Annotated in this window: 63 protein-coding genes, 2 tRNA genes and 1 pseudogene (1 of these 66 cut by a window edge); 27 read left to right on the plus strand and 39 right to left on the minus strand. The window is 56.4% G+C overall.

The window, feature by feature from the left end:
* Positions 1-367: hypothetical protein (locus D9K61_RS04985; RefSeq protein WP_162946748.1), on the minus strand; the 367-nt coding region annotated here is incomplete at its 3' end.
* Between the two features lie 270 nt (positions 368-637).
* Between D9K61_RS04985 and D9K61_RS04990 the strand changes: the two genes are divergently transcribed.
* Positions 638-1,270, plus strand: coding sequence for a tyrosine-type recombinase/integrase (locus D9K61_RS04990; RefSeq protein ID WP_120632166.1), 633 nt, complete (start codon positions 638-640; stop codon positions 1,268-1,270).
* 173 nt (positions 1,271-1,443) lie between these two features.
* Here D9K61_RS04990 and D9K61_RS04995 read toward each other — a convergent pair whose 3' ends face one another.
* Complete coding sequence (locus tag D9K61_RS04995; protein WP_162946749.1) at positions 1,444-1,911, minus strand: alpha/beta fold hydrolase; 468 nt, start codon at positions 1,909-1,911, stop codon at positions 1,444-1,446.
* A gap of 81 nt (positions 1,912-1,992) precedes the next feature.
* On the opposite strand from D9K61_RS04995, the gene D9K61_RS05000 reads away from it, so the two are divergent.
* A protein-coding gene (locus D9K61_RS05000) for an IS5 family transposase (RefSeq protein WP_120632168.1) occupies positions 1,993-2,825 on the plus strand; the annotation gives its coding sequence in 2 pieces (ribosomal slippage) (positions 1,993-2,329 and positions 2,329-2,825; 834 coding nt in all).
* A gap of 661 nt (positions 2,826-3,486) precedes the next feature.
* Here D9K61_RS05000 and D9K61_RS05005 read toward each other — a convergent pair.
* From D9K61_RS05005 to D9K61_RS26825, 9 genes are all read right to left on the minus strand, one after another.
* Positions 3,487-4,080 carry a GNAT family N-acetyltransferase gene (locus tag D9K61_RS05005; RefSeq protein WP_120632169.1) on the minus strand — a complete coding sequence of 198 codons (594 nt, stop codon included), beginning with the start codon at positions 4,078-4,080 and terminating at the stop codon, positions 3,487-3,489.
* Entirely contained in the window at positions 4,073-4,471 is a 399-nt protein-coding gene (locus D9K61_RS05010) for a ketosteroid isomerase-related protein (protein WP_120632170.1), read from the minus strand. Before D9K61_RS05010 ends, D9K61_RS05005 begins: the two co-directional genes overlap by 8 nt.
* A 2-nt stretch (positions 4,472-4,473) precedes the next feature.
* Positions 4,474-4,926 carry a low molecular weight phosphatase family protein gene (locus D9K61_RS05015; protein ID WP_120632171.1) on the minus strand — a complete coding sequence of 151 codons (453 nt, stop codon included), beginning with the start codon at positions 4,924-4,926 and terminating at the stop codon, positions 4,474-4,476.
* Positions 4,927-4,929: 3 nt separating this feature from the next.
* Entirely contained in the window at positions 4,930-5,409 is a 480-nt protein-coding gene (locus tag D9K61_RS05020) for a UPF0262 family protein (RefSeq protein WP_120632234.1), read from the minus strand.
* Between the two features lie 96 nt (positions 5,410-5,505).
* Positions 5,506-6,807, minus strand: coding sequence for a histidinol dehydrogenase (gene hisD, locus D9K61_RS05025; RefSeq protein WP_120632172.1), 1,302 nt, complete (start codon positions 6,805-6,807; stop codon positions 5,506-5,508).
* 59 nt (positions 6,808-6,866) lie between these two features.
* The gene (locus D9K61_RS05030; RefSeq protein ID WP_120632173.1) at positions 6,867-7,388 is read right to left on the minus strand and encodes a GNAT family N-acetyltransferase; all 522 of its coding nucleotides are present in this window, start codon (positions 7,386-7,388) and stop codon (positions 6,867-6,869) included.
* Positions 7,389-7,865: a DUF2948 family protein gene (locus tag D9K61_RS05035; RefSeq protein WP_120632174.1), complete on the minus strand. Its 477-nt coding sequence runs from the start codon at positions 7,863-7,865 to the stop codon at positions 7,389-7,391.
* Positions 7,862-9,130, minus strand: coding sequence for a UDP-N-acetylglucosamine 1-carboxyvinyltransferase (gene murA / locus D9K61_RS05040; RefSeq protein ID WP_120632175.1), 1,269 nt, complete (start codon positions 9,128-9,130; stop codon positions 7,862-7,864). The genes D9K61_RS05035 and murA overlap by 4 nt, the downstream gene beginning before the upstream one ends.
* A gap of 6 nt (positions 9,131-9,136) precedes the next feature.
* A complete protein-coding gene (locus D9K61_RS26825; protein ID WP_162946751.1) occupies positions 9,137-9,292 on the minus strand; it encodes a hypothetical protein in 156 nt (51 codons plus the stop codon).
* 83 nt (positions 9,293-9,375) lie between these two features.
* Between D9K61_RS26825 and D9K61_RS05045 the strand changes: the two genes are divergently transcribed.
* Positions 9,376-9,450 (plus strand) — tRNA-Thr (locus D9K61_RS05045).
* Positions 9,451-9,807: 357 nt separating this feature from the next.
* On the opposite strand, the gene D9K61_RS05050 is transcribed toward D9K61_RS05045, so the two are convergent.
* Positions 9,808-10,758, minus strand: a complete 951-nt coding sequence (locus tag D9K61_RS05050) for a GlxA family transcriptional regulator (RefSeq protein ID WP_120632176.1) — start codon at positions 10,756-10,758, stop codon at positions 9,808-9,810.
* 166 nt (positions 10,759-10,924) lie between these two features.
* Between D9K61_RS05050 and D9K61_RS05055 the strand changes: the two genes are divergently transcribed.
* Genes D9K61_RS05055 through D9K61_RS27425 form a run of 4 tightly spaced genes read left to right on the plus strand, consistent with a single transcriptional unit; the run spans position 10,925 to position 15,399 of the window.
* Entirely contained in the window at positions 10,925-11,635 is a 711-nt protein-coding gene (locus D9K61_RS05055; protein ID WP_120632177.1) for a GntR family transcriptional regulator, read from the plus strand.
* A 7-nt stretch (positions 11,636-11,642) separates the two neighbouring features.
* Complete coding sequence (locus D9K61_RS05060; protein ID WP_120632178.1) at positions 11,643-12,560, plus strand: dihydrodipicolinate synthase family protein; 918 nt, start codon at positions 11,643-11,645, stop codon at positions 12,558-12,560.
* Between the two features lie 5 nt (positions 12,561-12,565).
* A complete protein-coding gene (locus D9K61_RS05065) occupies positions 12,566-14,062 on the plus strand; it encodes an aldehyde dehydrogenase (RefSeq protein ID WP_120632179.1) in 1,497 nt (498 codons plus the stop codon).
* Entirely contained in the window at positions 14,059-15,399 is a 1,341-nt protein-coding gene (locus D9K61_RS27425) for an FAD-binding oxidoreductase (RefSeq protein WP_120632180.1), read from the plus strand. The genes D9K61_RS05065 and D9K61_RS27425 overlap by 4 nt, the downstream gene beginning before the upstream one ends.
* 124 nt (positions 15,400-15,523) lie before the next feature.
* Here D9K61_RS27425 and D9K61_RS27430 read toward each other — a convergent pair.
* The 5 genes and pseudogenes from D9K61_RS27430 to D9K61_RS05095 all read right to left on the minus strand — a co-directional run.
* Positions 15,524-16,123 (minus strand): annotated as a pseudogene (locus D9K61_RS27430) (SDR family NAD(P)-dependent oxidoreductase); the annotation flags it as partial.
* Positions 16,120-16,851, minus strand: a complete 732-nt coding sequence (locus D9K61_RS05080) for an SDR family NAD(P)-dependent oxidoreductase (protein WP_120632181.1) — start codon at positions 16,849-16,851, stop codon at positions 16,120-16,122. The gene D9K61_RS05080 and the pseudogene D9K61_RS27430, both read right to left, overlap by 4 nt.
* Positions 16,852-16,863: 12 nt before the next feature.
* The gene (locus D9K61_RS05085) at positions 16,864-17,967 is read right to left on the minus strand and encodes a mandelate racemase/muconate lactonizing enzyme family protein (protein WP_120632182.1); all 1,104 of its coding nucleotides are present in this window, start codon (positions 17,965-17,967) and stop codon (positions 16,864-16,866) included.
* A 72-nt stretch (positions 17,968-18,039) separates the two neighbouring features.
* Positions 18,040-19,602 (minus strand): trimethylamine methyltransferase family protein, encoded by a 1,563-nt coding sequence (locus tag D9K61_RS05090; protein WP_120632183.1) that lies wholly within the window; start codon positions 19,600-19,602, stop codon positions 18,040-18,042.
* Positions 19,603-19,754: 152 nt separating this feature from the next.
* Entirely contained in the window at positions 19,755-21,581 is a 1,827-nt protein-coding gene (locus D9K61_RS05095) for a BCCT family transporter (RefSeq protein WP_120632184.1), read from the minus strand.
* A 468-nt stretch (positions 21,582-22,049) separates the two neighbouring features.
* On the opposite strand from D9K61_RS05095, the gene D9K61_RS05100 reads away from it, so the two are divergent.
* From D9K61_RS05100 to yecR, 7 genes are all read left to right on the plus strand, one after another.
* Complete coding sequence (locus D9K61_RS05100) at positions 22,050-22,955, plus strand: LysR substrate-binding domain-containing protein (protein ID WP_120632185.1); 906 nt, start codon at positions 22,050-22,052, stop codon at positions 22,953-22,955.
* A gap of 99 nt (positions 22,956-23,054) precedes the next feature.
* A complete protein-coding gene (locus D9K61_RS05105) occupies positions 23,055-24,209 on the plus strand; it encodes an aromatic ring-hydroxylating dioxygenase subunit alpha (protein ID WP_120632186.1) in 1,155 nt (384 codons plus the stop codon).
* A gap of 50 nt (positions 24,210-24,259) precedes the next feature.
* Positions 24,260-24,499: a hypothetical protein gene (locus D9K61_RS05110; RefSeq protein WP_120632187.1), complete on the plus strand. Its 240-nt coding sequence runs from the start codon at positions 24,260-24,262 to the stop codon at positions 24,497-24,499.
* Positions 24,500-24,623: 124 nt separating this feature from the next.
* Complete coding sequence (locus tag D9K61_RS05115; protein WP_120632188.1) at positions 24,624-26,096, plus strand: NAD(P)/FAD-dependent oxidoreductase; 1,473 nt, start codon at positions 24,624-24,626, stop codon at positions 26,094-26,096.
* Position 26,097: 1 nt separating this feature from the next.
* Positions 26,098-27,084 carry an alpha/beta fold hydrolase gene (locus D9K61_RS05120; protein ID WP_120632189.1) on the plus strand — a complete coding sequence of 329 codons (987 nt, stop codon included), beginning with the start codon at positions 26,098-26,100 and terminating at the stop codon, positions 27,082-27,084.
* Positions 27,085-27,156: 72 nt separating this feature from the next.
* A tRNA-Met gene (locus tag D9K61_RS05125) sits at positions 27,157-27,233 on the plus strand.
* A 392-nt stretch (positions 27,234-27,625) separates the two neighbouring features.
* Positions 27,626-27,943 (plus strand): YecR family lipoprotein, encoded by a 318-nt coding sequence (yecR, locus tag D9K61_RS27800; protein WP_120632190.1) that lies wholly within the window; start codon positions 27,626-27,628, stop codon positions 27,941-27,943.
* Positions 27,944-28,328: 385 nt separating this feature from the next.
* Here yecR and D9K61_RS05135 read toward each other — a convergent pair whose 3' ends face one another.
* Positions 28,329-28,811, minus strand: a complete 483-nt coding sequence (locus D9K61_RS05135) for a hypothetical protein (protein WP_162946752.1) — start codon at positions 28,809-28,811, stop codon at positions 28,329-28,331.
* A gap of 156 nt (positions 28,812-28,967) precedes the next feature.
* Between D9K61_RS05135 and D9K61_RS05140 the strand changes: the two genes are divergently transcribed.
* On the plus strand, positions 28,968-29,312 hold the full coding sequence (locus tag D9K61_RS05140) for a hypothetical protein (protein ID WP_216825752.1): 345 nt from the start codon (positions 28,968-28,970) through the stop codon (positions 29,310-29,312).
* Positions 29,313-29,480: 168 nt separating this feature from the next.
* Here D9K61_RS05140 and D9K61_RS05145 read toward each other — a convergent pair whose 3' ends face one another.
* From D9K61_RS05145 to D9K61_RS05155, 3 genes are read right to left on the minus strand one after another with little or no spacing between them, the layout of a single operon-like run.
* Positions 29,481-29,909: a hypothetical protein gene (locus D9K61_RS05145; protein WP_120632193.1), complete on the minus strand. Its 429-nt coding sequence runs from the start codon at positions 29,907-29,909 to the stop codon at positions 29,481-29,483.
* Positions 29,906-30,496: a hypothetical protein gene (locus D9K61_RS05150; RefSeq protein ID WP_120632194.1), complete on the minus strand. Its 591-nt coding sequence runs from the start codon at positions 30,494-30,496 to the stop codon at positions 29,906-29,908. The genes D9K61_RS05145 and D9K61_RS05150 overlap by 4 nt, the downstream gene beginning before the upstream one ends.
* A gap of 14 nt (positions 30,497-30,510) precedes the next feature.
* Entirely contained in the window at positions 30,511-31,074 is a 564-nt protein-coding gene (locus D9K61_RS05155) for a hypothetical protein (protein ID WP_120632195.1), read from the minus strand.
* Between the two features lie 106 nt (positions 31,075-31,180).
* Between D9K61_RS05155 and D9K61_RS05160 the strand changes: the two genes are divergently transcribed.
* The 3 genes from D9K61_RS05160 to D9K61_RS05170 all read left to right on the plus strand — a co-directional run bounded on the left by D9K61_RS05160 (position 31,181) and on the right by D9K61_RS05170 (position 32,674).
* Complete coding sequence (locus D9K61_RS05160; RefSeq protein ID WP_120632196.1) at positions 31,181-31,465, plus strand: helix-turn-helix domain-containing protein; 285 nt, start codon at positions 31,181-31,183, stop codon at positions 31,463-31,465.
* A 36-nt stretch (positions 31,466-31,501) separates the two neighbouring features.
* Positions 31,502-31,972 (plus strand): hypothetical protein, encoded by a 471-nt coding sequence (locus D9K61_RS05165; protein WP_120632197.1) that lies wholly within the window; start codon positions 31,502-31,504, stop codon positions 31,970-31,972.
* Positions 31,973-32,389: 417 nt separating this feature from the next.
* A complete protein-coding gene (locus tag D9K61_RS05170; protein WP_120632198.1) occupies positions 32,390-32,674 on the plus strand; it encodes a type II toxin-antitoxin system RelE/ParE family toxin in 285 nt (94 codons plus the stop codon).
* Positions 32,675-33,419: 745 nt separating this feature from the next.
* Here D9K61_RS05170 and D9K61_RS26830 read toward each other — a convergent pair.
* The 7 genes from D9K61_RS26830 to D9K61_RS05200 form a co-directional block, all read right to left on the minus strand.
* Positions 33,420-33,677: a hypothetical protein gene (locus D9K61_RS26830; RefSeq protein WP_162946755.1), complete on the minus strand. Its 258-nt coding sequence runs from the start codon at positions 33,675-33,677 to the stop codon at positions 33,420-33,422.
* Positions 33,678-33,981: 304 nt separating this feature from the next.
* Positions 33,982-35,955, minus strand: coding sequence for a hypothetical protein (locus D9K61_RS05175; protein WP_120632199.1), 1,974 nt, complete (start codon positions 35,953-35,955; stop codon positions 33,982-33,984).
* Positions 35,952-37,772, minus strand: a complete 1,821-nt coding sequence (locus tag D9K61_RS05180; RefSeq protein WP_216825753.1) for a transglycosylase SLT domain-containing protein — start codon at positions 37,770-37,772, stop codon at positions 35,952-35,954. Before D9K61_RS05180 ends, D9K61_RS05175 begins: the two co-directional genes overlap by 4 nt.
* Positions 37,773-37,834: 62 nt before the next feature.
* On the minus strand, positions 37,835-38,074 hold the full coding sequence (locus D9K61_RS05185) for an HGGxSTG domain-containing protein (RefSeq protein WP_371688450.1): 240 nt from the start codon (positions 38,072-38,074) through the stop codon (positions 37,835-37,837).
* Complete coding sequence (locus D9K61_RS05190; protein ID WP_120632201.1) at positions 38,056-38,874, minus strand: hypothetical protein; 819 nt, start codon at positions 38,872-38,874, stop codon at positions 38,056-38,058. The genes D9K61_RS05185 and D9K61_RS05190 overlap by 19 nt, the downstream gene beginning before the upstream one ends.
* Positions 38,875-38,876: 2 nt before the next feature.
* Positions 38,877-39,356 (minus strand): GNAT family N-acetyltransferase, encoded by a 480-nt coding sequence (locus D9K61_RS05195; protein ID WP_120632202.1) that lies wholly within the window; start codon positions 39,354-39,356, stop codon positions 38,877-38,879.
* Positions 39,347-39,886: a hypothetical protein gene (locus D9K61_RS05200; RefSeq protein WP_162946756.1), complete on the minus strand. Its 540-nt coding sequence runs from the start codon at positions 39,884-39,886 to the stop codon at positions 39,347-39,349. Before D9K61_RS05200 ends, D9K61_RS05195 begins: the two co-directional genes overlap by 10 nt.
* Positions 39,887-40,028: 142 nt before the next feature.
* Between D9K61_RS05200 and D9K61_RS05205 the strand changes: the two genes are divergently transcribed.
* Positions 40,029-40,571, plus strand: a complete 543-nt coding sequence (locus D9K61_RS05205; RefSeq protein ID WP_120632204.1) for a hypothetical protein — start codon at positions 40,029-40,031, stop codon at positions 40,569-40,571.
* Between the two features lie 55 nt (positions 40,572-40,626).
* A complete protein-coding gene (locus D9K61_RS05210; RefSeq protein ID WP_254055678.1) occupies positions 40,627-41,007 on the plus strand; it encodes a thermonuclease family protein in 381 nt (126 codons plus the stop codon).
* Between the two features lie 16 nt (positions 41,008-41,023).
* Here the strand turns inward: D9K61_RS05210 and D9K61_RS05215 are convergent, their stop codons facing one another.
* From D9K61_RS05215 to D9K61_RS05255, 11 genes are all read right to left on the minus strand, one after another.
* Positions 41,024-41,518 carry an HGGxSTG domain-containing protein gene (locus D9K61_RS05215; RefSeq protein WP_120632206.1) on the minus strand — a complete coding sequence of 165 codons (495 nt, stop codon included), beginning with the start codon at positions 41,516-41,518 and terminating at the stop codon, positions 41,024-41,026.
* Between the two features lie 205 nt (positions 41,519-41,723).
* Entirely contained in the window at positions 41,724-41,933 is a 210-nt protein-coding gene (locus D9K61_RS26835) for a hypothetical protein (RefSeq protein ID WP_162946758.1), read from the minus strand.
* A gap of 381 nt (positions 41,934-42,314) precedes the next feature.
* A complete protein-coding gene (locus tag D9K61_RS05225; protein WP_120632208.1) occupies positions 42,315-43,832 on the minus strand; it encodes a YfjI family protein in 1,518 nt (505 codons plus the stop codon).
* Positions 43,829-44,686: a toprim domain-containing protein gene (locus tag D9K61_RS05230; RefSeq protein ID WP_120632209.1), complete on the minus strand. Its 858-nt coding sequence runs from the start codon at positions 44,684-44,686 to the stop codon at positions 43,829-43,831. Before D9K61_RS05230 ends, D9K61_RS05225 begins: the two co-directional genes overlap by 4 nt.
* Positions 44,683-44,901, minus strand: coding sequence for a hypothetical protein (locus D9K61_RS05235; protein WP_120632210.1), 219 nt, complete (start codon positions 44,899-44,901; stop codon positions 44,683-44,685). The genes D9K61_RS05230 and D9K61_RS05235 overlap by 4 nt, the downstream gene beginning before the upstream one ends.
* Positions 44,898-45,053 carry a hypothetical protein gene (locus D9K61_RS27245; RefSeq protein ID WP_216825754.1) on the minus strand — a complete coding sequence of 52 codons (156 nt, stop codon included), beginning with the start codon at positions 45,051-45,053 and terminating at the stop codon, positions 44,898-44,900. Before D9K61_RS27245 ends, D9K61_RS05235 begins: the two co-directional genes overlap by 4 nt.
* A 197-nt stretch (positions 45,054-45,250) precedes the next feature.
* Positions 45,251-45,421 carry a hypothetical protein gene (locus tag D9K61_RS26845; RefSeq protein ID WP_162946760.1) on the minus strand — a complete coding sequence of 57 codons (171 nt, stop codon included), beginning with the start codon at positions 45,419-45,421 and terminating at the stop codon, positions 45,251-45,253.
* Positions 45,422-45,535: 114 nt separating this feature from the next.
* Positions 45,536-45,892, minus strand: coding sequence for a helix-turn-helix domain-containing protein (locus tag D9K61_RS27805; protein WP_120632211.1), 357 nt, complete (start codon positions 45,890-45,892; stop codon positions 45,536-45,538).
* A complete protein-coding gene (locus D9K61_RS05245; RefSeq protein ID WP_120632212.1) occupies positions 45,816-46,514 on the minus strand; it encodes a hypothetical protein in 699 nt (232 codons plus the stop codon). The genes D9K61_RS27805 and D9K61_RS05245 overlap by 77 nt, the downstream gene beginning before the upstream one ends.
* Positions 46,507-47,733, minus strand: a complete 1,227-nt coding sequence (locus tag D9K61_RS05250) for a site-specific integrase (protein WP_120632213.1) — start codon at positions 47,731-47,733, stop codon at positions 46,507-46,509. Before D9K61_RS05250 ends, D9K61_RS05245 begins: the two co-directional genes overlap by 8 nt.
* Before the next feature lie 433 nt (positions 47,734-48,166).
* Entirely contained in the window at positions 48,167-48,727 is a 561-nt protein-coding gene (locus D9K61_RS05255; protein WP_120632214.1) for a DUF2796 domain-containing protein, read from the minus strand.
* Positions 48,728-48,977: 250 nt separating this feature from the next.
* Between D9K61_RS05255 and D9K61_RS05260 the strand changes: the two genes are divergently transcribed.
* From D9K61_RS05260 to speA, 7 genes are all read left to right on the plus strand, one after another.
* Positions 48,978-50,249 (plus strand): imelysin family protein, encoded by a 1,272-nt coding sequence (locus D9K61_RS05260; protein WP_120632215.1) that lies wholly within the window; start codon positions 48,978-48,980, stop codon positions 50,247-50,249.
* Between the two features lie 101 nt (positions 50,250-50,350).
* Positions 50,351-50,644 (plus strand): bacterioferritin-associated ferredoxin, encoded by a 294-nt coding sequence (locus tag D9K61_RS05265; RefSeq protein WP_120632216.1) that lies wholly within the window; start codon positions 50,351-50,353, stop codon positions 50,642-50,644.
* On the plus strand, positions 50,592-51,077 hold the full coding sequence (bfr, locus tag D9K61_RS05270; protein ID WP_120632217.1) for a bacterioferritin: 486 nt from the start codon (positions 50,592-50,594) through the stop codon (positions 51,075-51,077). Before D9K61_RS05265 ends, bfr begins: the two co-directional genes overlap by 53 nt.
* Complete coding sequence (locus D9K61_RS05275) at positions 51,037-52,584, plus strand: di-heme oxidoredictase family protein (RefSeq protein ID WP_174235078.1); 1,548 nt, start codon at positions 51,037-51,039, stop codon at positions 52,582-52,584. The genes bfr and D9K61_RS05275 overlap by 41 nt, the downstream gene beginning before the upstream one ends.
* Before the next feature lie 2 nt (positions 52,585-52,586).
* Positions 52,587-53,597, plus strand: coding sequence for an imelysin family protein (locus D9K61_RS05280; RefSeq protein WP_120632219.1), 1,011 nt, complete (start codon positions 52,587-52,589; stop codon positions 53,595-53,597).
* Positions 53,598-53,600: 3 nt separating this feature from the next.
* Complete coding sequence (locus D9K61_RS05285) at positions 53,601-54,686, plus strand: DUF1513 domain-containing protein (RefSeq protein ID WP_120632220.1); 1,086 nt, start codon at positions 53,601-53,603, stop codon at positions 54,684-54,686.
* A gap of 100 nt (positions 54,687-54,786) precedes the next feature.
* Positions 54,787-55,705: the 5' end (the start) of a biosynthetic arginine decarboxylase gene (gene speA, locus D9K61_RS05290; protein ID WP_120632221.1), read on the plus strand. The gene runs 971 nt beyond the window's last position; only the first 919 of its 1,890 coding nucleotides appear in the window; the start codon lies at positions 54,787-54,789; its stop codon lies beyond the right edge, outside the window.

The following is a 55,705-nucleotide window of genomic DNA, read 5'->3' on the forward strand; positions in this document are numbered from 1 at the left end:
GATAGATACCGCGCAACCGTCCGGTAGCTGAAATTGAGTATCGCGCAGCGAAGTCGCTATCGGTAAAAACCAGAGTGTCGCCGTCCAATCGCGCTTGGCTGCGGAACCAACTACCACTGCCATGATGGCCGCGCCCCACTGAATAGATGACACTGAATAGCCCGTCTTCGTCCTGGCTTTCCACGACGAGAATGTGACTTCTCCAAGTGTCCCATCTTCCCGTCCAAACCCCGAGGAACGGGGAATTATCCTGGGCGGTGATTTCGATATCGTCGGGCAGGGGAGCATCACCCACGAGGATTGATTCCTGTGCCAATGACTGACTGGTCAGAATGAAAAGCGTGGCGATGGCAAAGATGATGCGCATGGCTGGTTTCCGAATGTCGCGGCTTGATACAAGGCGATACCAATAGAGCACAGAATGTGGGCACGGATATACATTAAGTGTTCGAATCAACGAAACTGACATTCGCCATCTTGCAGAAATTCGGGACTATGGGCTCTGAGCGGTCGAATGCCCATGCAGCACTGATACGGCCAGTCGGTTCCCGAAAACTGCCCTCGCCACAAAAGATATAATCCCACTGCCAGCGCGGTGCTGGTGAATGGGCTTGGAGGGTGGATCGGAGGGCAAATCATGCCAAGAGTCCAACTTCCCGCAACCACCCCGAAACGCAATGCCCGGAACAAAGGGCGCATCATCGGGCAGAAGCGACCCCTTTTGCCAAAACAGGTCTGGGCGATCCGGGCACGGCTTGAACTGGCGGGTAACCTCCGCGACTTAGCTTTGTTCAACGTCGCCATCGACAGCAAACTTCGTGGCTGTGATCTGGTCAAATTGGCCGTGTCTGACCTCGTGAAGGATGATCGCGTTCGGGAGCGCGTTTCAGTGATCCAGAGCAAAACTAAGCGCCCCGTCCAGTTCGAACTAACGGAAAACACGCGTGAAACCGTCTTGGCATGGGTGAAATCACCCGAGATGTTTGCGTGTCGTTTCATGTTCCCGAGCCGGTTCCATGACCGCCCACATATCTCGACCCGCCAGTATGGAAGGCTCGTTCGTGACTGGGTGACGGCGATTGGGCTTGAACCGAGCGGGTACGGCACCCATTCGCTTCGGCGAACAAAGGCGGCGGAGATATACCGAAAGACGGGCAACCTCCGTGCGGTCCAACTGCTACTCGGGCACACGAAGGTCGCTAGCACTGTTCGGTATCTTGGCGTCGAACTGGAAGATGCCCTGAGTATCGCCGAGCGTATCGATATCTAAGTTACCTTGGCGAACGGCCCTGCCGTTCGCCATCCCAAAGCAGTTGCCCGTCACCTATGCGGCGATGGTCGGTGCTGAGCCCGTTTGACAAATGCTGCGCGATCCATGAAGGGCCGCTTTGCCCGTCACAATGGCAAGGTCGTGACGACAGATGGGGATCAATGAGTCCCGAACTACAAATCTAGAAACGATACAAGCAACCCGGCAAATTCTTCTGGTTTGTCAACGCAAGGCAGATGACCTGCCCCCCGTATCAGCTGGAACTCGCTATTCGGAAGAGAAGCAGCGAATTCCTCTACGATGTCGCGTGGGGTCACGACGTCATCTTCGGTGCCAATAACAAGCGCGGGTTGGGCGGGACGAGAGACGGCCTTTGACAAATCTGCATGGCCGATCGCCTGGCAGCAGCCAACATAGCCCTCAACAGACAAACGCAACCGTCGGGCGACCAATTCTGCAAAGCGCGGAGACGGCTGACAAAAATCAGGGGAAAACAGGTGCTGAAAGGAGTCTTCGATTTTCTTTCGACAGAACCCTTCGTTTCGAGCTGCCGTAGCCCCTTCCATCCAATCTTCGCGGACACCGATTTTCATTGCTGTATTGGATAGCACAAGCCGCTCTACGAGGTCGGGGCGCAGCACTGCAATTCTCTGGGCGACTAGGTCATGTTGACAAAAGGGATTCACATCGTGCCGTAGGCGTGATTCAAGCTGGTATCTACGATGGAGACCAACTTGGCACGAGACCTGATGCCGGACGAAGAGTGGGCGTTCTTTGAGCGTTTCATTCTGGCTGTCCGCGCCCCGAACGGGCGCAAACCCACCAACCACCGCCTTGTTCTAGATGGTATTTTCTGGATTGCGCGGACCGGAGTACCATGGCGCGACTTGCCCGAAGAGTTCGGCAAATGGTCAAGCGTCTACCGCCAGTTTCGGCGCTGGACCTTGGCCGGGCTTTGGGAGGATATCATGGACGCGCTGAACCGAAGTGGTGCGGTCCCAGATGCGCTCCAGATGATCGACAGCACCGTAATCCGTGCCCACCATCAGGCAGCGGGTGCAAAAGAGGGACTCCGAGACAGGGTTTCGGCCGCTCTCGAGCGTCCGATGGGAAAACAGTCCACTGGACTGTTTTCTGGACCATCTACCACTTCACGACCAAGATCCACCTCCTCGTCAACGCTCACGGCCTACCCATGAGAACCGAGATCACGCCGGGCCAGACATCCGACTATCTTGGTTTTGATCTGGTCATGGTGGACAATCTGCCGTGCCCCAGAGTGTTATTGGCGGATCGCGGATATGATGCTGATAGAATGCGCAAAAAAATGGATGCCCGTGATGTTCTGACTCAGATACCGATGCGGAAATCCCGGAAAATGCGCGTCGGTGTGGACCACTCGCTGTATCGTCTCCGCAATCTGGTCGAACGATGCTTCAATAAGCTCAAAAACGCTCGGCGTGTCGCAACGCGCTACGACAAGACTGCGGAAAGTTTCTTGGGTTTCATCGACATCACGTCGATCCGCCTCTGGTTCCGCCATTTGTCAACATGACCTAGGTCGCTCGACCCCATCAAAGATAACAATGCCAACTTTCTTAATTGAGCCCATGCTAGCGTTCCATTTTACCCGACTAGGATTTTTGGAATCCACCTTTCGGGCAAGGCCCAGGTGGAATATTGTAGCCTAACACCCCCTTTAGAGATGTCACTTGGCAAGGTAGCCCGAATTGCCCAATAGGTGAAGCATCAATGTTCCGCAAAGCTACGAGAAATCTGAAATAACCCCAATTTTCGATGCGCTATGGTCATCAATTTTATGCTGTTTACAACGGGGGATAAACATATTCACCAAGTAAGAGTATCGGGACCTCTTGGTAATAAATGTAGATCATTCCGAAAGTGCCAGCGATAGTGGAGAAGGTATATCACGCGGCTGGAAATTAGAGAGTCATCGAAGCGAAATGACACAACAACGCATTTTTCGTAATTCTTAAAGCCGACGACGGCCTAATGTATGCGAACTCTGCGCCTTTCGAGTTTATGGCCCGCGCAGCGAAATTGCGATTTGAAAACTGACCATCCGAGCGGCTTTGAATGACCGCTTTCGCGAAAATCGCCGCAACGCTGATAAAATGCTGCCGCAGGTGCGAATGATTGCTGCATGAGCAATAGCGGCGCCGGCAATAGGCGGCTCTGTTGCGCGTAACGGACACTCACAAGTCCCGAATCCAGAACTGCAGCGGCTTCAGTGTTTCGCCTTTGCCCCCAATATCCTTCCAGGAAAACTGTGCCACAACATCGGGCAGAGGTTCGTATCCCCGCGCCCTCCAAAATGCGTCCAGCGGGCGATAGTCCGTTGGCCGTGCTGGGTGATCAGCAGGACGTTGGACACCGCAGAAGGCGCATTTTGGATAGCCAAGCGCGCGGGCGTGCGCCTCGCGCAGGTCGAAGAATTTGTTGCCTACGCCTTGCCCGCGATAGGGGGGCAGCAGGACGGATTCTGCGCAATAGAAGATGTCGTTGATGTCCAGTCCGCTGCCATCGAAGGCAGCCGCGAAGTCATCGGCGTGATCGGTCAGGGGCGCTCCGGTTGAGGCACCGACGAGTGTATCGCCTTCAAAGGCGCCGACGACGATTGCCTTGTCGCTGTCAAGGTAGGCTTGCAGGTAGTTGCGCTCGTACTCCAGATCGCCGTCATAAAGATAAGGCCAAGCGTGGAACACCTCGATCCGCAGGCGGGCCACATCATCAAGCGCATCTGTCAGAGCCGCCCCCGTCAGGACGCGGACATCGGACACCTCAGCCATTCGAGACCTGTTTGGTCCAGTCGGCTAGGTTGTAGTAAGTGGTGACGCGGGTGATCTTGCCGTCTTTGAGGTCAAAGAACGATCCAGCAGGCAGGCGATAGGTCTGGCCGTGGGCCTGCGGCAAGCCTTCATCAGTTTCCAGATAGGTGCCGTTGACGGTGAATTCAGCAGCGGCGCGTGTGCCGTCCGGGGCGTCGAAAATCACGATATCGGTCAGGTTTTCGCGGTAGCAGCGGTTCATATGGGCGCAAAAGGCCGCAAATTTTTCCTTGCCGGCACGGATCTGCCCTTCGTTCACGTGATGGGCCACGTCATCAGAGAGGCAAGCCAACATGCTATCGACATCACTGGCGTTGAAGGCTTCGAAGTAGGTTTTGACGGTCGGGTTCATGGTCACTCCGTTGGTTCGCCCCAGCGGTCTTTCAGATGCTGGATGATCTGATCGCGGGTCTGTCGGTAGTGATGTAACTTCTGATCGCGGGTCTCGCCCATCCCGGTAGGGTCCATTATTGGCCAATAATCGACATCCAGGTGAAAAATCCGGGTCAGGTCCAATGCTTTGCGCTGGCTGGCCGGGGACAGAGAGACGATCAGGTCAAACGAACTTAGATCGTCGCCCCATTCCTGCATCTCGTCAAAGGACCGCGAGCGGTGGCGCGACAGTTCGACCCCCATTTCCTGACAGACCGCTATGCAGAACCCGTCAATCTCAAGATCGTTATGCACGCCTGCGGATTGGACATATGTGCCGGTGCCATAGAATTTCTTCATGATGCCTTCGGCCATCGGGGACCGAACCGAATTGTGATCGCAACAGAACAGGATGGACTGTGGCAGCGGCGTCACGCGTCAGCCTCCGAAATGCAGCACGCAGATCAGCGTGAACAGGCGGCGGGCCGTATCGGTGTCGATATCAGCCTTGCCTTCCAGCCGTTCCTGCAACACGCGGCTGCCTTCGTTGTGAATGCCACGCCGGGCCATATCGATAGTTTCGATCTGACTGGGCGGCAACGTCTTGACCGCGTCAAAGTAGCTTTCGCAGATTTGGAAATAGTCTTTGACCACCTGCCGGAACGGGCCCAGAGACAGATGGAACTCGGCCGCTTTTTCGTTGGCTTCGGTCGCGATGTCGAACACCAACCGCTTGTCGCGGATCGAGAGCTGTACATGGTACGGGCCATCAGGCACCACGCGGTCGTCCCGCACGGGCAGTGCAAAGGTGTTTTCTTCCAGCAAGTCAAAGATGGCGACCTTGCGCTCCTGCTCGATCTCAGGGGTCGGTGGAGGCAGGTTTCGGTCGTCCAGTTCGATATGCGTAATACGGGTCATTTTCATGTGGTCCATTCAGATCAGAACAGACCTAACCCAAGCGCGCCGAAGGGGCAACGCTGCGTTCCACACCCTCAAAAAAGACGTTGCGCATCTTCAATCATTCAACCTGTCCAACCGTGCCTGAACGGATAACCCATGCGCCTCGAGACTTTCGGATTGCGCCAGTCGCGCCGCGGCAGGGCCTATTGCGCGCAGGGCTTGCGGTGTCATCTGACTGAGCGTGGTCCGCTTGAGAAAATCCATCACACTGAGCCCGGATGAGAACCGCGCGGACCGGGCGGTTGGCAGTACATGGTTGGGACCACCGACATAATCGCCAATCGCCTCGGGCGTATACTGACCCAGAAAGATTGCACCCGCGTGAATGGTTTTGTCGCACAGACCCGCCGGGTCAGCCACGCAGAGTTCCAGATGCTCGGGCGCGATGCGGTTGGACAGCAGCGCCGCCTCGTCCAGATCGCGAACGGTGATGACGGCGCCGTAGTCGCGCCAACTGGCGCCTGCGATGGCACGGCGTTGGAGCGTTTCAAGGCGTTTTTCCACAGCCTGCGCCACAGATTGCCCAAAGGCGGCATCATCGGTGATCAGAATGGACTGGGCACTTTCGTCATGTTCGGCCTGACTGAGCAGATCCAGCGCGATCCAGTCGGGGTCGTTATCCGTGTCCGCGATCACCAGAATTTCCGATGGGCCTGCGATCATATCGATGCCGACCTTGCCGAACACCCGTCTTTTCGCCGCCGCCACATAGGCGTTGCCCGGACCTGTGATCTTATCCACGGGCGGTATCGTTTCGGTGCCATAGGCCAGCGCGGCAATTGCCTGCGCGCCGCCGATACGGTAAATCTCATCCACGCCGGATAGCTGCGCCGCAAGCAGGACAAGAGGGTTTATCTGACCGTCCGGGGTTGGCACAGCGATCGCCAAACGCGAAACACCCGCCACTTTGGCAGGGATGGCGTTCATCAGAACAGAAGACGGATAAGACGCCAGCCCGCCCGGTACATAAAGCCCGGCAGCAGATACAGCTGACCAACGCCAACCCAAAGTAGCGCCGGCATTATCCGTCCATTCGCAATCCTCGGGCATTTGTTTTTCGTGATAGGCCCGGATGCGATCCGCCGCCAGTTCCAGCGCAGCGCGATCCTGAGCTGAGACATTGGCGACGGCATCGGCAATCTCGGACTTACTGAAGGCCAAATTGTCCGGCGTCAGCTCCAACCGGTCGAATTTCGCCGTCAATTCGATCACAGCTGCATCACCTCGACCACGTACGTCTTCGATGATTTGCACCACAACCGCGTCGACATCGGGGCTGTCTTCGCGCTTGGCGGTCAGCAGCGCTTGAAAGGCGGCCTCAAAGTCGGGCGATGTGGTATCAAGGAACACAGGCATGATCTGGCACTCCGGGCGTTTCAACGGGACATATCGCCGGGACGGGCCAGCCTCAACCCTCAGTCCGTGGGGTGCAGCGATTTGCGCATCGGGAATTGGGGGATGCCGTTCCATTCGCCGGGCGCGCCGGCGGGCTGCCATCCCCGCGCGATATAGAAATCGCGTGCTGTGCGCGTCGCGTTCAGACTGGCGTTGGAGCAACCTGTCGCGGCCAGTTCCCTCTCCAACTTCCGCAGCAATGCCGTGCCAACACCGCATCTACTATGGTCAGGATCAACATAAAGCAGCGTTACAACACCGGTATCGAGCAAACCGCCGACAGCTGCGACCTGGCCCGTGTTTTCAGCCAGCCAAATATGCGACCCACCGTCGATCCAGCCTCGGATTGCCGCCGGATTCTTGTTCTCCGTCCAAAGCGTGATGGCTTTTGGGTCGCCCAGATGGTCCGCACGACAAAGTTCAGTAATCGATCGGATCAGAACCTGGCTGATGTCAAACACGTCAAAAACCGTCGCCCGTCGCAGAACCAATCCATCAGGCTGCTGGTTGAACGCCTGAGAAATACCGCGTTTGTTTCCCATCTACTCGGGATGATGCGGCGCGTGACCTGACGGGGCCTTATAGGGGCGGGTCACATCTTTAAGCGTGGCATCCAGCGCCTCGACCGACAAACGGATTGCCCCGTCACCCGCAAGGGTCAATAAAACATGACCAGCGCCATCTTCACCGGGTTCAAAATCGACCGACAACAAGGACAGGATCATGTCCTGGTCGCTTCGGTCGATGCCCTGACTGGCAACGGACAGAACAGAATCAAACACCAAAACGGCACGGACCCGCTCGAACGATCGATTCCGGCGCGTTGCCGCATCCCTGTCTTCCCACCGAAAGCGGTTCAACAGCAAGGCAAAGCGTCGCTGCGATGGTTTCCATGTCATCTCGGTGACCGGAAAGATCGCGTCCTGCGCCAGGGTCGATATCACCTGCAGGTCATCGCCATCTTCGGCGCCGAGGTTCAGCGGGGCCTCGCGCCCGTCTTCAAAACTTGCGTCTGTCATTGACCTTTGATCCGTTCAATCTTTGCACCCACGCCTTCCAGCTTGCGCACCACATGCTCATATCCTCGATCAAGATGATAGACCCGGCTGACAGTTGTCTCGCCCTCAGCAGCCAATCCAGCAAGGATCAACGAGACCGAGGCCCTCAGATCCGTCGCCATCACAGGCGCACCTTTCAGACGCTCGACACCCGTTACAGTGGCCGTACCGCCATGCACCTCGATATTCGCGCCCATGCGCACCAGTTCGGGGGCGTGCATAAAGCGGTTCTCGAAGATGCGTTCTTCCAGCACCGAGGTACCTTCGGCCGTGCACATCAGCGCCATCATCTGTGCCTGCAGATCGGTCGGGAAGCCGGGGAACGGTTCGGTCACCACATCCACAGCCGACACGCGGCCATTCTTGCGGGCGACTTTCAGGCCCTTGTCGGTTTCCGTTACACTGACACCCGCCGCATCCAGTTTGGCTGCAAAGGATTCAACCAGCCGCATGCGCCCGCCCAACAGCTCAACCTCACCGCCGCAAATGGCCGGGGCCAGCATATAGGTGCCCAGCTCAATCCGGTCGGTGACCACCTGATGGGTGGCGCCGTGCAGACGGTCGACGCCCTGTATTTCGATGGTCGAGGTCCCCTCACCCGCAATCTGCGCGCCCATCTTGCGCAGGCATTCGACCAGATCGACGATCTCGGGCTCGCGCGCGGCGTTTTTCAGCACCGTGGTGCCTTTGGCCAGCGTCGCGGCCATGACGATGTTTTCCGTCGCCCCGACCGAGGCAAAGCGCATTTCATGCACGGCACCCTTCAGGCCGCCCGGGGCCTTGGCGTAGAGGTATCCGTCTTTCAATTCAATCTCGGCCCCCAGGGCCTCAAGACCTTCGACGTGCAAATCCATCGGACGAGCGCCAATCGCACATCCCCCCGGCAGTGACACAACCGCATGCCCAAAACGCGCCAGCAAAGGACCCAGCACCAGATTTGAGGCACGCATCTTACGCACGATTTCGTAGTCAGCCGTCTGGCTGGTCAAATCGTGGCTGGACATCGCCTGAACCTGACCATCCTGCAGCGACGACACCTCGGCCCCCAGCGATTGCAGCAGGGCCGTCATCGTCTTGATGTCACTAAGCCGCGGCGCGTTGGTCAGCGTCAGCGGTTCTTCGCTTAACAAAGTCGCAGGCATCAGCGTCAGGCACGCGTTTTTGGCCCCCGCAATCGGTATCTGACCGTTCACCGGCCCGTTGCCCGTCACCAGAATCGAATCCATCTGCTCTTATCCCTCGTCTTTGCCGGCCTTGTCGTCCGAAGTCGCGCGCGCCTTGGCCTGCGCCTTGCGCCGTGCAAGGTTGGCCTTGAGCGAAGCTTTCAGCCTGTCTTCGCGCGCATCCCCGGATTTGCCGTGTTTTTTAGGTGAAGTTTTATCTGCCATTCCCTTTCTCTACAGGAGGCGAAAAAAACCGTCCAGACACCCTTGCGCCGCGTTTCGTTTAAGTCTAATCACCCGCCCACAGCGCTGCTGTAGCTCAGAGGTAGAGCACTCCCTTGGTAAGGGAGAGGTCGAGAGTTCAATTCTCTCCAGCAGCACCATCCAATCGCCCTTGTTTTTATGCTTGTCCTTGTATCAAGGGCACACCGCAGTGTCTGGTGTCCAAGCTGTTGTAACACGCACGTCTCAGGGCCCAGCGACCGATTGTAACGTTAATCATTGTGGCAGCACCCAACTCATAACGGACATGTTCTGGCAATAATTATGCCTATGTTTGCATGTATCGCTACTCAATCTTGCCGATGTGTTTACAAGTCCAGTTTTAACGAGGGGGTCATTCGGCGAGGTGAGTGGGGTGGGCACAAGACCATTTGCGTGCCAAAACAGTCTTGCTGCTCACCCTGCAGTGGCGGTCAGGTCAAAGCGGTTTGCGAACGCAAACCAACAGGTCCCACAAATCAATCGATTTTATTCTTTTGCGCGTGCGGCGTGACACCAAAACTTGAGCGGTAAACACGCGAGAAATGGCCGGGGTTTTCGAACCCGCAAGCCATTGCAACTTCGGTGACCGAAGCTTCGGTCTGCAAGAGCAATTTCTGCGCCCGCTCAAGACGCATTTCCATGAAGTACTTCTTCGGCGATGTGTTTAGATACTTACCGAACAAACGCTCCAATTGACGGGTGGAAATTCCCAGCTGATCAGCGATGTAAGACGGGGGTACTGGCGCGTCGATACTGTCCTGCATCATGTGGATTGCCTTGGCCAAATGCGCGTTTCGCATGCCATTGCGCGATTGCAAGGAAACGCGTTGTTTGGCGGTGGCGTTCCGAACAGCGTTATAAACCATTTGGTCTGCAACATCGATTGACAGCTCTTCGCCATGGTCCTGTTCGATCAGATGCAACATCAGATCCGCTGTGGCGGTACCACCGGATGCGGTGATGTGTTTTTCGTCAGCGACAAACACGCTTCGCACCAGGTTGACCTCTGGAAAAGCCTCCATGAAGGCGTCGTGGTATTCCCAATGAATCGCGGCCTGCATCCCGTCCAGAAACCCTGCCTCAGCCAGCAGCCACGCCCCCGAACATAATGCGCCGATCGATGTACCCCGCGCTCGTTCGCGCCTCAGGGTGGCCAACAATGGCCTCGTGACATGGTTGCGCATGTGAATCCCCGACAGGACAAACAGCTGATCACATTTTCGCAACCCGTCGAGGCCGAAATGAGCCAATGTGACAGAACCGTTCGAGCATACAGCGTGTTCACCATGCTCGGACACAAACGACCATTCATACAGGTCTTTGCCACTGACAAGATTGGCAATGCGCAATGGTTCAACCGCGCAGGAAAATGCGAGGTGCGAGAACTCCTCGATCAGGACGAAGGTGATGTGCCGGGTTTGGCGCATGTGCGGTACCGATTTGCGATTCAGGACAAGAAAAGCCCAAGTATTTTCAGGTAGCCTATGCTGCATGATTTTTTTATGTATACAAGTTGTATTTTCTTCGAATACACATTGGCCAAATGTCGGTCAAATTGCGATTCGAACCGGCTGAACCGCGCAGAGGTCAGGAATGAAAGACGACGCCAAATCACGGAAGAACACGCTAAGGGATCACCTGAGGGTCTCCATCCTGACACTACGCCTGCAGCCAGGCGCAGATCTGGACGAGGCGGATCTGTCTGACGCATTTGGATTGTCCCGGACCCCGCTACGCGAAGTTTTCCGCCAGTTGGCGGGTGAGGGTTACGTGGATTTGCGTACCAACCGCAGCGCCCGCGTGTCCGAGATGTCCTACACCACGCTGCGCGATTTCTTTCTGGCGGCACCGATGATCTATGGCGCAGTTCTGCGGTTGGCGGCCCTGAATGCGACGCCTGCGCAGATTGCGGAGCTTAAAGACGCCCAAGAGACGTTTGAGGCGGCATTGCGATCCGGGTCTGGCGCGGACCGGGCACTGGCCAATAATCGCTTTCACGAAGTAACCGGGGAAATGTCCGGCAATGTTTACCTGCTGCCCTCGTTCAACCGCCTGCTGATCGACCATGCCCGGATAGGCATGACATTCTATCGCCCACAAGGCGCTCAGATGCCTGAAAACCTGTCGGTGGCCAGTCAGCAGCACGAGGCCATCATTGCTGCCATCGAGGCGCGCGATGATGCAGCGGCGGCGCAGCTTGCCGAAGATCATTGGACCCTGTCGCGCGATCAGATCGAGCTTTTCGTGATGCCAGACGCACTGGATGTACCGATGGGCGCCCCGCCCCTGTCGAAACCTGCATGAGGACGGAATGAACCCGATATTCAGATTTGAGGGGATCTATACCCCCGTCGTAACGCCGTATCACCTGGATGGCAGCGTCAACTGGGACGCCCTGTCAGAGATGATCGAGTATCTGATCGAGAACGGTGTCCATGGGATGATCTCGGGCGGGTCGACCGGTGAGAACTATGCTCAGACCGTGACAGAACGTCTGGAGCTGGCCCGGTTCACACATAACCGCCTGCAGGGGCGTTTGCCTTTGGTGGTTGGAACCGGCGCAATGCTGACACCCGATTCAATCGCGCTGGCCTCGGGCGCGCGCGAAATCGGTGCCGATGCAATCCTGCTGGCCAGTCCGCCTTATTCGGTGCCAACCGACCGGGAAAATGCCTTGAACGCTCTGGCCATCGACAAGGCCGCTGATCTGCCGGTGATGCTGTACAACTACCCGCATCGCACCGGCACAATGATGGGTGAGGAATTCCTTGACCGCGTGGGTCGCAGTCGGAATTTCTGTGGCATCAAGGAGAGCTCGGGCGATATCAACCGGGTGCATCTGCTGGCGCGGGATTATCCGCATATCCAGCTTGGTTGCGGCATGGATGATCAGGCGTTGGAGTTCTTTGCCTGGGGCGCACCGTTCTGGGTCTGCGGCGGGTCGAACTTTCTGCCCGCCGAACATGTGGCACTGTACAACGCCTGTGTAGTCGAAGGTGATTTCGCCAAGGGCCGCCGGATCATGTCTGCGATGATGCCGCTGATGCGGGTGCTAGAACAGGGCGGCAAGTTCATCCAGACCATCAAGCACGGCGTCACCGTGAATGGGATCGACGCGGGTGCAATGCGGCCCCCGCTGAAGGGTCTGAACAAGGACGACAAACGCGCATTGGAACAGGTGACGCGCGTACTGAAGAAGACTATCGCTGACATCGTGGCTGAGGAGTAAGAGACATGGATCTGCTGACACAGGACGAATACAAATCCATCGCCGCGGACCTTGAATTGCCGACCGGTTCCTTCATTGACGGGGCGTATCGCCCGGCGATCTCGGGGCACACGTTTGAAACGGTAAACCCAGCGACCGGTGACAAACTGGCCGATATCGCATCTTGCGGCACGGCAGATGTTGATTTCGCGGTCGAAAAAGCGCGCGAGGCGTTTGATGATGGGCGCTGGTCGAAACTGCACCCATCTGATCGCAAGGATGTGCTGATCCGGCTGTGCAAATTGATGACCCGGAATGCCCGCGAACTGGCGGTGATGGAAAGCATTGATAGTGGTAAGACCATCTATGACTGCGAAACCGTGGATGTACCCGAGACCATTCGCTGCCTGAAATGGCATGCTGAGGCGATCGATAAGATCTACGATCAGGTTTCACCCGCCAGTGATGATCACATCGCCATGGTAGTGCGCGAACCCATCGGCGTTGTGGGACTGGTACTGCCGTGGAACTTTCCGCTGCTCATGTTGGCGTGGAAGATCGGGCCTGCCTTGGCGGCGGGCTGCTCGGTTGTGGTGAAACCGGCAACCGAGACCACGCTGACCGCCCTGCGCGTGGCTGAACTGGCGATGGAAGCGGGCTTGCCACGGGGTGTATTGAACATCGTGCCAGGCGGTGGCGCCGAAGTGGGCGAGCCCATCGGTCGGCATATGGATGTCGACATGGTCTCGTTCACCGGCTCGACTGTCACCGGCAAGCGGTTCCTCAGCTATTCGGCGGAAAGCAACGCCAAGGAAGTGGTGCTTGAGATGGGCGGCAAGAACCCGGCCATCGTGATGGAGGATGCAGAGAACCTGGATCGTGTCGCCCAGCATGTGGTGAACGGGGCATTCTGGAACATGGGCGAGAACTGCTCGGCTTCATCCCGGCTGATCGTGCACAAGGATGTGAAGGCCGAGCTGCTGGAGAGGATCGTGCATCATGCAAGGCAGTGGAACGTCGGCGACCCGCTGGACCCGGAAACCCGCATGGGCGCGCTGGTCAGCGAGGCGCACTTCAATAAGGTTTGCGGCTATCTGGAGCAGGCCGAAAACGTGGTGATCGGCGGCAAGGCTGAAAAGGGCTTTGTCGAGGCCACGGTGGTCGAAGTACCAGCCAACGACGCAACGCTTGCCCGCGAAGAGATCTTTGGCCCAGTCCTGTCGGCAATCGAGGTATCGGGGTTTGATGAGGCCATCAAGATTGCCAACGACACCGACTATGGCCTGTGTGCATCGATCTTTACCGCCAACGCCAAACGCGCCATTCGAGGCGCGCGGGCGATCCGCGCAGGGACGGTCACAGTGAATAGCTTTGGCGAAGGTGACATCACCACGCCCTTTGGGGGCTACAAACAATCAGGCTTTGGCGGGAGGGATAATTCGGTTCATGCGCATGATCAGTATACTCAGCTGAAAACCATCTGGATCGATCTGGCAGACGACGCGGATGAGGCAGTGGATTGACACAATTCACCGCCAAACGTCTGCCCCGGCAAACCGGATCGGCAGGGTGGAATGCCATCCTGCCGCAGCAGACGTTGTTGCCGGAACTGGACCGGGATCTGACGGCCGATATCACAATTGTCGGCGGCGGGTTTGCGGGGCTTTCAGCGGCACGGCGATTACATCAGCTTGATCCGTCCCTGAAGATTGTCCTGTTGGAGGCTGGTCGCTTTGCCGAAGGATCTGCCGGGCGCAACTCTGGCTTCATGATCGATCTACCGCATGATTTGGCATCCGACAATTATGCCGGTGATGGGCTTGACGCGGATCGGGCAACCATTGCCCTGAACCGACAAGCCATTGCCTTTGCAACCGACATCGCCGCCGAGTGCGAGCTTCCGCAGGACGCGTTCGATCCCTGTGGCAAGTTCAATGCTGCCGCCACACGAGGCGGAGATGCCCATAACCGTGACTTTGCCGCGCATCTGGACCGGTTGGGTGAACCCCATTTCCTCTATGACCGACAACAAATGCGCGAGATGACGGGCAGCCCGCACTACACCTCGGGCTTATATGCGCCCGGCACGGTCATGATCCAGCCTGCCGCCTATATTCGGGCGTTGTCGGCACGTCTGGCAGAACAGGTCGGGCTGTTCGAGAATTCGCCGGTCACCGGGTTTGAACGCCAAGGCGCCGGATGGCTTATCCGCACGCCCAAAGCGCGCATCACCACAGGGCGGATCATTCTGGCCAACAACGGCCATGTCGAAAGCTTTGGGTTTTTCCCAAGGCAGCTGATGCATATCTGCCTGTACGCCTCGCTAACCCAACCACTGACAACGGATCAGATCAAGGCGCTGGGGGGGCAAGCGCGTTGGGCGGTAACGCCCGCTGATGCGATGGGAACGTCTGTGCGACGTGTCTCGGGCAGCTACGGTGATCGAATTCTGATCCGCACCTGTTCCAGTTTTCACCCGACGATTGAAACCAGTCAGATGCGCCTGCGCAACGCAGGCTGGGTGCATGATCGCAAGTTTCGCGAGCGTTTCCCCCATCTGCCGGAGGTTCAGATGGAACACCGCTGGGCCGGGATGCTTTGCCTCAGTCGTAACGGATCTGCAGCGTTCGGGGAACTTGAAACCGGCATCTATTCCGCCTGTTGCCAGAACGGCTTGGGGATCGCGCGCGGTACCTTGCAGGGCATCGGGGTCGCAGAGCTGATCCAAAAAGGTGGCTCCGGGATTGCCGATCACTTTCTGGCCCAACCTGACCTGCCGCAATTGCCGCCCGAGCCCTTCGCCTCGCTTGGGGCAAACAGCTATCTGATCTGGAAAGAATGGCGATCGGGCAAGGAATAAACCTGCCCCTCAGGGCAAGCTGAGCTTCGCCATGCGTCCGCCATCCACCGTGTAAATCTGGCCCCGAGGCCAAAAAGGCGACCAAGGCTGCGACGTCTTCTGGCAAGCCAGTCCGGGTGACGGGATGGATACGCCCAATTTCATGACGGAATGTTTCCGGGTCCGACATTGACGCGATGAATTCCATATTCAGTTCGGTATCGATCCACCCGGGTGCGACTGCATTGCATCTGATACCTTCCGCCCCGTGATCCACCGCAACTGCACGCGTGAATCCGTGCAATCCAGCTTTGGTGGCGCAATAGGCCGCATGTCCGGGGTTGCTGCCCAGCCCTTCGATCGAGCCTATATTGACGATGTTTCCTCGGGTTTGCCGCAGATGGGGCAGCGCGGCTTTGGTCAGCAGAAAAGGCGCCGTCAGGTTGACCGTCAGATTGCGCTGCCAATCTTCAAGGCTCATGTCTTCGACCGACGCGTCTTGCATCATGCCTGCGTTGTTAACCAGAATGTCCAGACGCCCTGCCCTGTCGATAACCTCTGAGATGACCTGTGCCGGGCAGTTAGGGTCACTGAGATCAGCGGCGATCCCTTCGTACACCACGTCCGTCCCGCGTTGAGCGGTAAAGACGCGAGCCCCCTCGTGTTGCAACCGCTCGGCTATGGCCCGTCCGATGCCGCTGCGTCCGCCGGTGACCAGCGCCGTTTTGCCCTCGAACCGCATCATGACACTGGTTTTCCGCCGTTGACCTCAATCAGCGAGCCACAGACATAGCGGGATGCATCCGAGACCAGAAACATCACGACATCCGCGATATCCTCAGGCTCGGCAATACGCCCAAGAGGAACGGTTTCCCCGAGCGCCGCAACGGCTGAATCTGGGTCAAATCCGCGTTTCTCAAACCCCGAACGCAGCATCGGTGTGTTCACTTCATTTGGGCAGACGGCGTTGATGCGAATACCCTGATGCGCGTGATCCATTCCCATGCATTGGGTCAGTGACGCGATCGCAGCCTTGGTCATGCAATAGACCGCATGATTCGAACCGGGTCGAAGGCCCCAACAGGACGCGGTATTGACGATGGATCCTCCGCCAGTGCCGGTCAGGATCGGGATCGCGGCGTGGCAAATGCGAAACGGGGCTTCGACATTCACGCCGACGGATAGCGCCCAATCGGCGTCCGATGTGTCGACTACAGACCCCCGCGTAATGACGCCTGCATTGTTGATCACAATATCCAGGCCACCCAGATGCGCAGCCGCGGTCTGTGGCAAGGTATTCGCGTAATCGGCATTCAGAAGGTCGCCGGGCAAATGGGCCTCGGCCGCGATCCCGTCGACAGATCGGTCTGCGACCGCGACACGTGCACCGGCTGCCCGCAATCTTTGAACAATCGACGTGCCAATGCCACCTGCGGCACCCGTGACCAATGCAGACTTCCCGGTCAGTTCCATTTATACCCCTTCTCAGAAAGACGCGGCAGGCGCGCCAAACAAGCTTTCATCCGGCATGACGCCCAAACCCGGTCCCGTCGGCACCGCGATATGGCCCTTTTCGATCCGAATTCCGTTTTCGACGTCGTAGTTCCCGTCGATATATGGCGCGGCCAGCCAAACGCCCTCCAGCAAATCCGGGCGAACTGTGGCCCCGATATGCGTACAGGCCGCAGCGATGATATCGCCACCCCAACTGTCATCGCAGGTGTGGGGCAAATTTCGCGCCTCGCACAGATCGCGGAATGCACGCATCGGGTACAGCCCCCCGATCCGAGTGACTTTCATGCCGAACCCATCGACCAACCCGGTTCCCGCAGCCGAGATCACCGTGTTCAGGTCGGTGCTGTTCTCATCCATATAGATGGCATGGTTTACCTGAGGCCGGATCTTTTGGAGATCCTCAACCGTGTTGCAGGGCTGTTCCATAACAAAGGGTATTTCCGGACATTCACGGCTAACCCGCAACGCGTCGCGCGTGTTCCAACCCCAATTGCCATCCACTGCCAGACGCATACCCGAGCCATCAATGACCTCCCAAACTTTGCGGATGGTTTCGATGTCCAGCTCGACCGGACGACCACCAACTTTCACTTGCAGACGGGGGTAGCCCTCGGTCAGTTTCTCAGCCGCGAGCCGGGCAATGTCGTCTGGCGCGCCGACACCTGTGGCATAGTAGGACGGCACTGTGTGCGTGGCAGCGCCGCCGAGCAGTGCAGAAACACTGACGCCGAGATGCTTGCCCAACAAGTCATGCGCCGCGATGTCGATTGCGGCTTTGGCATAGTTATGCCCATTCAACAGCCCGTCCATGCGGCGGTGCAGGGTCAGCGGCAGAACCTCAGCCCCGATCAGACCGGGTGCCATTTGTGACAAGGCAGCGCGGGCACCTGCAGCATGCGCCTCAGCATATGTCGGGCCAACCGGGCAGGTCTCACCCCATCCCGTCAAGCCATTGTCGGCAACCAGCTTTACCAAGGTAGTATCCAGTGCCCAGACTTCCGCTTTAGCCATCGTATAAGGGCCGTTCTTCACAGGCAGGTCATGACTGTAGATGTGGATTTCCGCGATTTTCAATCTATAATCCCTGGTCTTGTTGCCTCACGAACCTCGGCCAAACTGTTGGCGGATCAATTCGGGGAGAGTGCCCTAATATGTCTGATTCAACTCATCTGCGGCCGGAATTTCCCGTTCCCGGCGCGCGATATAATCCAGAAGCTCATCGTTTTTCGCTTCGTCCAGCTTGGGCTCTTCATACTCAGCCAGAAGTTTGCGCGCGTGGTTCAATGCACGTTCGGTGATCTCGACCTCGCCCTCGGCAGCCCATTGTTCGATGGAGTTGTTGTCAAACATCTCGGGCATGAAGAACGCGGTCTGGAAATTGTCCTGCGTATGCGGATGGCCCAGATAATGCCCGCCCGGCCCGACATCCGGAACAGCAGCCAAAGCTTGATCAAAGTCACCCCACATAGGACCCTCGGCCATGCGGTAGGCCATTGCGCATTGTTCGGCATCGACGATGAACTTGGCGACCGAACAGTGCATTCCGGCCTCGTTCCAGCCCGCCGAGTGCCAGATGTAGTTCGCGCCGGAATGGATCACAGCCTGCAACGTGGTCGCCGATTCATAGCCCGCCTGCGCGTCAAAGGTCTTGGCCCCACCCAGCGTGTTTGATGTGCGCCAGGGCACTTGGTAGTACCGCGCCATCTGCCCGATCATGAAATTCATCAGGCTGATCTCGGGCGTGCCCGCCATGGGTGCGCCGGACCTCATCGACACGGTTGACAGGTAATGGCCATAGATCGCTGGCGCTCCTTTGCGGATCACCTGCGTGTAGGCCAGTGCGCTGAGTGCTTCGGCATTCAGTTGGGCAACGGTGGCCGGTACGCTTGCCGGAGTATTGGCCCCACCCAACACGAAAGGCGAGCAGAGGACAGGCTGGTTGCGGCGGCAGAAGGCCCGCATTGCGCCCAGCATGGTTTCATCCCAGACCAAGGGCGAGTTGCCATTGCAGTTGCCGGTTGTGACGGCGTGATCTTCAAGGAAGTCTTCGCCAAACAGGATCGCACACATGTCCAACACGTCCTCGGCATTCTTCGGCGAGGTGGTCATGCCCATGAAGGTCTTATCCGAGTGTTTCATCGACGAATAGGTGATGCGCAGGTGACGCTGACTGATCGGGTGATCATAGGGCTCGACGATGTGATGCGCCGAGGAATGCAGCGCCGGCATCATATGGCTGAGTTTGTGGAACATGGCCAGATCGTCCAGCGTCGGATTGCGGCGGACATCGTCGAGATCCCGCAAGAAAGGCGCGCCGGTCATCGGCACGAAGATCGAGTGCTTGCCACCCAGCCGCAGGTTCTTTTTTGGGTCGCGCGCATGATAGGTAAAATCTGAAGGGATCGTGGCGATCAGTTCCCGCACCATATCCCGGTCGAAATACACCAGTTCACCCTCAACCTTTGCCCCGGCGCGTTTCCAGTCTTCCAATGCGATCGCATCGCGGAACTGAACGCCCACATTCTCGAGGATATCCATTGAAGCATTGTCAATCCGCTCGACCTGGCTTCCGTCCATGACCTCGCACAATGGTATCGCACGGGTCAGGCCCGGCAACATGTCAAAGTTTGGTGCGGTGCGTATTGCGCGGCGAGCAGAACGCCCGCCTGATCTGGTAGTTGTGCGGATATTCACAAGGCGATCCTCCATCTTACGATTCACTGTGAAGGATTCGGCGCGCAGCTACCTCTCTGATTGCGATATGTGTTTGCAGGAAGCGACACGGAGGCAAAGACGTTGCCAAAAAGAAAAAGCGCCACCCGAAAGGGCGGCGCTTGTTCATTTTTTGTCAGGCCTTGGCTTTATTCAGCAGCCTGCGCTCCTTGCTCGGCGTGCTTGTCGCGCTGACCATCCCGGAACAGGGCTTTAGCTAGCGAGATACACATCAAGCCCATCACAATCGTAAACGGCAGCGCGCCGATGATCATGGCATTGCGCAAGGCATCCATGGGGTTGTTGTCCCCTGCCGCCAGGATCAGTGCGCCGATCACAGCCGTCAAGATGACACCCCAGATGATGCGGTGCTTGATCCCAGTTTCCTGGCTGCCGCCGGACATGATGGTGTTCATCACCAGAATGCCGGAGTCAGCCGAGGTCACCAGGAAGGTCATGATCAGGATCACGCACATGACGTTCAGCATGGACAGCAGCCCGCCATCGATCATGTAGGACAGGGTCACGAACAGCTTGTTTGTGTTCGAAGCGCCGATGATCGCGCCTTCTGCGGCACCTGCCAGTTCCAGATCAATCGCGGTGCCACCCAGAACAGTCATCCATGCAAAACACACCAGCGCCGGTGCGAACACGCAGCCCAGAATGAACTCACGCACGGAACGACCTTTGGAGATGCGTGCCAGGAACAGACCCACGAATGGCGAGAACGCAATCCACCAGGCCCAGTAGAACGTGGTCCAACCGGACTGCCAGCCAAACTGACGACCTTGCTCACCCGCAGCATAGGCTGCCGCCAGCGTTTCTTCGTCCAACTCAGCGGCTGCACCTTCCAGACCGCTCTTGAAGCCATCAAAACTGCCCCACGCGTTGGTTGCACCACCTATCAGGTCATCTGCATGGGCTTGCGCCGCCTCAGGCAGACCTGCTGCAAACGCATCCGCTGACAATGGACCATAGGCACCAAAGCTGAGCGACAGGAAGTTCAGGATATAGTCGACCATCGCCGTGCCATAAGTGGTCAGGGCGAAAACGAACGAACCAAACACGACGAACGTACCCAGCAGGATAATCGACAGAACCAGGTTCAGGTTCGACAGGTATTTAACGCCACGGCCAACACCCGACACAGCCGAGATGATCGACAGGGTCATGATGACAACAAGACCCGCGATCAGACCCACTTTGCTTGGGGTCGGCACTTCACCGGTCAGGTCCATGATCCATCCGATACCGGTAATCGCGTAGACACCGTCGATGAATTGACTGACACCAAATCCAATGGTCACAGACACACCGAGGATGGTTGCAACCACGCCCAGAACGTCGACGACATGGCCAAGGAAGCCATTCATCAGGCGGCCAAACAGTGGCGTCAGTGCCGCGCGGATGGTCAGTGGCATATTGCGCGTATAGGCGTAGTAAGCCAGAGACAGGCCGGTCACCACATAGATTGCCCAGGCGTGAAAGCCATAATGCAAGAATGTGTAGCGATAAGCAGACTGGATTGCCTCGGGTTCATTGCCAGCAACTGCACCCGATACGACCTCGGGGTTCGATCCCCAAAGGCCCAGTGGTTCAGCCGTGGCGAAGACCATCAGGCCCACGCCCAGTCCCGCGCCAAACATCATCGAGAACCAGGAGAAATTGGAAAACTCGGGCTTTTCACCCGCAGTGCCCATGATCCGTTTGCCGGTGGACGGGATGATAGCCACGACCGCCAGGAACAGGAAGAACACGCCCACAATGATGACGTAGAAGCTGTTGAAAACTTCCAACAACCTACCATTCAGGCTGCCCAATGTGCTGTTTGCATTCGCAGGAAAAACCAGCGCCCAAAGGACCAGGGCAACCATGATACCTTTGCTGATCAGCGCGATCGGAACGCTGTAATTTTCATAGAATCCGGCATCTGCCGTTTCTATCTCTAGGTCCGTAAAGGGTTCGGGTACCGACATATTTTCCTCCGTGTTGTCGTTCCATAGTGTTTGTTATTGGGGAAACCCGCTAGGATCGCAGCGCTTCCCATAAGTTATTCACATGTTCGTATTTAACTTGAGCGTTTTGGTAACCAAGGACGGTGCCCAGCGCGGAACAGAGTCTCAATCGTGCGCCCAGCCTTACCATCCCAACTCCTTCGTTCCGGTCTACCCCAGTGCTATGGGTAAGCCGTGCCAGAACCGAAAGACAAAGCCGGGCAGGTACACCCCGACAGCGTATCGGATACGACATTACATGGTCCGTCTGCGTACAGGCTCACTGATTTGATCGTCAGGCCGTTACCGACCCTTTCTGTCGGTTTGACGACTTATACAGCAAACTTAAACGCCAAATACACCTTCAACGTATCATCTGCTGGTCTTCAAGGATAAAAAAATTAATAGTCAGGCGAAACAAACTAAATCGAAGCAAGTGACAGGACCCGAATGTCCCGACGCCACTACAATTTGCCCCCTCTGACCACCCTGTCAGCCTTTGAAGCGGCGGCACGACATCTGAGTTTCAAAAACGCCGCAGAAGAGCTTTCGGTGACGCCAGGGGCGGTCAGCCATCAGATTAAGGCGCTGGAAGGGTATCTTGAGACAGCGCTGTTTCAGCGCAAGCATCGAAGCGTTGATCTGACCGATGATGGAAAGGCGCTGTACGAAGCACTTTCAACCTCCTTTCGTCGAATTTCACAAACCTTGTCTACCATCCGGGATCGGTCGTTAGGGGAAAAAGTCACGATAGGTTCGACAACGGCTGTGGCGGCGTTGTGGCTGTCTCCGGCGGTCATTCGGTTCTGGCGTGAAATGCCGGATGTGAACGTGGATCAGATTTCGCAGGATCGCCCTTTCAAGGAGCGACCGGATCTGGACTTTTTCATCAGATACGGGCGTGACCGGGATTCGAACCTGTCCCATACCCCGTTGTTTCGGGATCATCTCGTTCCTGTTGCCAGCCCGGAAGTGGCGGAAAAGCTGGTGGGCGCGGGCCTTGACGTGCTGGCCAATCAACGACTGATCCATCTGGATTCCGAGGATCGCAGCTGGACGACCTGGCCAGAATGGTTCCAGCAGCTTGGGTATCCGGGCAAAATCTCGATCGAATCCAGCGTCAACAGCTACTCTGTCGCGCTTCAGCTTGCTCGCAAAGGCGCAGGGCTGGCGCTAGGCTGGCAGCGGTTGATTCAGCCCATGCTTCAATCGGGGAAACTGGTGGCCATCGGACCGCGTAACCTGACGGCACCAAACCATTTTTATCTTGTGGGACGACCCGAGGAAGAGCTTTCGGAAAGCGCGCGCGCGCTTAAGAATTGGATCGTGCAGGAGGTTCACACCAGTTCGGTTTAGATCAACTAAACCTTTGATGAGCTTTTCTGATATTGAGGCCGACCCATAGTCTCCGCCAATACGACAGGGTCAGGTTTAACCCAGCCTCAGGAGAGTTCGATGAACAAGCACAGCCCGCTGTCGTCCGTTCTGACCGATGTAAACACGGCCAACGGCCTGCCCAACGAGCACTATGTTGACCCGGAAACCTTCGCAGAAGAAAAGCGCTCGGTCCTGTTTGCGAACTGGTCCGGCATCGGATTTGGCAAGGACGTCCCCGAAGCAGGCGACGCAAAACCGGTCGATTTTCTGGGCATGCCACTGCTGATCGTCCGGGACCGCGATGGTGAGATCGGCGTATTTCAAAACACCTGCCGGCACCGCGGCATGATCCTGGTGGACGCGCCTAAAAAGATCGGTGGCGCCATTCGGTGTCCGTATCACAGCTGGTGTTACAGCCTGAAAGGTGAATTGCGTGCGACCCCCCATGTGGGCGGCCCTGGCCAGAACAAACACGAAGACGTCAACACCAAGGATCTAGGTCTGATGCGCATCCGGTCGCACATCTGGCGCGACGTGATCTTTGTGAACATCGATGGCAATGCCCCGGCGTTTAAAGATGCGCACGGCGCCTTGTTGGAGCGTTGGAAGGAATTCGATACGCCGATCTTCCATGGCGGTGATGAATCGTCTTTCAAGCTTGAAATCAAAACCAACTGGAAGCTGGCCGTCGAAAACTATTGCGAAAGCTACCACCTGCCTTGGGTTCACCCGGGCCTCAACAGCTACTCCCGACTGGAAGATCACTATAACATCGAAGAGCGTGGGCATTACTCTGGGCAGGGCACGTTGGTCTATCGCCAGTTGACCGATCAAAACGGTGCAAAGCTGCCTGATTTCCCCGGTCTCGGCAGCCAATGGGATGAAGGCGCTGAGTATATTGCCCTGTATCCGAACGTATTGCTGGGCATACAGCGCGACCACAGTTTTGCGATTATTCTAGAACCCGTGGATCAGGAAAATACCGTCGAACATATCGAGCTGTACTACGCCAACGGCGAGGGTGACACGCCCGAACACGACGGGTTGCGCGCCTCAAATGCGCAACTGTGGAAAACCGTGTTCGAAGAAGATGTATTTGTTGTCGAGGGTATGCAAAAGGGCCGTCACGGCATGTTGTTTGACGGCGGGCGTTTCTCTCCGGCGATGGATGGGCCAACCCATAATTTTCACCACTGGGTGGCAACGCAGATCGAAAACGGTCGTTCCGAGTAACTGGGATTGGAATGCGCAGTTTTCTGCAGGCTTGAAAGGCCGGTGTGACAATGGATAAAGCTGCTTTGGACAAGCTGCTGCTAGACGCGCATTCCAGAAACGACCACCGGGATCTGGTCCGCTACTACACATTAGCGGCCGACGAGTGTGAAACCGCAGGAGATGTCGGAGCGACCTGCTTTTACTTGACACATGCCTTTGTCTTTGCGCTTGAGGCTGGCGCACCTGAGGCCGATGCCTTGAACGCAAGGTTGGCGGGGCATGGGCGGGCCGAGAGGCTGACATTCTGACTTTGATCCCAGTTGCTTGAGCCATCACTGGCCCGCGGCATTCCCCCACGAGACCCTGTTCAGATCCAAACATCCGCCTATAGTCTCGGGACATTGCAACGGGTCGTTTGAAAGGAACACGCACATGGATCACAGCCTCGACATGCTGATCATTGGCGCCGGTTTCTCAGGGTTGACCATGGCGCTCGAGGCCAGAAAACGCGGTATTCAGAATGTTGCAATCCTCGAGAAAGCAGATGACATCGGCGGTACCTGGCGCGAAAACACCTATCCCGGTGTGGCGTGCGATATTCCATCGCATCTGTATTCAATGGCGACCCACCTCAATCCGGACTGGAGTCGTGCCTATGCTGGCGGGGCTGAAATTCAGGCCTACCTGAAGAAGATCGCGCGGGACGAAGGCCTGTATGATCTGTGCCATTTCCATCAGCAATTGAAATCCGCCAAATGGGATGATGAGCGCTGGCATGTGGAAACGCAAAGCGGACAGCGCTGGTCCGCCCGCTTTTTGGTCTCGGCCATCGGGGCCCTGCACATACCCAGCATTCCGGACATCCCGGGGGCTGATAGCTTTCCAGGCCCCTGTTTCCATTCGGCAGAATGGGACCACGACCTGGATATTGCGGGCAAACGGATTGCAGTAGTGGGCACCGGCGCTTCGGCGGTGCAATTTGTGCCGGAAATTGCGAAGACCGCCGAACATGTCACCATCTTTCAACGTAGCGCGCCTTATGTGTTGCCGCGTCCCGATGGTCCGATTGGGCCCCGAACGAGACGCCTTTATGCACGCATCCCTCTGCTACCTCGGCTGCGTCGCAACTTGATTTTCATGGTGTTCGAGTTCCGGCATCGTGTCTTTCGAGGCGAAGAGCGGATGGTGAACTTTGCAATGAAGATGTGGCGCAAAGCACTGGAAGATGCATTTCCCGATCCTGAGGATCAAGCGCGGCTGACTCCGGACTATAGAATTGGCTGCAAACGCATCCTGAGTTCGAACGATTGGTACCCTGCACTCGCCCGTGACAATGTCAGTATTGTTCGCCTTGGCGTGGCGTCGATAAACGGAAGCCACATTAAGGCCGCGGATGGCAGCGAAACTCAGGCTGATATTCTGATCTGGGGCACCGGTTTCCACGTGACAGATGCCACAGACGGATTGGACATTACCGGCGCAAACGATCTGACCTTGCGCGACGCCTGGGCAAACGGGATGCAGGCCAATCTTGGGACAGCCGTTGCAGGCTTCCCAAATTTCTTCATCCTGTTGGGACCGCACACGGGATTGGGCCATAACTCGGTCGTTCTGATGATTGAGGCACAGGTCACCCATATCGGGCGTGTGCTGACTGAGATGGCCCGCAAAGGGTTGACGGCGATAACCCCCGACACTGCAAAACAGGCTGCCTTCACGCAGGAAATGCAAGACCGTCACACCGACAGCGTCTGGCAGGTCGGTGGCTGTACCTCTTGGTATCAGGATGCTGCGGGGCGCAACACAACCTTGTGGCCCGGAACCGTTGGTGAATATCAAAGGCGTATGTCACAATCCGGATTAGAACAGTACGTGCCCGCCCCGGTCAGTAACGGAGACACATGATATGACGACGATCCTGATCCTCATCGCGGTTGTCGCTGCGTTCCTGATTGGCATGAACCTCTGGACCCGTCGGTTGACGCGCGAAGGCCGTGAAACCGTGCCGCAAATGGGCAAAATCCTCGCGATCAACGGTGGCGCAATTCACTATGTTGAAAAGGGGGATCCGCAGGCCCAGACGATTGTCATGATCCACGGGTTGGCCGGACAATTGCAGCACTTCACATATGCTTTGATGGATGATCTGGCCCAGGATTATCACGTGATTGCCTTGGACCGTCCCGGATGCGGGTATTCGACTCGGGACACGTCAGATCTGGCACGTCTGTCCGAACAGGCGCGGATGGTTGATGAGTTCCTTGAGGCCAAGGCCGTGTCCAGCGCCGTTATGGTTGGTCATTCGCTGGGTGGTGCGGTGTCTTTGGCCCTGGCGTTGGACAACCCCAAACGGGTTTCTGCCTTGGCGCTTTTGGCGCCGCTGACGCACAAACTGGATGCAACACCGGCCGTTTTTAAACCCCTGGAAATCCGCACTGAATGGCTGCGCAATCTGATCGGCCACACGTTGGCTGTGCCAATGGCCGCTAAAATGGCACCACATACCTTAAGCGCCGTGTTTGACCCTGAAGACCCGCCCGAAGACTTTTTGGATCGCGCGGGCGGGGCACTCGGCCTGCGGTCATCAGCCTTTATCACCGCGTCGCAAGACGTAGTCGGAGTGGATGACAGCATTGAGGCACAAAACGTGCGCTACCCCGAGCTTCGGGTGCCGGGTGGTATTCTTTACGGCGCTCAGGATGCAATCCTGTCGCCGTCTCAGCATGGTGAGCCAATGACCAAATTTGGACTGACCGATGAAGAGATCGAGGGGTTGGGTCATATGATCCTGATCACCAAACCAGAAGCTTGTGCAGCGTTTATCCGCAAGATCGCAGGGGACGTCGAATTGCCAACCATCTCTGGGCTGGAAACAAGCTCCGAGGACGCCTGAAAGAATCCGCTCGGTTCAGGCTTTTCCCTCTTGACCCTCCCCGGCCCCTCCCTTAAATCGCCTCTCACTCGTGGCGGAGTAGCTCAGTTGGTTAGAGCAGCGGAATCATAATCCGCGTGTCGGGGGTTCAAGTCCCTCCTCCGCTACCATTAAAATCAGTCACTTATGCGACTTCAGGCACTCCCACGCGACCCTAAGTGCGATTTTGGGGGACATATGGGGGACAGGAGGCTGATTTTCGAGCGCTGGAAGGCGTTCTCAATGTCCGCCTCACGATTCACAAGCTGAACCATTTCTTGCCATTAAGAAAAGGTCGATGGAATAACAGGTTTTATCAGGTTCTCGCCCGACCCTACTTGAATGAAGAGCCCCACCGGCACCCAGCAAGAACCAGTAAAAAGCCCTGCTGGTTTGGGTTGTGAACTGTGGTCAAGGTTTTCAAAGCTGAACTGCGACAATTTCTATGAGGGGAGGCTTACCCATCATATTGACACAATTTCTGTTATTCTGAATATTCGATCTGTACAACTAAGAGATAAACATGAAACTCAATTATATATTTATAGTTGCAGCTGTATTTGTTGCAGCGTGCGAAGCACAGACCATTGTTCCTGTGCCGACCTCTGGTAGTCGAGATGATGCTAATGTGGTTCTTTCTTACAATACTGGGCTATACGCACCCACAACTCCGGACTGGGCGCAAGCTCAAGCCTCTGCGGATGCCCGATGCAAAGCATGGGGATACTCCAAGGCGGACCCCTTCCAGGGAACGTCGCAACAATGCCATTCCCGTAACGGATATGGGCAGTGTTTAGAGGCCACTATTTCTAGAACCTACCAATGCCTAGGCCGGGGCTAACAAGACTGCCGAAAGAACATGTTGAGTGTAGCCATCCGCCACATCTGAAAACTTGAAAAGTGGCTTCGCTGCAAGGGCGTCTGAGTCGTCATCTTGGACGCCTACACACCGAAGAAACAAGTAGAAGGGTTGCATCGCCGTTATTTGCGGGGCTTTGGGGTGCCGTACACTTAGCAGTAGAAAGCCCGTTTCTTTCCAGTAAAACGGAAAGAGCTTCGAGTTATAGGGGGGGGCAGCCCCGCTGTTTGTCCGCTGTATTATCAGCGAGTCAGGGTCGGCATGTTTGCCGGTCCTCCACCGCCTATCGAAGCTCGATCTGATCCGGCGAACTCAGAATGATTTGCGGCCTACCTTTTATGGCTGTTTCGACGGCTGGATATCTCGACTACAGCCATATGGCATACATCGCAGCGCTGAGAGGAAGGACCAGGAACCAGCCCCAGAGATACAGTTTTGCGTGCAAATCCAGAATTGAGGTGGATTTGGTTAGTGAACGGGCCGATGCTGCGAGTTCCTTGTTGAGTTGCGGTAGGTCTCTACTCTTGTTCTTTCGCGGATCTTCAACAAGGTCTGCTAGAAGACGGTCATACTCATCCAAGCGCAAAGCCAGAAGATCCAATTGGGATACTTGTTCGTTCGCCGGTGCGTCTATGCTCATGTTTGAGGAGAGCTTTCCCGGGTGGTTCCATGCGACAAAGCTTTTCAGGTCGCCGAACCAAGAGAGCAAATGGTTCAGTACTAAGAATACCAGTAGGAGGTCAGTGACTGTGTGAATTTGAGCTGGTCCGGGCGAAACACCCAAAAGAGTAAAGCCACTCAAGTCAACTGCCAGGCTGACAGTAAGGATTTTTGTGAGTGCCAATGCCATCAGGCTTCGGTTTGAGACATAAGTAGCTCTGGATATCAGTTCTTGCCCTTGAAAGTTCACGGTAACCTCTTTTTTGCTGCCCAACTCAACCAATGGCTTTAGTATCGCGATGATACAATGATGGTTTTGAATCTGTACCAATTGGGGGCGCGAGCGATGGCTAACGTAATTCGTGAACTGATGCTGATGGAAACTGGCGGCTACCCACTAGACCAACCGATGATTATTGACGATGGGAGTGGCACCCCTTCGGTCGTAGCGTTTGTCGAGGACGCGGAATCAGATGTGCTGATGCTCCGCTTCAATACGGATGGTGAAGTTGAAATCCAAACGAAAGAGTACAGCTATGTATCCTTTTTCAAGTCATTACTCTCCCAGCTTGATGATATGATTGACGAAGCAGACGAGCTGTGGGGAACCCTGCAGGTCTATTGGGACGACAAAGAAGGAAACTGGGTAGGTTGGGAGCATACAGCCACGCAACCTAAGACGGTTGGATGACCGTGAAACTACCCGTTATTCCCGTTAGGAGCGATCCCGTTACACTGCTTTCAGTGAAACAACCGGTCCAAAACTGGACTGTCTCCATGCGACTGCATTGCTGCTCGCGCAAAAGACCGCCCTGTTTCAAGGGGCGGCCTCTGGCGTGCGGACAGCTGTCCAGTTGGTTTAGGCGTTCAGAAGGCGGCGTGAGTCAGCCTGCAGCGCTTCCTCGGCGTCATAGTCAATTAGCCCCGAAACATTGGTCAGAACACATGTCTTCATTGCCAAGTCACGTAGGTCACTGGCGGGCTGGTCTAGTATCTGCCCCTCAAGGCTATACACCTGCTCTCTGACGGGCTCCACCACGCTTTGGTCATGGTCTTCAAACACACCAAAGGCATTAGGGTTATCTGCCGCCTTTTCGGCATTAAGAATTGCCTCGGCTTGGTCGCTCAGGCGGTCATACTCTTTGTAAAGGGTGTTCCATTCGGCGAATAGGCGCTGGATAGGTGTTTCGCCCTCTGGGTCGAGGATCTCCCCGCTCAAAGCGCCAGTCGCAACGGCACCAGTAAGTACCGGAACGCTGGATTTCAGAAGTGTGCGGCGGTGTATCATGTGCTTGTCTCCAAGGTTAGGGCGTTCAGGGCATCGGCCAGCGAGCGCAGCAGGACACAATCGTGCGTGCCGGTTACGTCATCCACCAGACCGAAATCGGGATGGGCTGCCAGTGTGGCTTGGGCTGCTATGCCTTCGACTGTCTTTGCGGGTGTGGCCGCAATCTTGCCTTCAAGGGCATAGGATTCCTCAAGGCGCGGATCGTGGTCGGCTAGTGCGCCCGGTTCGGTATTCATGTCGTGGTGCAAGTCCAGCCAGCGCTTGTACCATTGCGAGTGCGGATCTGCGCTGCCGACTGAATTCAATGCCACGTGGTTGCGATGGGCTGCACGAAACACGGGGCGCAAGTCGCCAACAAAAGCCCAATCCAATGACATGTCAGTTTCACGGCAGAAGGCGAGTATTTCCGGTGACGGGCCACCGTCTGCAGACAGCAGGCGGGCGGGCGGTTCCTTTCCAATCGCGTCGGCGAAGTATTGGACCCGGGCAGCGGATGACGACATGTCTTCGGCACTGGCCGCGCCGCCAACCGAAAGCGCGGCAATGGCAGGTGGTGCTGATTGAATAAGGGTGCGTCTGCTAATCATGGTTGGTCCTCTCATTAGCTGAATGTGTGAACGTTGCCGTCTGCGGCGATCCGGGACACGGTTGCGAGGTTCACAGAGCGCGGGGCCTGTGCCTCTGTGTCCCAGACGGGCAATAGGTGCGGGTGGCGTCGTGTGCGCGTCTCTATGGCTTTGCGAGCTGCATTAGACGCCGCATCGCCTTTGACGTGCTGGCGAAGCGTGGCGGGCTGTACACGCATGGTGCGCTGCGTCCCGTCTTGCTTGGTGAAGGTGACCGAAACGAACCGGCCTTTGGCCTTCGAAATCAGGGCGCGCTTTTCGGCGTAGGCCTGTTCCTTGGCTTCGTGGCCCTGTGCGACCGCCAGAGCGGCCACCAGTTCTTCACGCTTGCGATAGTCGGCCTCGGTCCATGTGTCCTTGTTATCGAGCAGGCTCATGGCTTCGCGGATATGGTCCGCCTCAGTCATGCTTGCGCGGCGTACAGCTTCCTTCGCTTCACCCCATGCCTGCCACAGTGCATTGCGCCAGATGACACGGTGAAACGGACGGTTAGCCATGATGGCCCAAGCGCGGTTCATGATGTTCTGGCGGTTGTACATGGCGGAAACCCTTACTTGTTCTGCAATTAGTTATACGTTAGGTGTAATCTATCCAGCGTAAGGTGTCAACACTAAACGCGTAACAATTTATACGTAAGGTGTAAGAATGAATACAGGTGAGCAATTGCGCGCAGCACGAGCGGCGTTGAAAATGGACCAGCCGGAACTGGCATCCCTGTCTGGGGTCTCAGTCGATACAATAAAGCGGCTGGAAAGAATGCAGGGGATACTTCAGGCGCAGATGGCCACAATTAAGGCCCTGCATGACGTGTTTGTCAGTGAAGGCGTTGTATTCATCCCTGAGAACGGAAACGCGGCAGGGGTCGCACTACGTAAAGACCCTGCACCCAATATCCGAACACGCAAGGCACGGGGCGGTTTGAATGACTAATCGTCAGGGCGTGGTATTGGTAAAGAAAGGTGACCAATGATATTCTACCACTTCACAGCACTTGAGTATCTTGAAGCGATTAAGGAAGAAGGGATCACTAAAGGTGATGTGCCCATGACCGCAGCGGGCAAGGTGGGGCAGGAAGTAAACGCGGTTTGGCTGACAACTGACGCAACGCCGGGTGGGCATGGCCTCAGTGATGGGCATCAACTCACAGTTTCAGAAAAGATACGAATGGGCGTCCCAGTCCACATCAACGCTAATTTCCCGAACAAGCGTGCGGTAAGGATAAAAGTCAAATGGCCTGCCTCGAAAGCAAAGCAGTGGCTGCGGTGGGCGCGAGGAAGGGCGGAGAAAGGTGTCATTGACAGCCTAGTGTCATCGGGTGGGGGGATGGCAAAGGCCAAAACTTGGCACTTGTCATTCGAACCAATACCGCCGTCTGCTTTTCTAGATATTCGTGTTCTTGGCACTCCGAACGTTGTAGAGCCCCAAACAGTGGGTTGAATAGTCGGTAGTCGGATTTGCAATCCGCTGCGTCACACGCTTATCATTATCGCATGTCGGAGGCGTTGTAGCTGCTCGTATTCATCGACGAGACTGGCGGCCCTGGCTTTGGGCTTGGCCCGGGCAACGAATAACACCAGGTTGACCCGGATGATTAAACCAAAGCATTATTAACTATACCTACTTAGGTATTTGGTATTTTAACCTTTCTGCATTATATTGAGGGCATCATGCGTAGAAATTACAAACATACGACCGCACACTTCAGCACTGTGGCCCGCTCTCGGCGCGCTGTCAGTAGTTCTGTTGTAATGCAGAAAACTACGTTTGTAGACCTTGATGAGCAACTCGAAGACACAAAACTGAACGCGATAGCTGATGAACGTGCTGACGGCCCGTTTGTTAAGGTATCGCTTGATGACCTATAGTCTTGAGTTCCACCCCAAAGCCCTGAAAGAGTTCAAGGCCCTTCCCGAACAGCACCGAACGCGACTGAAAGATAAACTGGCCGAGCGCCAAGAAAATCCCAATGTGCGAGGTGACAAGCTCAGCGGCTACCCAAACCGATACAAGATTAAGCTAATGCGGCCACCTCTCCGACTCGTCTACGAAGTGGATGACTCCACCAAAACCGTCCGAGTTCTTGTCGTCGATAAGCGTGAACGCAGCAAAGTATATCGGTCTGCGGCGAGACGATACTGATTATTCCTTCCAAGTGGTGGCTGACGCGGACCTTCACCAACCCCAAGATATCGGCTGTTTCGGCAGCAAATCCAGCCTCCTGTGGCGGGGGCTTGCTATATCCGATTTCAGGTGGGGCAACCTGTCCCACCTGATTTTTGCGCATCCCCCAAAGCTCTTTCCGCTTAGCAAGATGCTCAGCCATTTGCGTCGGGGTTAGTTGCGCCGCTGGCCCTGTTTCCCCCTGTATTAACAGGGCCTCTATCCCCCGCTAAGAAGCGGTCCCGATATCCCGGTATCCGACTATCGGGAAGGATCTGAAAAACTCGGATTTGCACCCGACCCCCTGCTACATCTGCTACATCTGCTACATGGGATATGCCCCAGGGTGGAGCGAAACTGTGCACATCTGCATGTTTTCTAAACTGTGCTGGTCGACAACGCCAAACCTCTACGCACATGGGCCAATTCCCATTCTGCCACCTGCATTCCTGTGTTTGGTCGACCACTAGCCGTAGAGGTGAACGATTTGCTCACCGTCAAACTAAGGCTGGACCAGAGCGAGGGAGCCCCGTTCCTTTCCTGCAGGCAGGAAAGACCCAGCCCATAGACCGCCTCCGAAAACGGCCCGGCGCGCTGCTATCACCCACTACTTGCCACTACTTTAGTAAGCCCTGACGAGTGGGGGCCGCGTATCACGCCCCCCTAGCTTTCCATCACTGTGGAAAGGACATGTCTACTTTGCTCTAATTTAGAAACGCCTAAATCAGCCTATTTTACGCTCACGCCGTTTTCGCGCCGCCATCTTGCGGCAACCTTCCTTGCAATACTTCGCGTCGATCCGTTTCCACTCCGGCATGAGTTCCCCGCAATAAGCGCAGTGCCAGCCTCGGGAGTAGTTCCGTCCCAACGCTGCCGCCCGCCTCGATATCCGGGTCGCGGTCTGCCAAGGCCACACAGAGTGCCCCATTCGCACAAAGGGCGGGTCCAGTTCTTCAATCCAGATATCAGCGCGGTCTGTCATACGTGTGTACCTTTTCCGGGAACAGGCTTTGATATTGCTTAAGTTTTCCGGGTTAGCTCCCCTGCGGGGTTTACAGCCGGTCAGTCAGTGACCATCTTACGAATATGACAGTGGCCGACCTTACAATATTCCAACTCTATTGCGTGATTGCTGCCTCCGCCTCGATATTTGCGTCTTTCTGCTGGGCATTCAGGGGCGTGGTGACAGACACTGACAATCAGCTTTCATGGCTTGGATATGCGTTCGTAGGGCTTGGTGCCATCTGCGGAATAGTAGGCCCCGCGCTATACGGGGCCTGGATACTCTACTCAGGACTTAACTGAGGCCCGGTTGCATTCATCATCAAGGCGCGAACAATCATTTCCCGGACCTTATCGGGGGCTTTGGATATCGTGTTTTGTAGTTGGGCTGGCACTCCGGCCTCAGTCAGCATCTTGGCAATCACCGGAGCAACCTTTGCTTCCCGACCTGCTGTGGCCCTTCGCATTGCCGCTGCACCACCGTGTCGTGCCGCCAACAGAGCGGCGGCACCCGCACCAGCGCCTTGCAAGTCACCCGTGGTTGCTAGCCCCGCACCGCCGCCGATGCCACCTAGCAGGCTTTGCTCAATGAGCTGGCGCGCTGTTGTTGAGTTCCCCGTCAGCGCGCGGTGGGTGTTTGCAAAGGTCCGTTCGTTGGCAATCTGGCTGCGAACTGCGTTAGCGCCCTCTGATCCCAACGCGGATTGCATCGCGTCTTGCTGGCGGCGTGGGCCGAACAGTGTATCAACGACACCCGGCGTGTCCCTGCGGTTTTGTAGCTGGTCAATCTTGCCGCTGGCATAGCCTTGTGCAACCTCGTCCGGGTTTGCCCGCGCTGCAACCCGTGCCCGATCCGCATAGTCCGCCGTGATACGAGGCTTTGCACCCTCTGCGCCAAGACGCACCGCGTTTTCCTGGGCAAACCGCTGTGAGGCCAGATCCCGTGCACCGCCATATTGGGGCGTCAGGGCGTCTGTGCGTTCTCGTAGCTTTTTTGCCAGCATGCCTGAAATGGCCTGTTCGTTGGTTGGCCCTTGTCCCAAAGAGGGGCGCGCCATGTCGTCCAGCGCTTTCTTGGCTTCGTCCAGCACCGCCAAGGCTGACGGATCACCAGAGACACCCTCTGCGGCCATGCGGTCGCGCGCGAGGCGCTGGCCCTGCTGTAGCGCTTTCCGCCCCATGTCAGTCTGGAACAGGTCGTCAAACGCTGTCAGGTCGATATCGTGCCCCAGGGATCGTGCTTCATTGTAGGCCGCGTCAATCCCAGGCTTTGCGCGCTGACGGATACCACCAACCAAGTCATCAACCGATTGCGGCGCATCCATACGGGATGCTGTCAACAGGCTGTCGGTTAATCGGTCGCTCTGACCCGCCATACGGGCCTGTGAGGCGCTTTCCAGCATTTCACGGGCCTCGGGGCTCGAATTGGAAGCCGCACGCCCCAGAGCGCGCCCACGTTCGCCCAGAGCGTCTATCAGCATTCCATCGGGGCCGAGGTCATCCAGTTTGGCCGCTGTTTCCGGTTGTAGGGCCTGTTTGATCCGTGCTGCTGCTTGTGATGTAGGTTTGCCGGACTTGCGGGCTAAGTGGCCACTGATTGCAGGCACAGAAGCCAGGAGGCCCGAGGCAGCGCCACCAGTTACCCCGCCAATCCCGGCCCCCTCAGCCGCTCCAACTGCACGTTCTTCAAGGTCACCTTCTGTGTGTCCAAATCCGGCGAGACCGCCGTATCCGAGGCCATCGAAGATAGAACCTTTCACCACCTTTCCTGGTGTGGATGCGTTTGCCGCCATGCTCAGACCGGCTTTGCCGATCCCGGCAACACCAGCACCAAGGCCCGCTACGTCGCCAACGGATGAGGCGGTGGGGTTGTGAACCCGTGCTGCCTTTGAGCGGGCTTGTTCTTCCGCAAGGTTCTCGCTGAAACTGTCGGTCTCATGCGGGAACAGGCCCGGAGGCATTCCATACGCCACAGGTCCAAGTGTTTTGCTGAGCGCCTGTATCTCATCCCCGAACCCGAACGCTGCGGTATCAGCGGCACTGCGAACACCTGCACCGATGCTTTCGAAATCCCTGATATTCGCCCGAGGCACAACACCGCTCTGGCGCAGCGCTGTCATGGCGCGTTCAAATAGAGACGGGTCGTAGGGGGCGAGCGTTGATCCGTCTCCCCACCGCCCGCTTTGGGCTTGTTTTGCTGCTGCCTGCCGCGCCTTCAACTGGCGCAATTTGAGGGCTGTAATCGGATCTTCGTTCAATATCCCAACTCCTGAAAACGACGCGACAGCGCGTCCTGCTGAGCGGGTGGCAGGCTGTCTACGTCTACATTGATGAGGTCGTTGATTTCCATGGTAGAGAAGTCAGCCACCGGCTGCGCATTTGTCGCCACAGCGCCAGTTTGTGCGCTACCAGATGGAAGGGCCTCAGACCGCCCCGTGAGGTAGGCTTCTGCCTCGGGAGACAGCTTCCCAAACACACCCTCTATCGTATCAAGCGTCGCCTCAATGCGCTCTTTCGACATGTCTTGCTTCAGAGCACCAAGTTGAGCGCCCAACAAATCAATCTCTTTTTCTGTCACCTGCCCAAGTCCACTTGCGCCGGTCGCGCTGGCCCTCTTGAGTTGCTCCAGTCGATCAAACACTACCATCCCCTTGAGTGTTTCGAGCATCCCGGCCATGTCGGCGGATTCTTGGTTGATGTGCCGCAGCTTACTGCCAATCACCCCGACTTCAGGTAGGTCAAAAAGTCCGTCCTTTTCGAGCGTTTCCCGAATTTCGTTGACAGTATCCACCACCACACTGCTGCGGGTGGCCTCTGTCTGCGCCGCAACTTGGGCTGCCTGTGCATCTGCTTGGCTGGTATCCTCTGGCCCGCCGATGATTGGGGCCATTTTTGCAATACCCTGCTCATTCAGCACAACTTGACCTGTTGCGGGGTCACGAACATACATGAAACCGTTGGGGGCCTTTGGATATCCCGGCACGGGCGCATCCGCACCGCCAACTGTAATGGTGTTCTGCGTTGCGCCAGCCTTCTTGATGTCTGTCTGGTATTGAACGAAGTCACCCTGATAGCCACCATCAATCGCCGCCTCAAAGTTACGCATAAGCGCTGTCTTTTCTTCCTGCGGGTTGCGCATTTGCTCAAGTTCGAGCTGACCCTTCTGAAGCTGCATCTGACGGAATGGATCGTTTGCCTGCCGTGCCTCCTGAAGCATACCCATCAGTGCGGAACGCTGCCCTTGATCGAGCCATGGGTTTGCCAGTGCTTCGTAGACGGCGCTGTAATCCACCTGCGGATTTGCCTGAGGGGTGCCACCACCAAACTTGCCAGTCCATTGGTTTGCGAATTCGCCAGCCGTCATGTGGACATTGCCGCCATTAAGGGACACGGCGTCATTTCCGACAACACCCGCTGCACTCGCGTTTGGGTTGGAAAGCAGCTTGGCCGCGCCACCTGCCCCCTGTTGGTGGGCAAGATACAGTTCCGCAGCAGTTGGTTCACGACCTAATGCCTGCCTCAGATGGGCCGCGTTGTCCGCCGCAAGCTGTGCTGCTGCTCGTGCTGACGCTTGGGGGTCCGTCTTGTCAGTCAGGCCGTACTGCTTGGCTGTGCTGTCAATGAATTGGAACATGCCCCCTGCACTGGAATTTGGGTTCTGCGCGTTGGGATCACCGCCGCTTTCAATCTGTGCAGTTCGAGCCAAATAGCCTTCTGGCAATCCGTGCTGCTGTTCCAGGCTGCCAAAGAAACCCTGCGTAGACATCGCTTCAGGCTTGCCAATTGCCGCCATAGCGTCATCACCAATTTCTTGCTCTTCGGAGAGTGGCGGAATGCCGTTGATTGTCATCGGACCGGTGCCCGCGCTGTGAGGGCGAGGCGACCGACCGGCGATTGCTGCCATTATGACCTCTCGGGCTCTGCTCGCCTCTTTGGTCGCCCGTTCCAAGCCAGCGTTTTCTGATTCTTCAGCCCGCCTGTTCAGATTGCGCACAGCCCATCCTTTGCCAAGCGCAGTCAGGCCTTCGCCAAGGTTCCGGGGTGACCCAATGCTTGCAGCAAATGAGTCCGCCAACTCGCGCTTCCTGCGCGCTCCATCGGGAGAAAGTGAGGGGGTTTGTCCCCAGAAAAAGGAACTCATACGATTGCCTCATTGTTTTGTTGGCGCATGGCCCTTGCCATCGCCAGTGCTTCGTTGATTTCAGCCCAGCGGGCCTTAGCGCCCTCTGATTGGCGTTTGCGCCCCTCTGGGGTCTTTGCGCCTGTGGAAGCGCCGCCGTGCTGACGACAGCGGGCTTTGCCGTTTACTGGTGCCGACATGCACCGCGTTCCGTCAGATAGCCTTGCCCCACAAGTCATTAAGATTTCCCCTTCCATGGAGCCCCCGCCAAGCCACCGGCTGCCAAACCAAACAAGCCGCCAACAAGCGCATTGCTGTTTGCGTTTTGCTGCTGCCAGATGCCTAATTTCTGGTTGTAGTTCTGGTTGATATTGCCAGCGACGTCAGTTGTCGGGATTGAAGACGTGTTTGGATTCACAAAGCTTGGGTGTGACACCTGAGAACCGCTTAGAAGCGCTGTAATCTCGTTGATCGGCTGATTGCGCTGCGCCATGGCTGAATTCATGCCCTGACCATAAGAATCCAGCATAAACCGATCACGCGTGCTCATTTGGCTTTCGCGCATGTTCGCCATCTCACGGTCGTATGCCTCAGATCCGATATTGATGCCGCGATTTGCCAGTTGGGCCGTCAATGCCTCAATTGACTGTGCGTTGCTCTCGCTGTTCAGGTTGTCATACAGACCCCCAGCCCACGCCTCATGCTCACCCACGCCGTATTCAAAGGGTTTGGCCATATAGTCGTTGAGGAAGTCAGATTGGTTGTTGGCCAGAGTCGCGAGGTTGAGTTGTGCCCCGTCATTCTGGGTCTTGATAGCTTGCTGCGCATCGGAAAGCGTCTGCGTCGCCGTGTAGGTCGGGATATTGTAAGTCTGACCCGTGTAGGGGTCATGGAATGCGTGTGATCCCGACTGGCCAAACGTAACAGACCCATCGGGCGTTACTTGGTTAACGTTGCCCAGTGCTGCATTCGCAATTGCAGTTGCAACGCTGGTGCCGGTTTGCGCCTGAGAAGTATCCTTTGGATCTGGCGGCGCTGGGGCCGAAGGTGAGCACATTGTTAGTCTCCAAACTCGAATGTCATTAGGCTGGCGGTGTCCTTGAAGCCCATGCGACGCCAAATCTTCGCTACCCGGAGGTCAGTAACGGGTGTCACGATGGCGCGCTTCACACCGCGCGTTTTGAGGTCATCTAGAATGTGCTTGACGAGCTTCTTGCCGATGCCATTGCGATGCTCTGGAAGAATGTAAATTGCATCTTCTGTGGCGATGAAATCACCGTTGTGCATGTCGTTCGTCAGATAAACATTGGAGTATCCGACGGCAGACCCATCAAGGCGGACGATATACGTAAGAAGCCACCCCCCGTCCGCAGCGAGGATGTACTGGTCTTTCCTAGGGGCAAAGTCACCAACTGTGTGCCCGTCACGCTCTAGCCGTGCTTTCATCTCGGCGTAGTGCTGGCGGTACATTGGCTCAAGCTCTGGATATGTCTTGCCCCAGTGCCCTAGGCTGATTTGATGCGATTGCGTCAGTGGCATTTGCGCCACCCCAACAAGGAAACGGGTCCGTTCGATAAAGGCAGCAATCCGATTTGCCCAAATCCAACTTCTCGTTCTAGCCAATTAAGAGCCCATATCTTGTCCGCCTGAGTGGTGATGTATTCTGGCTTTTGTGAGTCCCAAAAGGCCACGAGAATAGCAAGAACGTCTCCGGTCGGAAACTCGTCAACAATGTGCAGGCGGACGTTCCAGACGTTTCCGGGAGTGCTGGCTGTAAACTCTCCAACGGTCTGATTGATACGCCAATACTGAACGTGTCCGCTTTCTACCAACGGCGCGTCGTCACCTGTCAGCGCAGACAATTCATCAGGGCTAAGCTCGGCTTCAGGGCGGACGCGCTCTGCTTTCTGCTGCCTGTTCCTTTGTGGTCTTGTCGCTTCCAATTTTCTGCCCTTTCCTGCCCGCTTTAACGGTATCATATTACCCCATAAATGGCAAGGAACGTTTACAGAACAACGGCTGAATACTTCTGTCGTTACTGCCTCTCGTTTGCTTTTCTTGAGGCTCATCGAGAGAGGGGCGCGCAGTGCAAGTGCAAGGGTTTGGATTACAAGCAGGTGGGCGCTGCTTGTACATTGTCAGAATACAAAGTTGTAAATCTTTGTTACCCTCTAGAAATTGACGGCGATTTTTTTTTGAGAGGAATTAGTTATGGCTTATGGCTTTGAGACGGCTTCATTTAAAGACTTGCACAGCTTTATGGAGGAATACCCAGATCCTGAAGGATTGCCTCAAGACGGCGAAGTACTGCGACGAGGATCGGAACTTTATTTGCAAGCTGCTGGCGCATTGTTCTATCTGTTGCGCCTAATTTCGATTGCTCGACTTGAGCGCTCAGAACGCGGAAGCAGATTTGTAAGCTTTCTAGAGATTTACGACCACAGAGTAAGGGCGCTCTTGGATGAAGTGGCGGACTTTCTCTTTAGGAGCATAGAAGAGGGCGACCTTGAACGAATACACGATTTTCTTGAGGGGGTAAGGAGAGGAGCCATTGCTGAAGAAATGGTACTTCTTCAGCAGGCCACCGAATCGTCATCTGGGACAGATGCTGATGCAGAAGCCGATTCAGAAGGCACTACAACGGCAGTCAATTCACTTAAGGAACAAATTGAACGACGCGTTAAAAGGAAGTGGATCAAAGACATCCTCCATGCGATCAACGAAGTCTTGGCCATCACCAAGGGCGCAATGTAGAAAGCGGCGGGGCGAACAGTTGACATCCTGTACATCAACCGCTGCCCTGGCCCTCTTGGTCGCTGCTACATTGCTTGGTCAGCTAGCACATGCAGGCACACTGCACGTCCGCGACGCCGATACCATTGTTGTTGACGGAACTCCGGTGCGATTGAATGGCGTAGACGCGCCCGAGCTGGACACGCGATCCGGTCAGGACGCTAAGCGCTGGATGGTGAACTTTCTGCGCGGCAAGTCCGTTTCCTGCGACCTGAACGGCGAACGTACTCATGACCGCTGGGTGGGGGTGTGTTATGCCGATGGTGAGGACGTGGGAGCGGCTGTAATCGCCGCAGGGCACGCTCTGGATTGCCGCAGGTACTCCGGGGGCCGATACAGGCACTTGGAGACCCCAGCGGCTAAATCACGGCTCAAGCGGGCCAAGTATTGTGGATGAGCAAGGGCTGGGACTTTTAAACTTCACCCGTTTTCTGACGTTCTCGATACGCGGCCCAGCGTCGTTTCTGCGCCTCGCCGATCCGTCTGCGCCCAGCTTCAGTTTTCGGCCCTGTAGACATACCCCCGTGAAACCTGCACCTTTGCTTTCCTGGCTCTGACAGAGCGCGGCAGGGACGGCCTATACGAGTGTTCGCACCACACACCACCCGCTGCGTGGCTTTCCGTCGTTCCTCGGCCTGCCTGATGCGCTGTAGCTCTGCCTGCCAACGTCTATCCAGCGCCTCTTGCTGAGTGTCCGAGTGTCGGGACATTTCCAGCCGGGACGGGACATGAACGCCCAGCACCCGACACATCGCACCACAGGCCCCGAATTGCTTGAGGGTGGGCTTGCATTCCCAATAGCTGACTGTGTGCCTGCCACAGCCTACCAGCTTGCCCAACTCGGTTTGATTCAAGCCGCGCGCCTTTCTGGCTGCCTTTAGGTCCGATCCTGATGCAATCATTTTCATCCCCTTTTAAGGCCTCGCAAAAATGCCGTGACCGCCTCGGATTTCCGGCAGTGTTGTAAGAGACGAAGACACGCGGGCGTATCGGCTGCCTAATACCCCATATCGTGCGCGCGCGTTATGACGCCGGATATTCCTACATTCTGTCATGGACCGCCTGTGAAAAACCGTCAGATTGTTTGACCCCATGGGGGAGACTTGCTGATCCTCAACCATCGGCCTGAATCCCGGCTTCATTGACCAGCGGCAGTTGAAAGCCAACTGAGCAAAGCTGCCCCTCAAGCAATGCCCTGCCGTAGCTAGGACCATCCCACAGAACCATCTCTGCGCCGTTTTCGTTGATCGACACAAAGTAGATCCGCTGACCCTTGTCGGGGCCACTGGAAATTATGCCGCCGTCTATCTCGATCCTATCCATTGGGTTTTTCCCAATGCTGTGTTTTTCCGTTCCAAACCTTGCCACCGGGGCCGTGACGCTCCCATTCGGAGAGACGCCGCCATTCATCCAGGCTGACAACTTTGCCGGTCCATGTGCGGGGTCTGCCACCGACGCCGACACGATCCGGTACCGGCCCCGGATTTGGGGGCCGTTGTTGAGGGGGTTGCGGTTGAGTAGTGGGCGGATTCCGCCCGGTTCCATTTTTCGCAATTTGACCGAAGGGGGCTGCTACTTTTGCTACTTCTGCTACATGGGGGCCGTTTTGAACTTCCTGTGTAGCAGGTGTAGCAGATGTAGCAGGGGCCACCCGCCGATTTTGAATTTTTGCAACTGCGGCCTGCGTGTCAAAAAAGAACGTCATCACTGCCCCCTTTCAATCTGAAACGCCAGGCTTCTAGCGGCACCGTCTACTATGGTTCCGGCCTCTAGTTGGTGCAGCCATTGGTGTTCAACCAAGACCGACAGAAGGGCCTTTGCCTTGGGTGTCTCTCTGAATGCGCCAGGGCCGTACAGAACCACATCACGCGGAAGAATGGTGGTGCTATCTCGCCCCATCTTGTTCGCGTGGTCGGGCCAGCTATCCAGCAACCATCTGCGTAGGTGTTCGGCTTCTTCGATGCGCTGCGTCACCATCGCCGTCTCTGCCAATCTTTTGGCTTCGCCCAGATAGAACAGCGCCAACTGGATTGCGTTCGCCATAACCTCTAGCGTCACCTCTTGGGCGTTCAGGTCACGCCACAATGTCAGCACCCCGGCTATTCGCGCCGCCTGTTCTGCTGATTTGGACGCGAAGGATTTGATATGCTCGAAATCTCCGCCGCGCCCCTGTGCCATCTCGGTTGCTTGGTAGTATTCAAACAATAGGTCTTTGGCTCCGCCAGACAGCCTCAACGCTCTTGGTCGCAACTCTTGCGGCTTATCCTCATCAACTGGTTTCGGCTGGCTCAAAATCTCAACCAAGCGGCCAGACATTGCTACACCTGCTGCATCTGCTACACGGGCGTCAGGCCGTTGGAGTCGCCCCCCGATATTGCTGATAGGCTCAGTAATCAGGAACCGCGCCAAGAAACCCTGACCGGACGCAATCGGATCTGACAGCAAGGGCCTTGCCGCGACTGGTTGCACCATAAGGTGCATTGCCAGCCTGCGCCCATACAGAGTAACCGCGCCATCGCCAGCACGTACCCGGTCGGGTGGTTCGCCGTCCCAGAGCTTGGATAACCCAGCAACCGTTTTCATACGGTTATCGGAGTTCATTGCGTGACCGCCCAGAAACCCGCCACCTTCGTCTGAGAACAGGCCTAAACTGGGTTGCCCGACAAGGTACAACTTCACCAGTCCTTCTATAGTCGGTTCCGATGCTGTCAGTTTTGGTGATAGCGGTTGCGCCGGTTCTGGACCCATGGCCTTCAAATCGGCCTCGGCTGCTGCGGCCTTGTCCGGCTTACTGCCTGATGCCTCCTTTAGCAGTCTGTCGCGCTTCGCGGCCCACAACTTTTGTGCCAGAGACCAGTTCGCCATGTCGTCACTGTATTCGCTGGATTGGTCGCGCTCAAACTCTCGCAGCCCGCTCATGACCAGCTTATCACAGCCGCTTTTTCGCTCGCCTGATTGCGCCACGGTAAGGCAGAAAACAGATGTTGGTGAATACCCGGCCAGGGTTTCAACATCAGCATGAGCCTGTACAGCTAGAGACGCCACGGACAGCGCCGATTGCGCAGCGATTGCCGCCGGGGCCTGCGTTGCCCGCTGAACAGCCTGCACGGCCTCAGAGAGTGGGCCAAGGGCATCAACCGGATAATCAGCGCCGCAAGGAATTTCCCGCAGCAAGGGCTGGGGGCCTTCGGCCTTGTAGGGTATTGGTTGCGCTACATTCATTTCACTGCTCCCTCTTTCAGGGTGTCATTCCAATCCTGCCCATCTGGTGCGGGCATCAACGATACATCCCAGCCAAGGGCATTTGCCCGAGAGGCAAGCTTGTCGCCCGCTTCCCGTCCGGCTGGGTCTCCGTCCGTTGCGACAGTCAGCGCGCTGGGATCGTTCGGCAGGTGCAGGGCTTTCATCCCCGATGTGCTCAGAGTGGCCCAAACCGTTGCAGGACCGCTGAGCAAGCCTGACAGCAGGGATAGGCCCGTCTCGATACCCTCGCAGACCACAAGCGGTCCCTCGGCCTCTGACAGCACCACAGCACCGCCTGAACACGGCCCCAGCATCAGCTTGGGGCTCTTCTTAATCCTCACACCCCTTTTGTCGAAGTATGTCCGATGGACCGCCCCGGTTGTGACGTTCGCAATCATTGCCATGCACCACGATGTGGTAGGGCCGTGAAAGATATCCGGCGCGAACCGTAGCGATGGAGGTAGGGGGCAGGTGATACCCCGCCCCCGTAGATAAGCCTCGGCTTTGGTGCGCTCGATGGGTAGGGATGTTTCCCAGATCCCGCGCGCCTGCTTCAGCTTGACTGCCTGATATTCGGTGCGCTTCTGCTCGGCCTCACGTTGGGCTTCTTGATCGATGCGAGTGTTACAAGCGGGGATGTTTGCCGCAGTGGCGATATCCTTGAAGCTGCACCCACCCTTGAAGCAATACAGCAGCAGCGTGCCACCGGATTCCGAAACAGACAGGGCGGCTTGATCCCGTCGCCGTTCAGGCTGGCAAACAGGGCAAGGCGCAGAGCCCCGCCCATTGCGCCATACGCCGCCAAGATTGAAAGTCAGGGTTTCGCCATTCATGACTGACCCCCAATCTGATACTGAAGGCGTTCCAGGCCCTTCTGGGTTATCAGTGCCCGCTGTGCCATCACTCGGCGACCATCGGGATAAACCAGCATCACTGGCGTGTTTGTCATCAGGCCTTCGGCCACCGCCTGCGGGGTGGCAGTGAAGCTGAAGCTTTCGCCGGACGGATCGTGACCGTACTTATCAACGTGGATTTCAGGGCGGGTCATGAGCGCACCCCCTGACCGCCTACCGGCGTCACATTGTCCAGTAACTTATAGATGCCGTAGGTTTCCCGGCCTGTTGCCGGATCATTGCTGAAACGCTCAGTCTCGATGTTGAGGCCCTGCACCTCGCGCAGACCCATAATGAAGTGCGACAAACGACATATGCTGGCGCAGAACATCGGCGCGCACATAAGAGCCTCAAGGATCTGTCGCTTGTGTTTGCTAACCCAAATGGACCGGGTGTTTCCGCTCTGGTCTGTGACCAAGTATTCAGCCGGTTCACGACAGTCGGGTAAGTCCGCCCACCGGGAAACGCGGCGGGTGTTCTTCGGGGGTTTGAGTATAGATACAGTCATACGCCCACCTCCACATTCAGGCCGAACCAGTGACGGGCCACTATCGGGTAGTCGCGCAGCATCACGCGCGGCGGCGCGTTGTCGTTATCGAACCGGGGCGGGTGGCTCTTTGCCTCCGCTTGGCTCACTTCAATTTCTGGATTCTTACGTTGCAGTATCAGGTTCATAACTGATCCTCGTCTTGCGCCGAGGGCATGAACACGCTACATTTCGCTTAGTCGCTGGAATGACTGAAAACGAATTGCCCGTGTCCAATGTTGTCCCATTGGCGCGGGTTTCGTTTATACGGCGGTTGGTTGCGCTACCTCATCGAACCAGCGGTCCAGCTCGTCGTATTCCAGGCGAGTGGAGTTGCCAATTTTGACGTACTTGAGGCGTCCAGACTTCATTTCCTCATAGAGGGTACTCCGGGACATCCCGGTATATGTTACCGCCCCGGATACATCTGTTGCCCGTGGGCGGGCCTTGTGGTTTCCAACAATATCCATGCTCGTTTCTCCGTATCCTTGTCGATACGAAGGAACGTACGGAGCCCGCCGATAGAGATATAAAGGAGCTTTCTTATTCGCTTGGCGGGGAAAATTCCTTACCTGCCTTCTTAGCCCATACTTGTGGGCTCGCATTGGCTCCAACCGCATCAAAGGCCAACGTCACAAAATCAAGAAACGGGCCGTAAGCTGGATTGCCTCTCTCATGAGGGTTTGTATTCACAACCGGCATTGAGCCGGAAATAGCATGAAAGACCTTTGCGCAATCGGCGGCAAATAGCATGGCGGCGCTTTCTGTTGGCTTGCCCTTGTAGACAGTTTCGAATTCCGGCCCATCGCCAAACGCGCTATTCACGGATAGAGCATCGGGGTTAATAGATGACGCCGCTGAGTTCAAAATATCACTCATTACAATCAGGGATTCTACCAGTTCCTTTTGGGCCAGACTATTTGCAGTTGGCGCGACGAACTCGGCATCAGTGTTAGGAAAGAAGCACTTTAATACCTGTGAAAACGTTTTGCTCCCGTGCCATCCGACTCTTTCCAGTTGGTTAGCCGCAGCAGCCATTGACCTTGCGGCCCTCTTTATATCGTCAATGTCTTTTTGGGGCTCTCGGTCCATCCGTTCCACAGATTGTAGACTGGACGCAAGGCTGTAGCATCGATCCAAAGCCTCGGCGTGATTCTGTGCGTCATCATCACTGATGGAATTAGATATTCCCTTGATAGCTGCTACAAGCGATGCTTTGCGTTGCTTTTGGTCGTCAGTCACGCAGACCCCCTATCGCAATCACTTCTGCACTTTCCTGCGTCACCAATTCCGCCCACTTGTCCAATGCAACCGCGCGCTGATCCAGTAGTTGAGCCTGATTGTAGACGCGCCCAACAAGCGTCGGGGCCGATGCCGTTGCCGAGTGATTCAGTATTCTGTCCACCACAGATTCACTTTCGCCAGCATCCGCCATCCTGGTTGCGAAGCCAGTTCGGATATCATGAATCCGCCATTGCTCGAACCCATCAGGTAGCAGCTTGTCCAAGCGCGCCTTTGCCTTTCCAATGCCAGATACCGGCGTTTCACCCGTTGTGGTGAACACAAACCCCTTGTCCTTGCCTTCTTTGCTCAACGCCCTCAATTCCTTGAGGGCCGGGCTTGCCAAGTGAGTTATGTGTGGCTTTTTGTTCTTAGTCTGGGAGCCCGGCTTAATCATTCTCGCGTTCTCGAATTCTATTTCCTCCCATCTGAGGCCCAGGATCTCACCCCGACGCTGACATGTGAGTAACAATAGACGGAACACCGGCCCCCAGACCGAACCCATTTGAAACGTTGCATTCCAGATTGACCGCGTTTCATCAATTGACAGGACACGCTCCCGCGCGTGTTCAGTCGTAGCTTTTGCAACCCCGTTGGCGACATTCTCAGACACATAGCCGCGAACCCAAATCCAATTTGAAAACGCCGATAACGCTGCCCTGATACGATTGGCATAGGCCTTCCGGCCTGCCGCCGCCTTGTCGTCTACAGCTTTCTGAATGTCACTGCGGGTCAAATCTGTAATTGGGCTCTCAAGATGATCCGCTAAAGACTGGCGCAACTGGCGCAGTCTTTCATCGCGTGTTCTGAGGTTAGACAGGTGCAGGTTGTCGTAGATACCTAACACCTGTGAAACGGTCAGTGTGGACGCTTGCAAGCGCTTCTTTTCGCGCCTCTCTGCCTCTGCGTTCGCGATCCGGTCAATTCCCTGCGCAGCTTCGGCCTCAATCTCCAATGCCATCTTGCGGGCCTCTGACAACCCAACAGGCTTGGGCCACTGGCCAAGCGTATGCTTCCGTTTTGGCCCGCCCTTCACCCGTTTTTCATACATCCACACAGCCTTGCCAGTTGAAGACAGCCGGAACCTCAACCCCTTGCGTTCTGTGTCGGACACCTCAAGACGCCCCGCCTCGGGCGGGGTAAGGCTTTCAAGAAATCTGTTCGTTAATTTCTTCTTCATGGCATTGGGGGACTCATGGGGGACAATTTGAGTTGGATTGTGATAGACGCTTATGGATAAAGATAGACAATATTTATCCGGGGGACAACAGTAGAGGTGCTGATTTTACAAAACAAAAAAGGTGGTTTCTGGATTATTATGGACGATATCGGATCGCAATGGACACGTCGCAAGAGTCATAGGAGAACGGAATCATAATCCGCGTGTCGGGGGTTCAAGTCCCTCCTCCGCTACCAAATCACTTACATCAAGCAGTTTACAAAGATGCGCATGTGGTCTTCTAGCCACTTGGTTCCCCGAAGATCGTTTAGAGCGGACGTGCATTGCGATCAGGTTCATCCATGACAATCTGGAGTTAAACTCCATGATTGGCGCCGTATACCCGGCTTCCTGATTTTTCAGATATTCAAATGGGTCAATTGTTGCCGAACATTCACTGAATGGCCGAAATATCCAGAATTGGTGTTGCTGGCGTAACATCAAACCCATGGATCTCGTCTGACAACTCAACCCGCACCCTAAGTTCTTCGATGTTCTCTAAACGGTTGAAAAACGCAAATTCGATTGTGCCGAGCGCGTTCATGTCCTGACACTGAATGACATAGTCGGCCTGAAATTCAGCATGATATTCGGCCGCTGGCGCATCAGCCTCGCCCGTCTCGGTCTCATCCTTCTTTCCGAAGCCTTCATTCGTCAAAATCACGTTGGCCGATGTTGTAATACATCCGGCCTCTTCCGATACGACAAACAACTCTAATGGTTTAGATAAATCGGAAATTGCGGCTGCGACCAACGCACGATCATCATCGCTCTCAGCGTGTCTTTCGAAGCCGATGATATCGACGCTGGGGACCGCAAGTGACAAAGTGAACTCGGCGCCCGAAAATGCCATCTCCAAGGATCCGGAACCATGTTGGTGCCGAAAATCCAGTTGCGTAGCCTGGGCAGCCACGGCCGCAGGGCAAAGGGACAGTGCAAGAACAGCGCGCTTCATTAACCAAGTACCACCAAAATCAGAATCACGGCGATCAGTCTAACCCGAATCAAGGGGTGCGCAATGCTACCCTTACGTCTTGGTCTCGCCAGATATGGGTAGTTTGAGCCTTTTTTGCATAGATCATGGCAATTCCGACAATAAGACTCAGGTTGACATTGCCGACTAAATCACTCAGTTAAGCGTCCGTGAAAACTGTGCGGCGCCAAACGCGCACGCAGAGATGTCTGACAGGAAAGATACGAATCCCATGAACAAGTTATTAGCGGCCGCCAGCGCTCTGACTCTTTGTGTTGCCACTGCTGCCGTTGCCGGTGACGCGCCCGCAAAGGCCGATGTGCTGAACAATTACGCCAATATTGCCGAAGCCAAGTATGATGACAGCCTGATTGCCGCTAAGTCCCTGCAGGTCGCTGTCGACATTCTGATCGCCGATCCTTCGGAAGCGACCCTGAATGCGGCCCGCGCGGCGTGGATTGCAGCACGCGTTCCTTACCAGCAAACCGAGGTCTACCGTTTTGGCAACCCGATCGTCGATGACTGGGAAGGCAAAGTGAACGCGTGGCCACTGGATGAAGGCCTGATCGACTACGTTGACGCGGCTTATGGCGGCGCAACCGATGAAAACGAGTTTGCCGTCCTGAATGTCGTCGCCAATCCCAGCTTTGAGCTGTCGGGTGAAACCATTGACGCGACCGAAATCACTCCGGAACTGTTGGGCAAAACCCTTCATGAAGCAGACGGTATCGAAGCCAATGTCGCCACCGGCTATCACGCCATCGAATTCCTGCTGTGGGGCCAGGACCTGAACGGCCACGGCACCGGTGCAGGCAACCGCCCAGCGAGCGACTATGCCAAAGGTGACGATTGCACCGGCGGTAACTGCGACCGTCGCGGCCAATATCTGAGCGCGGCGACCGACCTGCTGGTCAGCGATCTGGAGTGGATGGCAGCCCAATGGGCAGAGGGTGGCGACGCCCGTGCGGCCCTGACCGAGAACGAAGCAGCTGGTGTCAGTGCAATTTTGACCGGCATGGGATCGCTGTCTTATGGCGAACAAGCCGGTGAGCGGATGCGTCTTGGCCTGATGCTGAACGATCCGGAAGAAGAGCATGATTGCTTCTCGGACAACACGCATAACAGCCACTACTATGACGGCCTCGGTGTGCAGAACGTTTATCTTGGCAGCTATACACGTATCGATGGTACATCTGTGTCCGGCGCATCGCTGGCAGATCTGGTGATCGCAACCGACCCAGCGCTGGACGCCGAGATGAAAGTCAAACTGTCGAACACCATGCAGGCTCTGGGTCGCCTCAAGTCGACCGCCGAGGCCGGTTTTGCCTATGACCAGATGCTGGAACGCGGCAACGCCGGTGGCGAAGCGCTGATCATGGGTGGCGTCAATGGTCTGGTCGACCAGACCAAGACGATCGAACGCATCGTGACTGCCCTGGAACTGGATCAGATCGATTTCGAAGGGTCGGACAGCCTGGATAACCCTGACGCGGTTTTCCAGTAAATCATCAATCGGTCGGGATACATGTTCTAAACCATGTGTCCCGACCTTCGGGGAACGCAAAGTTCCTATCTCAATAAATATCTGAAACCGGTCGAGTCGCCATGATCGTATGCCACTGCACAAATATCTCTGACCATGACATTCGTTCCGCCATTGATTGGATGCGGACGTCGGATGCCCAGACCATCATCACGCCCGGGAAAATTTACCATGCCCTTGGAAAATCGGCGGATTGTGGCGGGTGCATGCCCCTTATCCTAGACACGATGCGGTCAAACGATAATCTCGAAGTACCCATGCAACTTCGTGCGCTACGCACCGGAGTAACACAGGAGAGTGCAGATGAAGGGCGATCCAAAAGTCATCGACTACCTAAACAAGTCACTGCGGCATGAACTGACGGCCGTCAGCCAGTATTGGCTGCACTACAGGCTGCAAGATGATTGGGGCCTGAGCGGTATGGCCAAGAAAAGCCGCGAAGAAAGCATCGAAGAGATGCAGCACGCGGACAAGCTGATTGAGCGTATCTTATTCCTGGAGGGCCATCCCAACCTGCAGAAACTTGATCCTCTGCGCATTGGTCAGACTCCGAAAGAAACACTGGAATGCGACCTGGCTGCCGAAATCGATGCACGGGCGCTTTATAAAGAAGCACGCGAACACTGTCAGAGCGTCGGAGACTATGTGTCGATGGCCCTGTTCGAAGAGTTGATGTCCGATGAAGAGGGGCATATCGACTTTCTCGAAACGCAGCTCGACCTGCATGAAAGGATCGGCGAAGCCAACTATGCGCAACTTAACGCGTCGACAATGGACGAAAGCGAGTAACCTTATCGCTGCGTCGGTGGCCGCTTTGGTGGCCACCCCTTCTCTGTCAGCTGAGCTGCAGGATCTTCATCTCAAGGTTATCCCCCGGACTGACGCCGAACGTGCCCGCATTGCTGCGGTCATTGCCGTGCCCGATGACTTTCGTCAGCCCCAGAAGTTCGAGGAATTGTCAGCCGGGGCCGCGACGGTGCGCGCGCGCAACAATGCCGATGCATTTTCACAGCCGTCCGGCAACCTGGAATTCGAGCAGGAGCTGGATTTCAAGGTTGGCAACGGATTGTTCAAGAAAATCTGGGTCTCGTCGCCGTCATCGACGCTGGCGTCGGATGGGTTGGGACCGCTCTATAATGCGCGCTCCTGCCAGAGGTGCCACATAAAGGACGGGCGCGGACATACGCCAAACGGGCCGGATGACAATGCCATTTCGATGTTTCTAAGGGTGTCTATTCCAGGAAATGTCGGAGACGGGTATGCCGAGATCGAAGACTATCTCGCCACCCGGCCTGACCCGAACTACGGCGGTCAAATGCAGGATTTCGCGCTTGCTGGCCACCCCGCCGAGTATCGACTGAACCTCACGTACGAGGACGTTCCGGTCGCGCTGTCCGAAGGTGAGACAGCTTCGCTGCGCCGCCCAACCTACAGGGCCGCGGATCTGGGATATGGGCCATTACACCCACAGGCCATGCTCAGCCCTCGGGTGGCACCCCAAATGATTGGGCTTGGTCTGCTTGAGGCGATTCCGGTCGAGGATCTGCTGTCGAAAGCCGATCCGGACGATTTGGATGGGGATGGCGTTTCAGGCCGACCCAATATCGTCTGGTCGGTCGAATTTGGCGAACCGATGATGGGTCGATTTGGGCACAAGGCCGGGATGCCCACCGTAATGGAGCAATCAGCGGCGGCCTTCGCTGGGGATATTGGCATTTCCAGCCCGCTCTATCCGGACCCGCAAGGCGACTGCACCCAGGCTCAGATCAATTGCGTGAAGGCTCCGCACGGGGATCAGGACGTGCGTGTGTTTGAAATCGATCAAATCGGTATGGACCTGGTCGCGTTTTACAGTCGCAATCTGGGCGTTCCCGAACGCCGCGATGTTGATGATCCCGAAGTCTTACGGGGCAAAGAGGTTTTTCAAACCACCGGCTGCACCTCGTGCCACACGCCCGCCCATGTCACCCACCGCTTGAAAGACCAGCCCGAGCACAGTTTTCAGCTGATCTGGCCTTACACCGACCTGTTGTTGCACGACATGGGCGAAGGTCTGGCCGATAACCGCCCCGAAGCCCGCGCCACGGGGCGGGAATGGCGCACGGCACCGCTGTGGGGCATCGGTATGACCGAGCGTGTGTCCGGCCACACCCAATTTCTGCATGACGGGCGGGCGCGCTGCCTGCTCGAAGCGATCCTTTGGCATGGGGGCGAGGCACAATCTGCCCGCGATACCGTCGTGTCCATGCCCAAAGCTGATCGTGACGCCCTGATCCGTTTTCTGGAGAGCCTTTGACCATGCGCGCCCTAGCCCTGATCCCCTTTCTTTTATTGCCTGTTTCTGCCGCATCACAGGATCGCACTCCAATCCTGACGGATGTGAGCGAAGCCCACATATTACCCCGCTTCTCGACACTGGCTGAAGCGACAGAGGCGTTGACAACAACAGCCCGAACAGATTGCGACCCGGCCTCGGCAGACCTGCGGGCCGCATATGGCACTGCTTTTGATAACTGGATCTCTGTCAGCCACCTGCGGTTCGGCCCCACGGAAACCGAGGATCGGGCCTTTGCTTTGGCGTTTTGGCCCGACACCAAAGGCTTCACACCCAAGGCGTTGTCGCAGCTTATTGCCGAGGAAGACGCGGCCGTAACCAATGCCGAAGCGTTTTCGCACATATCCGTCGCGGGTCGTGGGTTCTTTGCCTTGGAACGCATGATCTATGACCCCGCTTTTGCGGAACAGGGGACTGCTGCGTATCGCTGCGCTTTGATCCAGGCGATTGCCTCGGATATCGATGCAAATGCCGATGCGATCGCCAACGATTGGCAAAGCTATGCTCTGACGTTGATACAGCCCGGTGCGAAAAGCCCCTACCGTTCCGCGGATGAAGCCATGCAAGAACTGTTCAAATCGCTGTCCACCGGCCTTCAGTTTACCGCAGATACGCGGCTTGGCCGGCCGCTGGGAACATTTGACCGCCCTCGCCCCAAACGAGCCGAAGCGCGCAGGTCCGAGCGATCCTTGCGGCATGTTGAACTGTCGCTGATTGCACTGCGCGACCTCGCCGCACGCCTGTCCGCTGACCACCCTGATATCGCCGACGATCTGGACTTGTCCTTTGGGATCGCCATTACCGACGCCCAGTCCATCGACGATCCGGCTTTGGCCGGGATTGCTTCGCCACAGGGTCGTTTTAGGGTTGAGGCCCTACAGCAATCAATCAATGACATCCGTATGATCGCAGCCTCCGAGCTCGGCCCGACATTGGGCATCAATGCTGGCTTCAACTCACTGGACGGAGACTGATCCATGACCAGTCGCCGCCATTTTCTCGCCGGGCTCGCCGCGACGACGCTGTCCCCCATTCGGGGTTGGGCGTCGGTGGGCGCGCCCGACTTTCTGGCGGCAGGTCTGTTCCCTGATGGGTCGTACCGGTTGGCCGGGTTGGATGCGCTAGGCACAATCCGGTTCTCACTGCCCTTACCCGCTCGCGGCCATGCCGCTGCCGCCCACCCGTTCAAAGCGCAGGCCGTCGCCTTTGCGCGGCGGCCTGGTACGTTTGCGATGGTCATCGATTGCGCAACTGGATCAGAATTAGCCGTGCTTCAAGCGCCCGCCGGACGCCATTTCTATGGCCACGGTACGTTTTCAGCGGATGGTGAACGGTTCTATGCAACCGAGAATGACTACGAGGCCGGGGAAGGCCGGATCAGTGTCTGGGACGCCAACAGTTTTGTGCGATTGGGTGAGTTTTCCTCGGGCGGCATAGGCCCACATGACATGCGGCTGATGCCAGATGGCCAGACGCTGGTCATCGCAAATGGCGGGATCGAAACCCACCCGGATTCCGGCCGAACCAAGCTGAACCTGCCGACCATGCGGCCCAATCTGACCTATGTTGACCTGTCGGGCACCCCGCTTGAGCAGATGGAACTGCCCGGCGCGTTACGCAAAAACTCGATCCGTCATCTGGCTGTCCGAGGTGACGGGCTAGTCGCATTTGCCATGCAGTGGCAGGGTCCTCAGATCGACCATCCGCCCCTTTTGGGTTTGCACCGCCGCGGTAAGAAACCACGCCTGTTAACCGCGCCTGAAGCTGATCAAGCCACTCTGCAAGCATATGCGGGCAGTGTCGCATTTGCAGCCGATGGCCGTGCAGTCGCGATCACCTGTCCGCGCGGTAATGCGCTACATCGATTTGACGTGACCAGCGGCGCGTTTGAAGCCGGGTTTGCGCTCGACGATGTCTGTGGTCTGGGCACCAGTGCAGACGGGTTGGTGTTCACCACCGGAACAGGCGTTTTTGGCACGTTGATCGGCGCGCAACCTGCAGTCTCGGCGCGCCCGGATTGTCAGTGGGACAATCATCTGGTCCCCATCCACCGACACTTGTGAAATTCGGCAAACCCGGCCGCATAGTTTACACTTGGAAGAATCAAACCGCTACCGTATGGGCGGGGCGAAACTGTCACCCGAACAGCAAGGATTGACTTGATTGAAACATGCTCCCGCCGCACCGCATTTCATCTACGGGGTTGAGAAATGGGGCAAGGACCTTATCGAGGTGACGGAGCAGGGTGAGATCGGTCTGCGCAACCCCATGGTGCCCGATGCGGGCGCGATCAGCCTGCCCGGCATACTGCGAGACCTGGATCAGCGCGGCATCAAAGCACCGATGATTCTTCGCATCAGCTCGTATCTGGAGCACGAGATTGCCCATATCAACGAAAGCTTTCATGAAGCTATTGCACGGGTTGATTACAAGGGCAGCTATCGCGGCGTGTTCCCGATCAAGGTAAATCAACAGGCTCAGGTGATCGACCGAATTGTCGAGTTCGGAAAGACTTACAACTATGGGCTCGAGGCCGGATCAAAACCCGAGCTGGTGATTGCCCTCGCCCATCGACTGGCCAACGAGGCGCTGATCGTCTGCAATGGTGTCAAGGATGCCGAGTTTATCCAGCTGGCAATCCTCAGTCGCAAGATCGGGTTCAACACTGTCATCGTTCTGGAAAGCCCGAAAGAGGCCGACACGGTGATCGAGGTCTATAACGAGCTGGGCATCGAACCCCTGATCGGCGTGCGGGTCAAACTGACCAATCAGATTAGCGGTAAGTGGGAAGAAAGCTCGGGCGACCGCTCGGCCTTTGGCATGAACACTGATCAGTTGGTAGCGGTAGTGGACAAGCTGCGCGACGCCGGGCTGTTACATTGCCTGAAGCTGCAGCACTCGCATCTGGGTTCACAGGTGCAGGACGTCAACGATGTGCGACGCGCTGTCGGCGAGGCCTGCCGGTACTATACCGAGCTCACGCGCGAAGGCGTGCCGCTGACCCATCTTGACCTCGGCGGCGGCATGGGCGTCGATTACACGGGCGAGAAGAAGGCCGCCGAGAACTCGATCAACTACACGG

This window comes from Ruegeria sp. EL01 (assembly GCF_900313035.1).
Taxonomy (GTDB): Bacteria; Pseudomonadota; Alphaproteobacteria; order Rhodobacterales; family Rhodobacteraceae; genus Ruegeria.

Coding starts and splice junctions, on each gene's coding strand:
- D9K61_RS04990 (WP_120632166.1), top strand. CDS start 638: ATGCCAAGAGTCCAACTTCCCGCAACCACCCCGAAACGCAATGCCCGG.
- D9K61_RS05005 (WP_120632169.1), bottom strand. CDS start 4,080: ATGGCTGAGGTGTCCGATGTCCGCGTCCTGACGGGGGCGGCTCTGACA.
- D9K61_RS05010 (WP_120632170.1), bottom strand. CDS start 4,471: ATGAACCCGACCGTCAAAACCTACTTCGAAGCCTTCAACGCCAGTGAT.
- D9K61_RS05020 (WP_120632234.1), bottom strand. CDS start 5,409: ATGACCCGTATTACGCATATCGAACTGGACGACCGAAACCTGCCTCCA.
- hisD (WP_120632172.1), bottom strand. CDS start 6,807: ATGCCTGTGTTCCTTGATACCACATCGCCCGACTTTGAGGCCGCCTTT.
- D9K61_RS05030 (WP_120632173.1), bottom strand. CDS start 7,388: ATGGGAAACAAACGCGGTATTTCTCAGGCGTTCAACCAGCAGCCTGAT.
- D9K61_RS05035 (WP_120632174.1), bottom strand. CDS start 7,865: ATGACAGACGCAAGTTTTGAAGACGGGCGCGAGGCCCCGCTGAACCTC.
- murA (WP_120632175.1), bottom strand. CDS start 9,130: ATGGATTCGATTCTGGTGACGGGCAACGGGCCGGTGAACGGTCAGATA.
- D9K61_RS26825 (WP_162946751.1), bottom strand. CDS start 9,292: ATGGCAGATAAAACTTCACCTAAAAAACACGGCAAATCCGGGGATGCG.
- D9K61_RS05050 (WP_120632176.1), bottom strand. CDS start 10,758: ATGCGCCAAACCCGGCACATCACCTTCGTCCTGATCGAGGAGTTCTCG.
- D9K61_RS05055 (WP_120632177.1), top strand. CDS start 10,925: ATGAAAGACGACGCCAAATCACGGAAGAACACGCTAAGGGATCACCTG.
- D9K61_RS05060 (WP_120632178.1), top strand. CDS start 11,643: ATGAACCCGATATTCAGATTTGAGGGGATCTATACCCCCGTCGTAACG.
- D9K61_RS05065 (WP_120632179.1), top strand. CDS start 12,566: ATGGATCTGCTGACACAGGACGAATACAAATCCATCGCCGCGGACCTT.
- D9K61_RS05080 (WP_120632181.1), bottom strand. CDS start 16,851: ATGGAACTGACCGGGAAGTCTGCATTGGTCACGGGTGCCGCAGGTGGC.
- D9K61_RS05090 (WP_120632183.1), bottom strand. CDS start 19,602: ATGGAGGATCGCCTTGTGAATATCCGCACAACTACCAGATCAGGCGGG.
- D9K61_RS05095 (WP_120632184.1), bottom strand. CDS start 21,581: ATGTCGGTACCCGAACCCTTTACGGACCTAGAGATAGAAACGGCAGAT.
- D9K61_RS05100 (WP_120632185.1), top strand. CDS start 22,050: ATGTCCCGACGCCACTACAATTTGCCCCCTCTGACCACCCTGTCAGCC.
- D9K61_RS05105 (WP_120632186.1), top strand. CDS start 23,055: ATGAACAAGCACAGCCCGCTGTCGTCCGTTCTGACCGATGTAAACACG.
- D9K61_RS05110 (WP_120632187.1), top strand. CDS start 24,260: ATGGATAAAGCTGCTTTGGACAAGCTGCTGCTAGACGCGCATTCCAGA.
- D9K61_RS05115 (WP_120632188.1), top strand. CDS start 24,624: ATGGATCACAGCCTCGACATGCTGATCATTGGCGCCGGTTTCTCAGGG.
- D9K61_RS05120 (WP_120632189.1), top strand. CDS start 26,098: ATGACGACGATCCTGATCCTCATCGCGGTTGTCGCTGCGTTCCTGATT.
- yecR (WP_120632190.1), top strand. CDS start 27,626: ATGAAACTCAATTATATATTTATAGTTGCAGCTGTATTTGTTGCAGCG.
- D9K61_RS05135 (WP_162946752.1), bottom strand. CDS start 28,811: ATGGCATTGGCACTCACAAAAATCCTTACTGTCAGCCTGGCAGTTGAC.
- D9K61_RS05140 (WP_216825752.1), top strand. CDS start 28,968: ATGGCTAACGTAATTCGTGAACTGATGCTGATGGAAACTGGCGGCTAC.
- D9K61_RS05145 (WP_120632193.1), bottom strand. CDS start 29,909: ATGATACACCGCCGCACACTTCTGAAATCCAGCGTTCCGGTACTTACT.
- D9K61_RS05150 (WP_120632194.1), bottom strand. CDS start 30,496: ATGATTAGCAGACGCACCCTTATTCAATCAGCACCACCTGCCATTGCC.
- D9K61_RS05155 (WP_120632195.1), bottom strand. CDS start 31,074: ATGTACAACCGCCAGAACATCATGAACCGCGCTTGGGCCATCATGGCT.
- D9K61_RS05160 (WP_120632196.1), top strand. CDS start 31,181: ATGAATACAGGTGAGCAATTGCGCGCAGCACGAGCGGCGTTGAAAATG.
- D9K61_RS05165 (WP_120632197.1), top strand. CDS start 31,502: ATGATATTCTACCACTTCACAGCACTTGAGTATCTTGAAGCGATTAAG.
- D9K61_RS05170 (WP_120632198.1), top strand. CDS start 32,390: ATGACCTATAGTCTTGAGTTCCACCCCAAAGCCCTGAAAGAGTTCAAG.
- D9K61_RS26830 (WP_162946755.1), bottom strand. CDS start 33,677: ATGACAGACCGCGCTGATATCTGGATTGAAGAACTGGACCCGCCCTTT.
- D9K61_RS05185 (WP_371688450.1), bottom strand. CDS start 38,074: ATGGAAGGGGAAATCTTAATGACTTGTGGGGCAAGGCTATCTGACGGA.
- D9K61_RS05190 (WP_120632201.1), bottom strand. CDS start 38,874: ATGTGCTCACCTTCGGCCCCAGCGCCGCCAGATCCAAAGGATACTTCT.
- D9K61_RS05195 (WP_120632202.1), bottom strand. CDS start 39,356: ATGCCACTGACGCAATCGCATCAAATCAGCCTAGGGCACTGGGGCAAG.
- D9K61_RS05200 (WP_162946756.1), bottom strand. CDS start 39,886: ATGAGCCTCAAGAAAAGCAAACGAGAGGCAGTAACGACAGAAGTATTC.
- D9K61_RS05205 (WP_120632204.1), top strand. CDS start 40,029: ATGGCTTATGGCTTTGAGACGGCTTCATTTAAAGACTTGCACAGCTTT.
- D9K61_RS05215 (WP_120632206.1), bottom strand. CDS start 41,518: ATGAAAATGATTGCATCAGGATCGGACCTAAAGGCAGCCAGAAAGGCG.
- D9K61_RS26835 (WP_162946758.1), bottom strand. CDS start 41,933: ATGGATAGGATCGAGATAGACGGCGGCATAATTTCCAGTGGCCCCGAC.
- D9K61_RS05225 (WP_120632208.1), bottom strand. CDS start 43,832: ATGAATGTAGCGCAACCAATACCCTACAAGGCCGAAGGCCCCCAGCCC.
- D9K61_RS05230 (WP_120632209.1), bottom strand. CDS start 44,686: ATGAATGGCGAAACCCTGACTTTCAATCTTGGCGGCGTATGGCGCAAT.
- D9K61_RS05235 (WP_120632210.1), bottom strand. CDS start 44,901: ATGACCCGCCCTGAAATCCACGTTGATAAGTACGGTCACGATCCGTCC.
- D9K61_RS26845 (WP_162946760.1), bottom strand. CDS start 45,421: ATGAACCTGATACTGCAACGTAAGAATCCAGAAATTGAAGTGAGCCAA.
- D9K61_RS27805 (WP_120632211.1), bottom strand. CDS start 45,892: ATGCGGTTGGAGCCAATGCGAGCCCACAAGTATGGGCTAAGAAGGCAG.
- D9K61_RS05250 (WP_120632213.1), bottom strand. CDS start 47,733: ATGAAGAAGAAATTAACGAACAGATTTCTTGAAAGCCTTACCCCGCCC.
- D9K61_RS05255 (WP_120632214.1), bottom strand. CDS start 48,727: ATGAAGCGCGCTGTTCTTGCACTGTCCCTTTGCCCTGCGGCCGTGGCT.
- D9K61_RS05260 (WP_120632215.1), top strand. CDS start 48,978: ATGAACAAGTTATTAGCGGCCGCCAGCGCTCTGACTCTTTGTGTTGCC.
- D9K61_RS05265 (WP_120632216.1), top strand. CDS start 50,351: ATGATCGTATGCCACTGCACAAATATCTCTGACCATGACATTCGTTCC.
- bfr (WP_120632217.1), top strand. CDS start 50,592: ATGAAGGGCGATCCAAAAGTCATCGACTACCTAAACAAGTCACTGCGG.
- D9K61_RS05275 (WP_174235078.1), top strand. CDS start 51,037: ATGCGCAACTTAACGCGTCGACAATGGACGAAAGCGAGTAACCTTATC.
- D9K61_RS05280 (WP_120632219.1), top strand. CDS start 52,587: ATGCGCGCCCTAGCCCTGATCCCCTTTCTTTTATTGCCTGTTTCTGCC.
- D9K61_RS05285 (WP_120632220.1), top strand. CDS start 53,601: ATGACCAGTCGCCGCCATTTTCTCGCCGGGCTCGCCGCGACGACGCTG.